Genomic DNA, 57,284 nt, shown 5'->3' with positions numbered 1-57,284 from the left:
CTGGAGATGGGCGACCGCACGGCCGTGCCGCCTTATCGCTATCGCAACCAGCGCATCGCCAGCCACGACATGGCGCCGCTGGTGCGCTCGTCCTGGCTGCGCGGCGTCTCGGCCCTGCCCAATTCGTTTGCCCACGACTGCATGATCGACGAGCTCGCGCATGCGGCCGGCGCCGACCCGGTGGACTTTCGCCTGCGCCATCTCGACGACTCCCGCGCGCGCGAATTGCTGCAGGCCACCGCGCTGCACGCGGACTGGCAGCGCGGCGCCCAGGGCAGCCGGGGCCGGATGGGTGCCGATGGCTGGCTGCACGGCCGCGGCGTGGCCTATGCGCGCTATGTGCACAGCCGCTTTCCGGGCTTTGGCGCGGCCTGGGCAGCCTGGGTCATAGACCTGCGCGTGGAGCCAGTCAGCGGCCGCATCGAGGTCACGCGCCTGGTCGTGGGCCAGGACACGGGAATGATGGTCAACCCCGACGGCGTGCGCCACCAGATCCACGGCAACGTCATCCAGACGCTCAGCCGCAGCTTGATGGAAAAGGTCGGCTTCGACGCGGCCGGGGTGAGCAGCCGCGAATGGGGCACCTATCCCATCATCGGCTTCAAGGCCTTGCCCGATATCGAGGTGCTGCTGATGCCGCGCCAGGACGAGCCGCCCATGGGCGCGGGCGAGTCGGCTTCGGTGCCCGGCCCGGCGGCGATTGCCAATGCGCTGTTCGACGCCACGGGCCAGCGTTTCTATGCCGCGCCGTTCACGCCCGAGGCGGTGCGCGCGGTGCTGGCGAGCTGATGCCTGCGCGCGAATTTAGCCGCTAAAAACGGCGGCGGCGCGCGCGCCAATTCATGCCCCGGAAGATGGGCATGGCGCGCAAGGGTTTCGATATAACGGATGTCGCTGGCATACTGCGTGCGCTCCTGCGTGGCAGCAGCGCACAGGGGCTGTCGCTGGCGGCGGCCATGGCGAGCGCCACCGCAAGCGGCAACGCAAGCCAAGCATCGCCGCCACCGTGACAAGGAGGAATGGAGATGACTCCATTGAACCAGTCTCAGTATGCCGCCGCGCCGGCGCAGGAACCCCAACGCGCGGTCTTGTTATGGGTGCCTTTCGAGCACAAGGACCAAGCCAAGGCCTTGGGTGCGAAATGGGACCGCCAGGCCCATGCCTGGTATGTGCCGGCCGGCATCGATGCCGCGCCGTTTGCGCAGTGGACGCAACGCCAGGCCGAGGCGCCGGCGCACGAAAGTCAGCGCCAGTCCGGACGCGAGTATCTCGACGTACCGTACGGCGAACGCAAGGCGGCCAAGGCCGCGGGCGCGGCCTGGGACCCCATGGCCAGGTGCTGGTTTGTCGGCCCGCACTGTGACCGGCAAAAGCTCGCGCGCTGGCAGCCGGGCAAGGCGGATCCAGACGAATTTCCGACTGCGCGCGATGCGTTCGCGGCCGCGCTGCGGGCCATGGGCTGTGTGGTCAGCGGCGAGCATCCGGTGATGGACGGCCAAAGACACGGCATTGCGGTGGAGGGCACGGTGCATACCGGCGCGGCGGCCGGTGCCGCGGTGCATACCGGCACGGTGCCGGATGATGCCGACGAAGCGGCGTTCTACGTGGCTCACCTTGAAGGCCGTCCCCACGGCTATATCCGCAACTTCAGGACCGGCATCGACATGCAGTGGAAGGCCAAGGCCGTTGCCACGCCCGGCAAGCCACAGCCGGCCGCGGCGCTGTAGCCGCGTCGCGCCGGACCTGCCGCGCGCGGCGAGGCCCGTCACTTGCGGGACGGCGTTTGCCGCGCGGCAATGCTCCAATATTTTTCAACGAGGCGGCCCAGCCGGGCTGCCCGCAATCCCACAAGGACGAAAAATGTTTGCTGAACCTTCCGCGAAAACCCGGGACCTGCTGCAGCGCCTGCACGCGTTTTTTGACGAACACATCTATCCCAACGAAGAGCGCTATCTGCGCGAGATGGATGGGTTCCGCCGTGCGGGCAATGCCTGGCAGGTTTCGCCGCTGATCGAGGAACTCAAGCCGCTGGCGCGCGCCGCCGGCCTGTGGAACATGTTCCTGCCGCACGAATACCGTGGCGTGCCCGGCATCTCCAACCTCGACTATGCGCCGCTGTGCGAAGTCATGGGCCGGGTGTCCTGGTCGGGTGAAGTGTTCAACTGCTCGGCGCCCGATACCGGCAACATGGAAACGATTGAGCGCTACGGCACCGAGGCGCACAAGGACCAGTGGCTGGAGCCTTTGCTGCGCGGCGAAATCCGCTCGGGCTTCCTGATGACCGAGCCGGCCGTCGCATCTTCGGACGCGACCAATATCCAGTGCACGATACGGCGCGAAGGCGACGAGTATGTGATCAACGGTCGCAAGTGGTTCTCGTCGGGCGCGGGCAGCCCGCGCTGCAAGATCTTCATCGTCATGGGCAAGACCGACCCCGATGCGCCGCGCCATGCGCAGCAGTCGATGGTGCTGGTGCCGCGCGACACCGAAGGCGTCACGGTGCTGCGCCACCTGTCGGTGTTCGGCTATGACGACGCGCCCCACGGCCATATGGAAGTGCTGCTTGAAAACGTGCGCGTGCCGGTGTCCAACATCCTGCTGGGCGAAGGCCGGGGCTTCGAGATTGCCCAGGGGCGCCTGGGCCCCGGACGTATCCACCATTGCATGCGCTCCATCGGCGCGGCCGAGCGCGCGCTGGAAATGATGTGCGAGCGGCTGAATGCGCGCGTCGCGTTCGGCCGTCCGCTGGCCGAGCAGTCGGTCTGGCACGAACGCATCGCCGAGTCGCGCTGCATGATAGACCAGGCGCGCCTGCTGACGCTCAACGCGGCCTACAAGATGGACACCGTGGGCAACAAGAATGCGCGCGCCGAAATCGCGATGATCAAGGTGGTCGCGCCCAACATGTCGTGCAAGGTGGTCGACTGGGCCATCCAGGCGCATGGCGCGGCCGGCGTGAGCCAGGACTTCTGGCTGGCCGAAGCCTATGCCCACCAGCGCACCGTGCGCATCGTCGACGGCCCCGATGAAGTCCACCGCAACGCGATCGCCAAGCTCGAGCTGGCCAAGCGCGCGGCCACCGCGCACGGCTGATCAGGCAGCCGCGCAAGGCGGCTGGCAACAGCTGCCTTGAACATTCTTGCCCTCCGCATGGAGGGTTTTTTTCTGTGAGGGAGCCGCGCGCGCTCAGGCAAATTCGACGACTTCATGCACGGGCTTGCGTGGCTTCTGCGGCCAGTTGCCCGGCAATGGATAGCCGACCGTGACAACGATGACCGGTATTTCCCGCTCGGTGAGCCCGAAGGCACGCGACAGGCCTTCGAGATCGAGGCCTATCATCGCCCCCGTGGCCAGCCCCATTCCCTGCGCTGCAAGCATCAAGGTCATTGCCGCGAGCGATGCCGAGCGCATGGTCTCGTCGCGCTGCAATTGCAGGTTGCCGGCATGCGCGCGCGTGGCCTGGGCGACCCAGCCATCAACCACCGATTGCGCCATGATGCCGGCCTGCGCCGAAGGCGCAAGCGCCTGGCCGAGCTGTTCATGGGCCGCGAGCGTGCCGCAGATGATGAAGGTCACCGACGCATCGGCGACTTTCTTCTGCCCGTAGGCAAGTGCCTGCAGGCGCGCCTTGGCCTCGGGGGAACGCACCGCGATGAACTTCCAGTTCTGCAGGTTGAACGCCGAGGGCGCGCGCGTGGCCAGATCGACCAGCGCCTCGATGGTGGCGTCGGACAGCGGCCGGTCCGGGTCGTGTGGTTGGTGGAGACGCGGGATTCTATGGCTTGCTGGATGGGGTTGGGCATGGCGCTTTGCATGGACTGTGTATGAAAAGGAGAGGGTGAAGAAAGCAGTGGGGCGGCTCGGCCGGGGCGGCTTGCCCATTGCACGACCAGGATGCTGCCCAGCACCATGAGCAGTCCGATCAGCGACAGGCCGGTGATGGCCTGGTCCAGCAGTGCCCAGCCCAGTATCACGGCCGTCAATGGACTGAGCAGGCCCAGCGACAGCACGGCGACGGGGGACAGCCGCGCGACGCCGCGAAACCACAGCGCATAGGCAATCAGGGCGCCGGCAATCGACAGGTAGGCATAGGCCAGCAGTTGCGTCGTATTCAACGCGGGCAGCGCAGGATCGGCCGCCCAGGCCACGGGCGCAAACATCAAGCCGCCCAGCAGCAGTTGCCAGCCGACGCACTCGCGTCGCTGGACCAGGGACTCGCCGCGCTGCTCGCGACCCTGGAGGCGCCGCAAGGCGACGCGCGCCGCAAGAAGAGCTGAGCGAGCGCCCTGTGCTGCGCGTGCAATGCGCGCAGCGCGCTGCGGTGACTGCGCCGCAGCCTTTGCTTTTACCCATCTGTTGAGCCGCCATTTCTGCAGGGCGGTTGGCCTGATCCTGCGAGCGTGAGTGCGCGCGTATCGCATGGCGCAGGCCTGTGCGCGCGGCGTTGCGTTCGGGTCACGCGTGTTTTCCCTGGGGCCAAAGCTGTCCTGTCTTTTTATCATTACTTGCCGGCCGACAAGTAAATACTGGGCGGCAGTCGGGGCACTGCATGCAGGTCCTCAAGAATCAAGAACGCAGACACATACGAGGAGACAGATCTTGTTGAAACTCAATTCATACCGCGCGCTGCGCCCATCGCCCTTGACGCTGGCGGTCGCCGCCTGCCTGAGCACCGGTTTGCCGGCGCTGGCCCAGCAGGCGCAAAAGGAAGAGCTGCGCCAGATCGTGCAGCCCGCGGGCGGTCTGGCCAGCACGCCTTCGAGCAGCGTCAGCATCTATGGTCTGATCGACACCAGCCTGGGCTATGTGTCCAGCGCCAATGGCCGGCTGTGGCGTGTCGACAGCGGCCATATGAACGGCTCGCGCCTGGGCTTCAAGGGCAGCGAGGACCTGGGCGGCGGACTGCGCGCCAACTTCCTGCTCGAAATGGGCCTCAATACCGACTCGGGCACGCTGGGCCAGAACCAGGGCGCGGGCGCCAAGGGCTTTGGCCGCGGCGCGCTGGTCAGCCTGACCGGCGGCTTTGGTGAAGTCCGCCTGGGCCGCACGGTGGTGGCCATCAGCTCCGAAGTGCAGGCCGTGGGCGATGCCTTCGGTCTGGGCGGCGCGGGCAACCTGCAGGGCATACAGCCCGCGTCGGGACGCGTGAACAACAGCATCTGGTACCAGACGCCGGCTATCAGCGGCTTCATCGCCAAGGTCTCCTATGCGCCTGGCGAGACTTCGCCGGCCCCGGGCAGCGGCCTGGGCTCGAGCACCGGATCGAGCGCCGCCGCCGCGCTGTTCTACGCGAACAAGGCGCTCAGTGGCGCCATCTCGTACACGACGCACAAGCACATTGTCGACGGCAGCGGCGTCAAGTGGTTCAATTCCAGCCTGGCCTATGACTTCGGCGCCGCCAAGGTGTTCGGCTCGTTCGCGATGTTCAAGAACCCCAGCGCCGCGATCACGCCGGCCACGCAGGCCGCGGCCGACAACAACCTGGGCTTCGCGGGCTTCCCGACCGTGGGCTACTACGCGGGCCAGGACGACCGCAGCGCCTCGCTGGGCGTGGCCGTGCCGTTCGGCAGGAACACGGTGCTCGCGCAGGTGATCCATGTCAACGACCGCGGCCCGCTCAACCGCGATGCGACGCAGTTCGGCGTGGCCTATATCCACGCGCTGTCCAAGCGCACCAGCCTCTACGCCGACTATGGCCGCGTGAAGAACCGCAATGGCTCGGCCTACGCGCTGACCGGCGCGACCAGCCAGGCCGCGCCCGGGCGCAATGGCAATAGCGATGCGCTGCATCTGGGCATTCGCCATGCGTTCTGATCTACCGGTCTGACAACGCAGCCGGGGCCTGGGCCCCGGCTTTTTCATCGCCGGGCCGCCCCAAGATGAAAAGCTCTGGGGGCCATTTTTCATGGCTTTCTGCTTTTGCTGCTTGCATCCAAATGGCTGGCGCTGCGCATCAGGGGTTGACGAAAGCCATGGAAACTCAGGATGAGGGCGAACGGTATCCCCCGTTCGTGGTGAGTCCCCCTCGCCGGGCGCGTCGAACCATGAACGGCCTGTCCTATAGGCATCGCCATTGGCCTATCCCCATGCTTTCGTACGTTCCCCGCCTGCGCCCCGAGTGGCCGGCGCTGCATGAAGAAGCGGTGCGCGACCCTGTGGAATGCGTTCAAGCGCCTGGCCCGGGGCGCGGGTGCGAACGAAAAGGCCGCGCGCTTGGAAGGCGTGGCGGCCCGCGTCTGCCGGCGATAGGGCAGGGCGCGGGCGGCGTTCAACGGCCGGTGTAGACTGGTTCGCGCTTTTCAAGGAAGGCGCGCTGCGCTTCCTTCGAGTCCTCGGTCCTGGACAGCGCCACGGTATTGCCCTGCTCGTAGCGGTAGGCGTCGCGCGAAGGCATGACCAGGGTCATGCGCGCGGCTTCCTTGGCCAGGCGCATGGCGATAGGGCTCTTGGACGCGATGTCGCGCGCCATTTCCATGCAGTAGGGCATGAGTTCGTCGGCCGGCAGGCAGGCTTCGACCAGGCCCAGGCGGTACAGCTCCTGGGCCGAGACTTTCATGCCGGTATAGAACATGCGGCGCGCGCGCGACTGGCCAAAGACTTTCTGCAGGAAGGTCACGCCGCCGGCCAGGCCCACATTGATCTCGGGCATGGACACATAGGCGTCTTCGGACGCGACCCAGATGTCCGACGCCATCACCAGGCCAAAGCCCGCGCCCAGCGCCGGGCCGTTGATCGCCGCGATGATGGGCTTGGAGCATTCGACCACGGCGTAGTAGGACTCGCGCACGCGGCGGTTGTGCGCGCCGTAGGCGCCGGCCACGCCGGCGAGATTCGGGCGCTCACGGATATCGGCGCCCGCGGAGAACGCCTTGCCCGCGCCGGTCAGCACGATACAGGCCACGTCGTCGCGGTCCGACAGCAGATCGAACACGCGCGTGATCTCCTCGCGCAGCTCTATGTTCTGCGCGTTCACGGGCGGGCGGTTGAGCGTGACCACGGCCACGCCGGCGTCGACGGTCAGAGTGATGGTGTTGAATTCCATGAAAGTCTCCTTGTTGTGGGTGCAGCAAAATCGTTCACTGTCTGCACTTACCTGCCGAAAGGTAGGTGCATGAGGCCATGCTAACCGGTGGCGCGGCCCGTCGCAAGTCACCTTGGCGGCAGTCGGACGCAGGGCGCGACGCGAAGCAGCGCGGCTGCAAATACCCGCAAAGAATGCGGCCGGCAAGCATGTTTCTCCCTAGGTTTTCGGTCTTTACTGCCTGCGTTTTTCGCGGAGGAAACTGCTATTCTTTGATTACTTACCTGTCGGCATGTAAGCAATGAAATTCAAGACATGGCCTCCCCGGGCGTTGAGGTTTTCCGCCTTGGGGCAGACGCAGTCAAAGACAAGAAGGAGCAGCGTTGATGACGATGTTGGGACTGATGCAACAGCAGGATTTGCGGATCTCGCAGCTCATAGAGCATGCGGCCACGCACCACGCTCAGGTGGAGATCGTCTCGCACGTTTCCGACACCCGCAGCTATCGCTCGACCTGGGGCGAAGTGCGCCACCGCGCCAAGCGCCTGGCCAATGCCCTGACGGACCTGGGCGTGCTGCCCGGCCAGCGCATCGCGACGCTGGCCTGGAACACGCACCGCCATCTGGAGCTGTATTTTGCGGTTGCCGGCATGGGCGCGGTATCGCACACCGTCAACCCGCGGCTGTTTGCCGAGCAGATCAGCTACATCATCAACCATGCGGCCGATGAATATGTGTTCTTCGACCTGGGCTTTGCCGAACAACTGGTGGCGATTGCCGGCCAGCTGCCTACCGTCAAGGGCTTTGTCGCGCTGTGCGAGCGCAGCGAAATGCCGGCGCTCGATCTGCCCAATCTGCTGTGCTACGAAGACCTGATAGCCCAGGCCTCGCCCGACTTCGAATGGCCGCAGCTCGACGAGAACACGGCCTCGTCGCTGTGCTACACCTCGGGCACGACGGGCAATCCCAAGGGCGTGCTCTACAGCCACCGCTCGACGGTCTTGCATGCCTGGGCTGCCTGCACGGTCGACGGCCTGGGCCTGTCGGCGCGCGACAGCGTGCTGCTGGCCGTGCCCATGTTCCATGTCAACGCCTGGGGCATACCGTATGCCGCGGCGATGTGCGGCGCCAAGCTGGTGCTGCCCGGCCCGGGCGTGGGCGGCGAGCGCCTCTACGAGCACATGGTCAAGGAAGGCTGCACCTTCTCGCTGGGCGTGCCCACGGTGTGGCTGGGGTTCTTCCAATATATAGAGAGCCAGCGCGCGCAGCTCGATCTCACGCAACTCAAGCTCGCGCGCGTGGTGGTCGGCGGCTCGGCCGCGCCGCGGGCCATGATCGAGAAATTCGAGACGCTGCTGGGCACCTATGTGATCCAGGCCTGGGGAATGACCGAGACCAGCCCGCTGGCGACCATAGGCAATCTGCTGCCCGCGCAGCAGGACCTGCCGCTGGCCCGGCGCTTCGATATCCAGGCCAGGCAGGGCCGGGCGATCTTCGGCATCGAAGTCGGCATCTTCAGCCCCGAAGGAGAGCGCCTGCCGCATGACGGCCAGCGTGTCGGTGAAATCAAGGTGCGCGGCCCCTGGGTGGTGTCGGCCTATTACGGCGACCGGGCCGGCGCGGCGCTCAACGACGAAGGCTGGTTCAGCACCGGCGACGTGGCCTTGATCGATACCGACGGTTTCGTGCAGATCACCGATCGCACCAAGGACGTGATCAAGTCGGGCGGCGAATGGATTTCCTCTATCGACCTGGAGAACGTCGCCGTCGGCCACCCCAAGGTGCAGGAAGCGGCGGTGATAGGCGTGGCGCACAGCAAATGGCAGGAGCGCCCGCTGCTGATCGTCGTGCCCAAGGCCGGCGAAAGCCTCACGGCCGCCGAGATGACGGACTTCATGAAGGACCGCGTCGCGCGCTGGTGGCTGCCCGACGACGTGGTGTTCGTCGATGGCCTGCCGCACACCGCAACCGGCAAGCTGCTCAAGACGCAGTTGCGCGAGCAATTCAAGGGGCATCGGCTGAGTACCGACCCGATTTGAGCAGGGCCGCAAGCCAAGTACGCAGATCCGTTCGTCCTGAGCCCGTCGAAGGATGGGCGGCCTGCCCTCCAGAGCTTGGACGTTCATGGTTCGACGGGGCCGCCCAGGCAGGCTCATCACGAACGGTTTTTACCCCAGGGTTTTGTAGACAGTCAGTGCATTCCATAACTACCAGGAGACAGACATGAACGCTTTCCCTTCGATCCCCCGGATGTCCGCGCTGGCCTTGGCCGGCGGCGCCTTGCTTGCGGCGCTGCCCGCGCAGGCGCAGATCAGCGATGACGTGGTGCGCATAGGCGTGATGGCCGACCAGACCGGCACCTACTCGGGCAATGGGGGGCCGGGCTCCTCGGTCGCGGTGCGCATGGCCGTCGAGGACTTCGGCGGCAAGGTGCTGGGCAAGCCCATCGAAGTCACCGTCGCCGACGACCAGAACAAGCCCAATGTGGGCATCAACATGGCACGCCAGTGGATAGAGAACGACAAGTTCGACACCATTTTGGGCGGCTCGGCCTCGTCGATCGCGTTTGGCGTGTCGAGCATGATGAAGGAGAAGAAGAAGCCTTACCTGATCGCCGGTACGGTGTCATCCGACCTGACCGGCAAGATGTGCTCGCCCATGACCGTGCAGTTCATCGTCGACACCTACCAGCTCGCCAACGCGGGCGTGACGGCGCTGCTCAAGCAGGGCGTCAAGTCCTTCTTTTTCATCACCGTCGACTATGCGTTTGGCGCCGCGATGCAGGCCGATGCGACCAAGTTCATCGAAGCCGGCGGCGGCAAGGTCGTGGGTTCGGTGCGCCACCCGCTGGGCGCGGCCGACTATTCGTCCTACCTGCTGCAGGCTCAGGCGAGCAAGGCCCAGGCCATCGTGGTGCTCAACGCGGGCCTGGACCTGAGCAATGCGCTCAAGCAGGCAGCGGAATACAAGCTCGCGCGCAACGGCCAGAAGGTCGGCGTGTTCGGCATGACCATCAACACCGTCTCGGCCATGGGCCTGGACGTGGCCCAGGGCCTGCAGATCACCGCGCCGTTCTACTGGGACCGCAACGACGAGTCGCGCGCCTGGGCCAGGCGCTTCATGGAAAAGAACAAGGGCGTGGTGCCCACCTATATCCACGCCGGTGCCTACAGCGCCACGATGCACTACCTCAAGGCCGTGCAGGCCGCGGGCACGGATGAAGGCGTGGCGGTGATGGCCAGGATGAAGGCCACGCCGGTCAATGACTTCTCCATGAAGAACGCCATGATCCGCGAGGACGGCCAGCTGATCCGCCCGACCTATGCGATCCAGGTCAAGACCCCGGCCGAATCCAAGGGCAGGAACGATCTCTACAAGGTCGGCGAGGAAATCCCGGGCGAGTCGGTGTTCCGTCCGCTGGCCGAAGGCGGCTGCGACTTCGTGAAGAAGTAAGCCTGTGTGCCCCGGTGCACGCGCCGGGGCCCCCGATTCCCCCGTCTTCACGGCGCGCAGCGCCATCGCCCCCAGGTTTTGCCATGACCCGTATTGAAATCGTCACCACCACGCGCGACCAGCTGGGCGAATGCCCGCTCTGGGATGACAGCAGCCAGTCGCTTTACTGGATAGATTCGCATGCGCAGCTGGTGCGCCGCCTCACGCCAGCCAGCGGCGCATACCGCGAATGGCGGCTGCCCACGGCCATAGGCTCGATTGCGCTGTGCCAAAGCGGCCGGCTGCTGGTCGCACTGGAAAGCGGCTTCAGCTATCTCGATCTGGACTCGGGCGAAGTCACGCCGCTGGCCTCGGTCACCCATGCTGCCGAGCGCATACGCCTGAACGACGGCCGCTGCGACCGCGCGGGCCGCTTTGTCTGCGGCTCGCTGGTGCTGGGCCGCAACGAGCCGCTGGCCGCGCTCTACCAGGTCGATGCCCATGGCCGCGTGCAGGTGCTGGACAAAGGTTTCGCGATATCGAACGCCATCTGCTTCAGCCCCGACGGGCAGTGGCTTTACTACACCGACAGCCGCACGCGCAAGATCCTGCGCTACCCCTATGACAACGCGAGCGGGGGCGCCGGCCAGCCCACGGTCTGGGTCGATACCGCGCCCCTGAATTCCGCCGCCGATGGCGCGACCGTCGACGCCGAAGGCTGCCTGTGGACGGCGCTGGTCGAGACCGGCCAGCTTGCGCGCTTCACGCCCGATGGCCAGCTTGACCGCCTGATAGCCATGCCGGTGCGCCATGTGACCTGCCCGAGCTTTGGCGGCCCCGATCTCGACGTGCTCTACGTCACCAGCATCAGCAACAGCGGCAACGCCCTCAAGGACGAGCACCCCGACGCGGGCGCGCTGTTCGCCGTGCACGGCACGGGCGTGCGCGGACTGCGCGAAGTGCGTTTTGCCGACCAGGCCTGAACGAATCAACGAAAACAAGGAGACCAGAATGAACAACAAGCTCGAAGGAAAAGTGGCGCTGATCACCGGTGGCGCGCGCGGCATTGGCCGGGCGATCGCCGATGCGATGGCCCAGGCCGGCGCCGTGGTCGGCGTGCTCGATCTGCGCGAAGACCTGGCCCAGGCCGCGGCCGGGGAAATCCGCGCCCAGGGCGGCAAGGCCATGGCCTTTGGCGGCAACGTGGCCGAGCGCGAGACTTTCGTCAACGCGGTGCAGGGCATGAAGCAGGCGCATGGCCGCTTTGACATCCTGGTCAACAACGCGATCTGGGTGCGCTATGGCGCGATCTCCGCGATCACGCCCGAAATGCTCACGCGCATGGTGGGCACGGGCTTCAACTCCGTGGTCTGGGGCATTCAGGTGGGCTCGGAAGCCATGACCGAAGGCGGCAGCATCATCAATATCGCTTCGGCCGCGGCCTTCCTGGGCGTGCCCGAGGCGATGATCTACGGCGGCGTCAAGGCCGGCGTGCTGGGCCTCACGCGTTCCTCGGCCGTGGACCTGGGCCCGCGCGGCATACGCGTCAACGCGGTCTGCCCGGGCTCGGTGCCCACCGAAGGCATGAAAGGCAATGTGGACCCCGACAAGATCGCCGTGCGCATCGCGCGCACGCCGCTGCGCCGCCTGGGCGAAGTCGAGGACATCGCCAACGCGGCCATGTTCCTGGCCTCGCCCGAAAGCAGCTGGGTCACGGGCACTTCCATCCTGGTCGATGGCGGCGTGACCCACGCCATGCTTTGAAGGCGGCACCATGCAAGCCTCCCCGGATTCCTACATCCTGCAGGCCACGGGCCTGAGCAAGCAGTTCCGCGGCTTCTATGCCGTCAAGGACGTGAACCTGCGCGTGCGCCGCCACGGCATCCACGCGCTGATAGGCCCCAACGGCGCGGGCAAGACCACCTGCTTCAATCTGCTGACCACCTTCCTGCGCTCGACGACGGGAACCATACTGTTCAACGGCCAGGACATTTCCGCCAGCGACCCGGCAACGGTGTCGTCCATGGGCCTGGTGCGCTCGTTCCAGATTTCGGCCGTGTTCGGCCAGATGACGGTGCTGGAAAACGTGCGCGTCGCGCTGCAGCGCAAGGTCGGCATGACCTGGGCGTTCTGGCGCCGCGACAGCGCGCTCAAGGTGCTGGACGCGCGCGCGATCGAGCTGATCGAGATGGTCGGCCTGACGCGCTGGGTTCATACGCCGGCCGTCGAGCTGTCCTATGGCCGCAAGCGCGTGCTCGAACTTGCCACCACCATCGCGCTCGACCCCGAAATGATTCTGCTCGACGAACCCATGGCCGGCCTGGGCCATGAGGACATAGGCCCGGTGATGGACATCATCCGCAACGTGGCCAGGGGCCGCACCATTTTGATGGTCGAGCACAACATGAAAGTCATCGCCGAGCTGTGCGACCGCGTCACCGTACTGCAGTCGGGCCAGATCCTGGCCGAAGGCAGCTATGACGAAGTCTCGCGCGACCCGGCGGTGATCGAAGCCTATGTGGGAGGTGCGAATGACTGAAGCCAATAACGCGCCCTTGTGCCTGTCGGTCAAGGGCCTGGTCGGCCACTATGGCGAGAACCTGGCGCTGCACGGCATGGACCTCGAAGTGCGCCAGGGCGAAGTCGTCTGCCTGCTGGGGCGCAACGGCGCGGGCAAGACCACCACGCTGCGCGCGCTCGTGGGCCTGCTTGAAAAGCGCCGCGGCAGCGTGGAGATCAACGGCCGCGAGACCATAGGCATGCTGCCCGAAGCGATCGCCAGGCTGGGCGTCGCCTACTGCCCCGAGGAGCGCGGCATCTTCTCCAGCCTGAGCACGCAGGAAAACCTGCTGCTGCCGCCGGTGCTGCGCCCGGGCGGCCTGAGCGTCGACGAAATCTACACGCTGTTTCCCAACCTCAAGGAGCGCCGCCACAGCCAGGGCACCAAGCTCTCGGGCGGCGAGCAGCAGATGCTGGCCATTGCGCGCATCCTGCGCACCGGTGCGAAGTTCCTGCTGCTCGACGAGTGCACCGAAGGCCTGGCGCCGGTGATTGTCTCCAAGATAGGCCAGACCATTCGCATCCTCAAGGAGCGCGGCTTCACGGTGCTGATGGTCGAGCAGAACTTCCGCTTCGCTTCAAAGATAGCCGACCGCTTCTATGTGATCGACGAAGGCGTGGTGGTCGACCACTTCCGCCGCGAAGACATCGCCAGCGATCTGGCGCGCATCGAAGGGCTGCTGGGACTATGAAGCGCACACCATCTACTTTCGCGCGCTGCGGCGCGGCGCTGCACAGGGGAGTCCACCATGGATGAAATTTTCGGCATACCGATGTCGGCCTTGGTCGGCCAGCTCGTGATCGGCCTGATCAACGGCTCGTTCTACGCCTTGATGAGCCTGGGGCTGGCCATCATTTTCGGCCTGCTGCATGTGGTGAACTTCGCGCATGGCGCGCAGTACATGCTGGGCGCGTTTGTCGCCTGGGGCCTGCTTGAGTACTTCGGCATCAGCTACTGGTATGCGCTGGTCATCACGCCGCTGGTCGTGGGCGGCTTCGGGCTGGTGATAGAGCGGCTGATGCTGCGCCGGCTGTACCGCGTGGACCATGTCTATGCGCTGCTGCTCACTTTCGGCCTGGCGATGCTGATGGAAGGCGCGTTCCGCTGGAAGTTCGGCGCCACGGGCCAGCCCTATCCCAACCCGATCTCGGGCGGCTTCGATATCGGCATCAGCTATATCCCGGCCTACCGGGTCTGGGTGATCGCGGCCTCGCTGGTGCTGTGCCTGGGCACCTGGCTGGTGATAGAGCGCACCAAGCTCGGCGCCTATCTGCGCGCGGCCAACGAGAACGCGGCGCTGGTGCGCACCTTCGGCATCAACGTGCCGCGCATGCTGATGCTGACCTATGGGCTGGGCGTTGGCCTGGCGGGCTTCAGCGGCGCGATGGCCGCGCCCATCTACCAGGTCAACCCGCTGATGGGCAACAGCCTGATCGTGGTGGTGTTCGCGGTGGTGGTGATCGGCGGCATGGGCTCCATCATCGGCTCCATCATCACCGGCTTCAGCCTGGGCGTGGTCGAAGGCCTCACCAAGCTGATCTACCCGGACGCCGCGGGCGTCGTCATCTTCATCGTGATGATCATCACGCTGGCAATCCGTCCCAACGGCCTTTTCGGCCAGGAGGCCCGATGAAACACTTCTCCTTAAGCACGCAGCGCCTGCTGCTGGCCATCTCCATCGCCTTGCTGCTGGTCGCGCCGTTCGTGCTCTACCCGCAGTTCCTGATCGAGATCTTCTGCTTCGCGCTGCTCGCGGCCGCGCTCAATCTGCTGGTCAGCTACTGCGGCCTGCTGTCGTTCGGCCATGCGATGTTCTTCGGCGCCGCAGGCTATGTCACGGCCCAGGCCATCAAGGTCTGGGGGCTGGATCCGGCGCTGGGCATTCTGTGCGGTGTGGGCGTGGCGGTGGTCATAGGCGCGCTCACGGGCTCGCTGGCCATACGCCGCCAGGGCATCTACTTCTCTATGATCACGCTGGCGTTTTCGCAGTTGATCTACTTTGTCGCGCTGCGCATGCCGTTCACCGGCGGCGAGGATGGCCTGCAGGACGTGCCGCGGCGCGCCATGTTGGGCTTTATCGACCTGGGCAACAACTATGTGATGTATTTCGTGGTGCTGGCGCTCACGGCCTTCGGTTTCTTCGCCATCCACCGCATCGTCAACTCGCCGTTCGGCCAGGTGCTGCGCGCCATCCGCGACAACGAGCCGCGCGCGATTTCGCTGGGTTACCGCGCCAACCGCTACAAGCTGGTGGTGTTCATCCTGTCGGCGTCGCTCGCGGGCCTGGCGGGCGCGGTCAAGGCCGTGGCCTTCCAGGTCGTGACCCTGAACGACCTGACCTGGGTCACTTCGGGCGAAGCGCTGCTGATCTGCATCCTGGGCGGCATTCAGACCCTGCTGGGCCCGGTGGCCGGCGCCATTCTCATCGTTTCCATGTCGCATTACCTTGCGTCCTATGCCGAATGGGTGCTGATGATCCAGGGCCTGGTGTTCGTGGTGGTCGTGCTGTCGTTCCGCAAGGGCCTGGTCGGCGAGTTCTATGCCTGGCTCGATCGCCGGGCGCTGCGCGCCGTGGCTGTGACGCCGGTGAAAAAGGAACTGCCATGAGTGCTACACCCCGTGATGAGGTAATGGCCGCGCTGCAGGGCGCGCGCCTGTACGTTGGACGCACTTCGATGCTTCGACAAGCTCAGGACCCAGGGCGTGTGCCTTTTTTCCCGTTCGTCCTGAGCGAGGTAAGCGAGCCGGGTCTCGCCAGGCGTTATCAAGAAACAGGGTGAGGCATGACCTAAAAATCCCGTTCGTCCTGAGCCTGTCGAAGGATGAACTGGCGCACTGGCCGAGGGTGGAGACACCCTTCGATGGGCCCGCCTAGGGAAGCTCAGGGCGAACGGCCATTAGCTATTCGTTTTGGAAAAAATCATGACTTTGCGATCGATGTTTGCACAAAACCGACCATTGCTAAGTCATTGATTTATTTGACAAAAAAAGCTGTTTCTTGAGAGCCTGTCGAAGGGCCAGTCATTGGATTTTTTCCGAATCAAAAATAGCAGGAGACAACAATGCAAAACACCAACCCAACATCCCCCCGCCGCCTCGACGTAGTCATTGTCGGCGGCGGCTTCGGCGGCATGTATGCCACCTACAAGTTCCGTGAGATGGGCCTGAGGATCCAGAGCTTCGAGGCCGGCGGCGACCTGGGCGGCGTCTGGTACTGGAACCGCTATCCGGGCGCGCGCGTCGATCTGCCCAGCATCGACTACAGCTTCTCGTTCTCGCCCGAAGTCGAGCAGGAATGGACCTGGTCCGAGCAGTTCGCGGCCCAGCCCGAGCTGCTGGCCTATATCAACTTCGTCGCACAGCGCCTGGACCTGCGCCGGCACTTCCAGTTCAACACGCGCGTCACCAGCGCGGTCTGGAACGAGGAACGCAAGCTCTGGAGCGTGAAGACCGACCAGGGCGAGACGCTGGAAGCGACCTATTGCATCATGGCCACGGGCCCGCTGTCGGTGCCCAAGGACCCGGAAATTCCCGGCATTGCGCGCTTCAAGGGCCAGCTGCTGCGCGCCGCGCGCTGGCCGCACGAACCCGTCAGCTTCGCGGGCAAGCGCGTGGGCGTGATAGGTACGGGCTCGACCGGCATACAGATCGTGCAGGAAGTCGGCAAGGAAGCCGGCGAGCTGTTTGTCTACCAGCGCACGCCCAGCTTCACCATGCCCATGCGCAACGAGAACCTCGAGCCTGCGTATGTGGCCGAAGTCAAGCGCCACTATGCGGGCATACGCGAATCGGCGCGCAACAGCGCCGTGGGCGGCGTGCGGCCGCAGTCTACGCGCGCGTTCTTCAGCGTCACGCCCAGGCAGCGCCGGCAACTGCTCGAAGACGCCTGGAAGAATGGCGGCCTGGCGATGCTGGGCACCTTCTGCGATCTGATGAGCAACCCCGAGGCCAACGAGCATGTCGCGGAATTCGTGCGCGGCAAGATCAGCGAAGTCGTCGACGACCCGGCCACGGCCGAAGCGCTCAAGCCGCGCGACTATCCGATCTTCGCGCGCCGGCCCTGCCTGGACAGCAGCTACTACGAAACCTATAACCGCCCCAACGTCCACCTGGTCGACTGCCTCAAGGACCCTATCGTCGAGATCACCGAGAAGGGCGTGCGCACCGAGGCGGGCGAGATCGAACTCGACGTGCTGATCTTCGCCACCGGCTATGACGGCCTCACGGGCGCGTTGCTGGCGTTCGACGTGGTCGGCCGCAATGGCCGCAAGGTCAACGACAAGTGGAAGGACGGTGCGCGTTCCTACCTGGGCCTGATGATGGAAGGCTTCCCCAACCTGTTCATGACCACCGGCCCCAACGGCCCGGCCGCGCTGGCCAACATCGTCCGCATCAGCGAACACGATGTCGACTGGATCGCCGCGGCCATGGTGCATATGGAAAAGAACGGGCTGGCCAGCATGGAGCCTACGGCGCAAGCCGAGCAGGGCTGGATGGACCTGGTCTATGAACTCTCGCAGCGCACGCTGCTGACCAAGGCCAAGACCTGGTATGTGGGCGCCAATGTCAAGGACAAGCCGCTGGGCCTGACGCTGTTCACCGGTGGTTTCCAGAAATACCGTGAACTCACGGGCGCGGCCGTGCGCGATGGCTACCGCGGCTTTGCGTTCGAGCATCTGCGGGAGTCGGCGCAAGCCTGACGCCTGTGGCAGGGAGGCGGCCTTTGCGGGTTGCCATTTGATGCGGGGCTGGGAGACCAGCCCCGCTTTTTTAGCGGCTAAAGATTTCGGGAGGAGAAGGGCGGGGCAGGCTCGGCCTGCCAAACACCGCTCGCCCTGAGCTTGTCGAAGGGCGTTTCAGGGCGTAGTTCACGAAGGTTGCGCGCCAGAACTTTCACGCACCGGTGTTTGGGCCGATCGCAGACCGGATCTATTTCGCAAACGGCTCCTGCCGCAACAACCCATACCACGCATCCTCCGGCTTCATCCGCCCCTGCGGCGCGCGCAGGCCAAAGCGCGTGGCCTCGTCGCCTTCGGGCGCGGGCGCTTCCTTCATCCAGTCGTAGACCACGGTGCGCGCCGCGATGCGCCACTCGTCCGCACGCTTCTCGAAGCGGTCGACATAGCGGCCGCACAGAAACGTCTCGCGCAGCCGGCCCGTTGCCGGGTCGGTGTCGTACTGGAAGGCCTGGAAATAGCTTTCCACGGCCGCATGCCGGCCTTCGAGCACGATGGAGATATTGCTGACCTGGTGGATCATGCGCAAGCCGCTGCTGCGCGACTTGAGCGCCTTTTCAATGAAACCGCTGGCGCTGCCGTTGTAGGCGCCGTGCCGGTCGCTTCCGTCCTCCCAATAGGCCGAACGCAGCGCGGCTTCGTCGCCGCGGTCTATGCCGCGGCAGTAGGCGTACATGGCTTCGCGAATGGCTTCGCGGTCAAGCAGGGCCTGCAATTTTTCTTCAAGGTTCTGGGTCATGTCTTGTCTCCGGGACTCAGCGCAGTGTAATCACCGCATCCAGGCACACCGCCCCTTGTTCGCGCACCACCAGCGGGTTCACATCGATGCTTTCGAGCACATCGGCATGGGCCTGGCCAAACGCCGACAGCTTGCAGATCGCATCGACCAGCGCCTGCTCGTCGTACTGCGGGCCGCCGCGCCACTGGCGCAGCAGGCGCGACGACTGCACGGCATCGACCAGTTCGCGGGCGCGCGCGGCGTTCACCGGGGCCGACGCAAACGCCACGTCCTTGAACAGTTCGACGGCCGTGCCGCCCGAGCCGAACATCACCATGGGCCCGAAGGTCGGGTCCATATGGATGCCCATGATGGTCTCCACACCGCCCTTGAGCATGGGCGTGATCAACACGCCGGCTATGCGCGCTTCGGGCGCGGCCGCCTGGGCGCGGCGCAGCAGTTCGCCATAGGCGTGGCGCACGGCATCGGCGTCCTGCAGATTGAGCATCACGCCGCCGATTTCGGTCTTGTGCGCGATATCGGGCGAGGAAATCTTGGCGACCACGGGAAAGCCATAGGACGTGGCCGTGGCCGCTGCCTGCTCGGCGCTGGTGCAGACGCTTTCGGGCAGCATGGGCAGGCCGGCTTCGGCCAGCACCTTCTTGGCCGCGGCTTCGGTCGAGACATCGCCCAGCGGCTGGACTGCGCGCTGCGCGCAGGAGGGCGAGTACAGCGCTTTGTGGCGGCTGGCGAGCCGGCGCGCGCCGGCAATCGCCAGCACTGCGCGCGAGGGGTCGGCGAAAGTCGGAATGCCATGGGCGTCGAGCGCGGCCGCGACTTCCTTCGTGGCGAGCATCACCATGACGATGCCGCGATCCGGGAACCTGGCCTTGAGTGCGATCAGCTCGTCGCTGGTCGACTGGAAGCGGCTGGGCGACAGGCCGACATGCGCAAGATATGCAAATACGGTGCCATAGGAAGAATGGGTCAGCAGCGCGTCCAGCGTGCGCGTCACGCCGCTGGCCACGGCCGTGACCTGGGCCGTGGTGTCCAGCGGGTTGGCAGCGACCGCAAACGGCAGCACTTCGCGCACCGCGGCACTGCCTTCGTTGGAGAGCGGCGGCAGCGCCAGGCCATGGTCGCTCGCATGGTCGGCCATCAGAATGCCTATGCCGCCCGAGCCCGTGAGAATCGCGACTTCGGAATTGCTCGGCAGTGCGCCCGTGACCGCGCAGACATAGGCGATGTCCAGCATCTCCTCGATGGACTGCGGGCGGTAGGCGCCGCACTCGGCGAACACCGTGTCGTAGACCGTGTCATTGCCGGCCAGCGAGCCGGTGTGCGTGGCCGCAGCCGTGGCGCCGACTTCGGTGCGCCCGGCCTTCATGATCAGCACCGGCTTGCCGGCCCTGGCGGCCTTGAGCAGTGCCTGGCGCAGGCGCTTGCCGTCCTTGCAGGACTCGACGGCCGCGCAGATGACGCGGGTCTCGGCGTCGTCGGCCAGGTAGTCAATGCATTCGGCCACATCGACATCGGCCTCGTTGCCGGTGGCGATGATCTTGGAAAAGCCCAGGCCGCGCAGCGAGGCCATGCCATAGGTGGCCGAGCCGAAGGCGCCGCTTTGCGTGGCCAGCGCGATATGGCCCTTGACCGGGCGCAGACCGTTGAGCGCGGTCGAGAATGTCGCCGAATAGTGATTGGAAAGATTGAGCAAGCCCAGCGAGTTCGGGCCCAGCATGCGCACGCCGGCTTCGCGGCAGATGTCGACCAGCTTTTGCTGCAGCGCCTTGCCGGTCTCGTCGATTTCGGCAAAGCCCGCGGTGAGGATCTGCACGGATTTGACGCCCTTGGCCACGGCTTCGCGCAGCGCGGTCTCGACCCCGGCCGCGGGAATGATGATCACGGCCTGGTCTACGGGGCCGGGCACTTCGCTGATGTTCTTGTACGCCTGCAGGCCCTGCACCAGGGCTTCGCCCTTGTTGATGGGGTAGATCGTGCCCTGGTAGCCGCCTTCGCGCATGAAGCGCAGCACGCGTCCGCCTATGCGCTCCGGGTCGGAGGAGGCGCCGATCAGCGCCACCGATTCGGGAAAGAAAAGGGAGTGGATTGTTTGCATGGGATGGTCGTTGCGGGTGGAAGTCATGCGCGTTGGCGTGCGGTGCGTTAAATCCGTTCACCCTGAGCCTGAGCTGGTCGAAGGATCGAAAGGTGCGGGCTTCGACAGGCTCAGCCCGAACGGGTTTGTAGGTTTGCGGACGACAGGTCTCAGGCAGCGGCGAGTGCAGCCACATCGTTGGCCATCTGCGCCGACAGCGCATCGAGGCAGTGGAAGCGGTCGCCGTATTGCAGATTGCACATCAGGGTGTGCATGGCCAGGCGCGCGGCCGGCATTTCGGTGGTCATGCCCATGCCGCCGTGCAGCTGGATCGCCGACTCTGCCACAGTCCGGCCCACGCTGGCCAGATAGAGCTTGGTCAGCGCGGCATCGCGCGGGTCGGCCGCGGCATTGGACGAGAGCGCCTCGGTCACGTCCTTGACCAGGCCGCGCGCGCTTTCATAGGCCACATACATTTCCACCAGCCGGTGGCGCAGCGCCTGGAAGGTCGACAACTGCACGCCGAACTGGCTGCGCGTCGTCAGGTATTCAATGGTCTGCTCGACCATGGCGCCCAGCGCGCCCACGGTCTGCACGCTGGTCATCACGGCGCCGGTATCGGTTGCGGCCTTGACCGCGGCTGGCACGGCATCGCCCTGCAGCAGCACCTGGCCGGCGTCGACGCTGATGCCATCAAGCGCGATATCGGCCGTGCGGCGGCCGTCAAGCCCCTTGTAATAGCGCGCTTCTGGCAAGTCCTTGGCATCGATCAGCACCAACTGGGTGGCCGTATTGAACAGCAGATGGCTGGCCTCGGCGCTCAGGTCCGCGCCCAAGAGCCGGCCTTGCAGGCGCACTTGGCCTGCGCCATCGGGCGTGGCCTGCACGCCGCTGCCCAGCACCGGGCAGACCGAGGCTTCGCCCGCAGACAACTGCGCCAGCAGCGCGCGCGCCGCGGCATTCTCTCCGGCCGCGGCCAGCAGCATGGGCGCGACCACGCAGCGCGCGATCAGCGGCAGCGCCAGCGCGTTGCGGCCCGCGGCTTCGGCGATCGCCGAGAACTCGGCCAGCGTCGCGCCCACGCCGCCATGGTCTTCGCCGACCAGCACGCCCTGCCAGCCGAGTTCGAGAATCTGGCTCCACTGGGCCGCGCCTGCAGCCGCCATACGGTCCGTCGAGTCGTAGAGGTCGCCGGGAAACATCGGGGTCACATGGAAAGTCATCTCAGGCTCCAAACAGGTCGCGGGCAATCACGTTCTTCTGCACTTCGCTGGTGCCACCGGCAATGCTGCGTGAACGGTAGAACAAATAGGTATGGGTCAGCTGGCGTTCGATATCCATGTCGTCGGCGCCATCGGGCGCTGCGATCTCGGGCACCAGCCGGGCCGCGTATTCGGGGCCGGCGATATCGAAGGCAATGCCGACGATCTGCTGCGACAGCTCCGAAGTGTGGAGTTTCAGCGCCGAGGATTTGGACGAGGCCAGCGTGCCGCGCATTTCCTCCTGGATGGCGCTGAGCAGCATCTGCCGCGAGCCCCTGGCCGAGGCCTGGGCCAGGAACAGCCGCTCCTGCAGCGCGTGGATGCTGGGCAGCCCCGGCTGGGCCTGCATCTTTTGCGCGAGCAGTTCGGCGACCTGTTCGAGCTGGCGCGTCAGGCGCGGCACGGTGGCCGGCGACAGGCGTTCGCGGTCCAGCAGGAACTTCGCGCATTTCCAGCCTTCGCCTTCCTCGCCGACCAGGTTCTTCGCCGGCACGCGCACATTGTTGAGGAAGACCTCGTTGACATGGTGCCACTGGTCTATGGTGCGGATCTCGCGGATCTCGATGCCGGGCGTGTCCAGCGGCACCAGCAGCAGCGAGATGCCGGCCTGCTTGCGGCCTTCGCTAGAGGTGCGCACCAGCGTGTACATCATGTCGGCTTCATGGGCGTGCGACGTCCAGATCTTCTGGCCGTTGAGCACATAGTCGTCGCCGTCGCGCACCGCGCTGGTCTTGAGCGAGGCCAGGTCCGAGCCCGCGCCGGGCTCCGAGTAGCCCTGGCACCAGTGTTCGCTGCCGTCGAGAATGCGCGGCAGGAAGCGGCTCTTGATCGCGTCGCTGCCGAAATGCATGATCACCGGCCCGATATGGCCTATGCCGTGGTGGTATTGCGGCGGGCAGTCGGCCTGGGCCGTGACTTCCTCGAACAGATAGCGCTGCTGCAGGTCCCAGCCCGTGCCGCCGTAGGCCACCGGCCAGTTGGGCGCAGCCCAGCCCTTGGCATGCAAGGCCTTTTGCCAGGCGCTGAATTCCGCGCGCGACATCTTCTGGTTGCTGCGCACTTTCTCCTTGAGGACGCTGAGTTCGGGCCGCTGCGTGAATTCCAGCAGTTCCTCACGGAATGCGGCATAGGGGTCGACGGCGGAAAGGTGAGGGTTCTGTGTCATGGAAGCGAGGGGGAAAAGTCGACCGACACCGGTCAGTGGTAACTGCGGCCGCCGTCCACCGCAAGGGCGACGCCGGTGATGAACGAGGATTCGCCGCCCGTGAGGTACAGCGCGGCGCGCGCGATCTCGACGGCTTCGGCCACGCGGCCCAGCGCATAGCGCGCGCCGACCTGGGTGCGCAGCACTTCGGGGTCGTAGCCGTTGCGCACCATGGGCGTGTCGACCGCGCCCGGGCAGAGGGTATTGACGCGGATCGGCGCCCATTCCATGGCCAGCGACTTGGACAGCGAGATCACGCCGGCCTTGGACGCCGCGTAGGCGCCGCGGCGCATGAAAGGCTGCAGGCCCTGGCCCGAGGACAGGTTGACGATGGTGCTGTCCTGCACCTGGCGCAGATAGGGGTAGCAGGCGCGTGCCAGCAGAAAGCTGCCCGTGAGATTGACGTCGATCACGCGGCGCCAGTCGTCGAGGCGCACTTCGCTGAGCAGTTCGCCATTCGCAATGCCGGCGGCGTTCACCAGCCCGTCGATGCCGCCCAGCGCCTGGGCCGCGCTGTCGACGGCCTGGGCCACCGAGGCCTCAGTGGAGACATCGGCCTGGAGCGCAATGCCATGCCCGGGCTGGAAATACGCATGGATGCCGGCGACGTTCTGGTCGATGGCCGCGACCTTTGCGCCCTCGGCAACAAACAGCTGGGCAATGGCCGCGCCAATGCCCGAGCCTGCGCCCGTGACCACGATGCGCCGCCCGGCCAGGCGCCCCAGCGCGGGCATGTCGGGAATGGAAGTGGTGGTGTGTGTCATAGGGTGCAGCTCAGTCGAGGCGGATCTTGCGTTCGCGAATCACCGGCGCCCAGGTGGCCAGCGTCTTCTTGAGGTAGTCGGCAAAGCCCTGCTGCGTCATCAGCGCGGGTTCGAGCCCGGTCTTGTAGATCGCGTCGTGCATGTCCTTGGTTTCGAGCACGGCCTGCACATCGGCATGGATCTTCTTTTGCAGCGCCTGCGGCGTGGACGAGGGCACGAACATGCCGAACCAGCCGCTGGCCGTGAAGTCGGCCAGCGCGGGCACGCCGGATTTGGCAATCGGCACGATGTCGGGCGAGCGCTTGATCGGCGCGGTGCTGCCTATGCCCAGCACCTTGAGCTTGCCGGTCTGCACAAAGCTCATCGTTGCCGAGCTGTCGAACAGCGCCTGCACCTGGCCGCCGACCAGGTCGTTGATTGCCGGGCCATTGCCCTTGTAGGGCACATGCACGATGTCTATGCCCGTGCGCCCGGCAAAGCCTTCGGCCGCGATATGCGGGCTGGAGCCATTGCCCGACGAGGCAAACGTCATGCCCGGATGGGCCTTGGCATAGGCGATCAGTTCGGGCACGGTGTTGGCCGGCACCGCGGCATTGACATAGAGGTAGCTGTAGGAGTCGGCCAGCATCGCCAGCGGCGCGAGCGCCGCCGGCTTGTAGGGCAGCTTGGGCACCAGCACCTGGTTGGCCGTGAAGCCGAATGCGGTGATCAACAGGGTATGGCCGTCGCCCGGTGCCTTGGCTGCGGCCGCCGTGCCTATCACCGTGCCCGCGCCGGGCCGGTTGTCGACGATCACGGGTTGCTTCCAGCGCTCGGACAGGCGCTGGGCGACGATGCGCGCCAGGATGTCGGTCACCCCCCCGGCGGCATAGGGCACGATGATCTGCACGGGCTTGGTCGGGAAGCTCTGCACCGGCTGCGCCTGCGCCGCCACGGCGCAGAAAATCGCGAAAATGGCGGCAAGACCGAGGCGTAAATGTCGAATCAACATGCTGCTGCAATCCTTTTTGAAAGTGCGGTGGCATGCCTTGCGCATGCCCGGGCAAGAGCTTGGGCCTTCCTGGTGCAAATAATTCTACCGTTCGGCAGGTAAGTTGAAAAATGGGGAGTAACCCTAGACGGGATGGGTTGAGCTGCGAGGGCACCGGCCGTGGACCGTGCTCGTGTGGCTGATGGAGACGGGTTATGCCTTTTGCCCTGCTCGTGTCAACCGCCGCAGCAAGCGAGGGTCAGACGGCTTCAACTCGGTGTGCGCAATCTGCCCCACAGGTCCGCAGTCTGTCCTGCCTGCCGTTGGTTATCTGCGCTGCGCTGCGCTGGCGTGGCCAACGCCTGAGGCTGTCCATCACCTCCCAACGCCGCCTGTGACCAGATCGAGCCATGGCTGATCAGCCCGGCATTTTTTCAAGCCGCAGAGCTGCTTTCCTGCACTTCATCGATAATTGCCCAGTCCCTTCTCTTTCATAAACACCGTTGATCTCCATCCTCCGCCTGGTTGCACTGGCTCTCGACCAGCTTGAAGTGGCCATCTGTATCTTTGATACCAGGCACAGGACGGTACTCTGGAACGACACCTTCCTGCAGTTCTTTCCCGAGCATGCGGGCCATGTGCATGAAGGCGAGGACTACCGCGAGAATCTGCGGCGCTTCTATCTGGGCCGGCTCAGCAAGGAGGAGCTGCCCTCCATGGAGCGCTACATCGAGGAAGGTGTGCAGCGCCATCACCTGCAGCAACGCGCTTTCGAGTTCGACCACCACGGCTATCGTGTGCGGGCGGCTTCGGTATCGCTGGGCGCTTTTGGCCGGGTCAGGCTGTGGCGCAAGACCACGCCCTTGTTGCCGGGAATGCAGGATCGCGTCAACCCGAGACCGGGGCAACTGCCCGGGCAGATTTCCGCCGATACGGCCAGGGCACTGGAGAGCCTGGCAGACGGCATCCTGATGGTGGATGAGCAGGACCGGGCCGTGTGGGCCAACCACGCATTCCTGGTGCTGTATGGCCAACCCGACATGGAAAACCTGGGCGCACGCCATTTCGACGACATCTATGTGCAAACCTGGCGGCGCGCGGAGCCGACGGCGGACTATGCAAGAGGTCTCGCCGTCCTCAAGGAGCGGCAACGTTTTTCGGGTGCCCCCTACGTGCTGGCGCTGCCGCAAAACCGCTGGGTGCGCATCGTGGAGCTGCGCGGCACCCAGGCCAATGGCAGCAGCTTTTTCTCGCATGTCGATGTCACCGCTTCACGCCGGCAGCAGGAAGAGTTGCACCAGCTGACCCAGCATCTGGAATCGTTGGCGGGAAAGGATGCATTGACAGGCCTGGCCAATCGCCGGCGCTTCGACGAGGTGCTTGAATCCAGGCGGGGCGAATCCCGTCGACTCGGGTCTGCGCTGTCGCTGCTGATGCTGGATGTGGACCACTTCAAGCAGCTCAACGATGACCACGGCCATCCCTTTGGCGATGAGGTGCTCAAGAGCTTCGCGAGGGTGCTGACGCATGTGGTTCAGCGCCCGGGCAGCCTGGTGGCGCGCTATGGCGGCGATGAATTTGCGATCCTGCTGCCCGAAACCGATGCAGCGAGCGCGGCCAAGCTGGCAGAATTCCTCCGGCTGCAGGTGGAGGGGATGTCACTGGGCACTGAGCGCACTGGCGCGGTGCGCATCACGGTCAGCATCGGCCTCGCCTGCACCAGCGATTGCGCTCTGGAAGCATCCAGCACCATGGTGGTGGATGCGGCCGACAAGGCCTTGTACGACGCCAAGGGCCAGGGCCGCAACCATGTTGCGGTGGCGCGCCAGTGATGAAGGTCCGATAAGGGCTTGAGCGCCGGTGCAGCGGGTGTCCGGCCCCCACCGCTCGCAAATGGCTGGGTCGCTACCTGGCCTTGGGCAAGGCGGGACTGTTCGACGCCTCGTCTTCGCCGGCATGCTCGCCGCGGGCCATTGCGCCGGCCGGGGCCTGGACGAAAGAATCCCCTTTGTCGAAGAACTTCAATGAAAGCAACACACCAAAACTTACGACGATAATCGTGATTCCCCATATCGAAAAAATCAATGCAGGGGCCAGGCTTTCCAGTAGCCAAGGGGTTATATATATGGATAGCGCTGTTAGGCTGATTAAGTTTGAAAGCGTGAGTTGTACTTTGGCTATTGCTTTCGATGGAGTATGTAGCGCAATTTGTGTTCCTGAGCTTATTCTCAAGTAAGAAAAAATAGCCCCCATTCCCGTGAAGAGTCCTATCTGTGCAATGGTTGATTGTGTATGCGAAAAAACGATGCTTAATACTCCGAGAAGCAGCAAAGGCAGCAACCAATTAACCACTTTATTGGATTTCACGGAGATTATGTTTATCAGCAGCGCGGCGGTTATTGCGCCGACAGCCCACGCACTTGTTATCAGGCCAAATTCGTTTGCTGCTTTTTGCTGAGATGTGACTATGGGCGCGAGCAAGGCATTCGACATCTGCGAAACCGAGAAACCAAGCGTTGCAACCACGCATGGGAGAAGCAGCATAGGTGTTGATCCAATGATGGCGATTCCATCGGTCAGTCGCAATAAATAGCTCCGTTTATATGAAATAGAATTTGGAGTAACTTCCAGGTTTTTATTGCCCAAGCGTAGGCAGATCAATGCACTCGCCATTCCTAAAACAGCGGCAATTGCACTTGTGATTTGGCTGCCAAATTCAGCAACAAGAAAACCTGCACTTGAAAAGCCGATGGCTAAAGCAATTTGACGGATCAGGCCTACCCGCCGGGCAATCGCTGACCGATGGTCCGGGGACCAACTGCGCAGCATCATTCCTTCCGAAGCGGCTCCAAAAACCGAATTCGATGGCCCGAACAAAATTGCCACCAGAAAAACAAGGGCATTTGCAGCGCCAGCGTTCAGAGTTGCCAATAGTAATGGGATTGTGAGTGCGACGCTACGTACAGTGGCTGATGCAAGGATCAGGAAAATCGTGTATTTTGACTTGCCGAGCAAAGGGCCAAGAAACGGGCTTATGAGCAAGCTTGAAGCGCTGGCAAGAAGATAGAAAAATCCGACTGAAGATGCTTTATGGGTGGTCGCAAGTACAAGCCAGCTAAGCGACACAGTATAAAGTCCGAGTGCGCTCCAGTTGAATGCATTGACGGCGTAATAATATATTAACTGCCGCTTATCTTCGGTCATTGGGAGACGGTCTGGGAAGAATATGTGAAAAAATGATTTTTCTTCAAATTTTATGCGCAAGCTGCTTCTTTGCTCATCATGCGAAAAAATGATCTTGTGTATTTGACGTTCTCAAGCGGTTCTTCAAAAATATCTCTGGCATGCGCTCCAAGCCAGTTGTTCAGAATGAACAGGCGGCGCGGCCTGAGAGGCGTTGAAATGCATGTTTTGTTGGTCGACAAGGAGGTCAACATACGCTTCACTTTCTCTATTTAAAAATCAGGATCGCTTGCGCAAGCCGTGACCTCTGCGTTGAAGAATGGAACGCAATTATCCCCATCGACTCTCCTGAATCACCCTTGCAACGGGCACCCCCGGCAGGAGGTGCTGCGCCCATGTCCAGACGCAAACGCTCAGGAAGCAAGCGGTCGACACCTCACCGCGTGTCGCCGGCCGCATGGCGCGCGTGGCCAGCTGGTGGTTACTTGCGCCCTGTGGCCTTCAAGCCGTGCAGTGCCATATCCAGATATTCCTCTATGACTTCGCGCGTGGACATCGGGCCCTTGGGGTTGTGCCAGCGCGTCATCTGGTTGAGCGACGACAGCAGAAAACGCCCGGTCAGCGCGACGTTGTGGGGCTTGAACTCGCCCGCTTGAATGGCATCGGCAATGCAGCTGCGCAGCAGGTTTTCGTACTCGTTGCGCAGCGCGATCGTCAGCGTGCGCTGCTCGCTCTCGGCACCCATCCAGAACGCGTTCGAGCCGGCCATCCAGGAGTCGCGGTCGGCGTCCATGAAGTCCGCGGACACCAGCATGTACTGGCGCACTTTCTCCAGCGGTGTGGGCGCGGCGTCGACGGCGGCGCGCACGGAATCGATCAGCGCGCGCAGCGAATCCAGCACGATGCGGTGGAACAGCGCTTCCTTGTTGGGAAAGTGGTAGTACAGCGCAGCCTTGGTGATCTTGGCCTCCTCCGCGATATCGCGCAGCGACGTGCCTTCGTAGCCGCGCCGGGCAAACAGCCGGCAGGCGATGCCTATGATCTGTTCCGGTCGGTTGTCGACGCGCGGCCTGAAGCCTTCGGTCGCTGCGGCCGTGTCTTCTTTTGGACGACGAGTTGCCATCGTGCTCCCATTTTTGTTCTGGTGGAGGAAAAAGTATAGGTGACCCGGGGCGCGATACAAGGTGTTGCCGTTCGGCGCAGTCATGCCCGGAGCTGGGTAAAACCCTTATTTACCTTTCGGTAGGTAAGTGTAGCTCCAAAGCCCATGGCCGACGGCTTGGGCAATCAGCCGCCGACACTGCCCGTGATCGGCAGCACGATGCCGGTGATATAGCTCGCGCAGCAGGGCGCGGCCAGAAACACATAGGCGGGCGCGATTTCCTCGGGCTGGGCTGCGCGGCCCAGGTCGGTGTCGGCGCCGAATTGCGCAAGATCGTCGCCGCTTTTGTCGGCGGGGTTCAGCGGCGTCCATACCGGCCCGGGTGCGACCGCGTTGACGCGAATGCCCTGGCCCGCGAGATTCGACGCCAGGGCCTTGGTGAACGCGTGGATCGCGCCTTTGGTCGCCGAATAGTCAAGCAGTTTCGCGCTGCCGCTCAGGCCGGTCACCGAGCCGGTATGGATGATGCAGTCGCCCTTGGACAGATGGGGCAGCGCGGCCTTGGCCATGTGCATATAGCCGAAGATATTGGTGCGAAAGGTTTCCTCTATGCGCTCTTCGCTCAGATCTTCTAGCGAATCCGCATGCTCCTGAAAAGCGGCGTTGTTCACCAGGATGTTCAGGCCGCCGAATTGCTTGACGACTTTCTTCACCGCGTCGGCGCAGAACTTCGCGCTCTTGATATCGCCGGAAATCGCAATGCTCTTCGTGCCTTCGGCTTCGATCAGCGCGCAGGTCTTCTTTGCATCTTCATGTTCGTTGAGATAGGCAATCGCGACATTCGCGCCTTCGCGGGCATAAAGAATCGCCACGGCCCGGCCTATGCCGGAGTCCCCGCCCGTGATCAGCGCCGTCATGCCCTTGAGTTTGCCGCTGCCCTGGTAGCCGGGCGCGTCGTAGTGGGGCTGCTGCTGCATCTGCGCTTCCTTGCCGGGCTTGGTCAGGTGCTGGCGGCTCATGGGCGCGCTCGGTGCCTTGCGTCCCGGGCCAGGGGCCGGCTGTGCGGGTTTGGCTTTCTTGGGCTTCTTGTCCGCCGCGTTCTGCTGGGCCTGAATGTCCTTTTGCTTGGCGACGGTCCTGGCGACTGCTGCGGTGGTTTTCTTCGCGGTTTTTTTCATGGCCCGGTTCTTCCTCAAGTGAATGCGCTGCGGCGGTTCTGATCAATGTAGTGCGCTGATTCACGCCCCGCTGTAGGAAAACGGCCTTCATCGGGCCGCGCCTGGGCGCGATGCGGGTAAGCTCGTGGCATGGATTCGCAACTCTGGACGGTCTACATCGATGGCAGCGCGACGCCCAACCCCGGGCGCATGCGCATAGGTGGCGTTGCCTATGCGCCTGACGGCAGTTCGCACTGCTTCAGCCAGGCGCTGGCACACCAGGGCTGCAACAACGAAGCCGAAGCGCTGGCCGCGATCCACGCGCTGCAGTGGCTGCATGCCCAGCAGGTGCGGCAGGTGTTGCTGCACACCGACAACAGCATCCTCGCGGAACAACTGGCCCAGGCGAATCCCAAGCGCATCGAGCGCCTGTTCGCGACCTATGAGCAGGCGCGCGCGCTGTTGCCGCTGTTCGACAGCGTGCTGGTGCGCTGGATTCCGCGCCACAAGAATGCCTTCGCCGATGCGCTGGCGCGCGCAGAGGCATGCCCACGGACCTTGGCAATCGCCGGCTGAGCCATGCTGAGTGAACTCAAGACCTTCATCGCCGTCTGCCGCCATGGCACTTTTGCCGCGACCGGCGAGCGCATAGGGCTCACGCAGTCGGCGGTGAGCAGCCAGATCAAGCGGCTGGAGGAGTCGCTGGGCTTTGCGCTGTTCGATCGCACCGGGCGCTCGGCCACGCTCAACGCCGCGGGCCAGGCGACGCTGGCGCGCGCCGAGCAGATCCAGGCGCTCTACGCCCAGCTCGCCGACCTGCCCGGCGAGGCCGGCGCATCCGGCCTGCTGCGCATAGGCGCGATCGCGTCGGCGCAGGCAAGCCTGCTGGCGCGGGCCATAGGCACGCTGCGCGCCGCGCACCCGCAACTGCGCGTGCATGTGACGCCTGGCATCTCCATGGGGCTGATGGACGACCTGGACGCGGGCAAGATCGACGCCGCGCTCATCATCCGCCCGCCGTTGGGCATGCTGCCCGAGCTCACCTGGCAGCCGCTGGTGCACGAGGCTTTTGTGCTGGTGGTGCCCGCGCACGTCAAGGGGCGCGACTGGCGCGCGCTGCTGCAGGAGCATCCCTTTTTGCGCTACGAACGCACGTCCTTTGGCGGGCGCATGGTCGAGCGCTTTGTGCGCCGCGAAGGCCTGGCCGTGCGCGATGCGGTCGAAGTCGACGAGATTTCGGCGCTGATCCACCTGGTCGCGCTGGGCGTGGGCGTGGCACTGGTGCCGCTGGTCGAGGCCCACCTGCCGCTGCCCGCCGGCGTGCGCGTGCTGCCTTTGGGCGAGCACACTTTTCACCGCGAGATCGGCCTGTTGCAGCGCCGGCCGCGCGCGAGCACGCCGGCCGTGGCCTTGCTCGCGCAATGCCTGCGCGACGCCGCCGAAGGGTCTGCGCCCAAGGCCGGGCGCCGCGCCCGGCGCTGATGCGCCTTATTTGGCGAACAGCGAATCCAGGTCGGCAAACGACTTCATCTCCACCGCATTGCCCGAGGGGTCGAGAAAGAACATCGTCGCCTGCTCTCCAGGCTCGCCCTTGAAGCGGATATAGGGCGCGATGACGAAGTCCGTGCCGCGCGCGGTCAGCTTGTCGGCCATGGCCTGCCACAGGTCCATGGGAATGACGGCGCCAAAGTGGCGCACCGGCACGTCGTGGCCGTCGACCGCGCTGTGGGCGCGCTGCCCGCATTCGTCGGGCGCGAGGTGGGCAACGATCTGGTGGCCGAAGAAGTTGAAGTCCACCCAGGCGTCCGAGCTGCGCCCTTCGGGGCAGCCGAGCAATTCACCGTAGAAAGCACGCGCCTGGGCGAGATCGTGCACGGGAAATGCGAGGTGAAACGGGATAGCTGCGGACAGGTGGGCGGCAGGGGAGAGAATCGTGGCGTTCATGGAATAGGCCTGCTGGCGGGTGGATGACAGCGCCACTGTAGGCAGACTTGACGATAAAGAAAAACGATATATTTCTCATCTGAGCATCGATTTTTTCCATCAATGGGGGGGGCCCGCGCCTGCGCAGATGCGCGCGTGCGAAGAAGCACCCTATGGCCCGGCCGCCATGCGGCCGGGTTTTCACAGCAGCAGCAATGCAAGCGCCGCCACTGCGGTGGGCCCCAGGGCCCCGAGCAGCAGCCCCAGCGCGCTGACGGTCTCGTCGGCGAAGCCGCGCTTGAGCAGGGCCACGCCCGCGGGGTTGGGCGCATTTGCAATCACCGTGAGCCCGCCGCCCGCCACCGCACCGGCGACCAGCAGGTACTTGGATTCATCCGAGATGCCGACGATCAACGAGCCCAGGTAGGTCAGGGCCGCGTTGTCGGTGATGGCCGTCAGGCCTATTGCGCCCAGGAACAGCGCCAGTGGCTCCAGGTTGGACACGATGGGCTGCAGCCACCATTGCTGCATGCCGCCCAGCACCACCAGGCCCGCGAGGAAAAAGCCCACGAGCAGCGCTTCCTTGAGGATCAACGGGCTCTGGTGCTGCGCATAGGCCTGGGTGAAGCCCAGGAACATCAGGAACAGGCCAAGGAAAATCACCGGGTGGTGGGCAAACAGCACCACGCCCGCGAGCAGCAGCAGATGGACCGCGACGACGGGCAGCGGCACGCGCGCGGCCGCGTCGAGTTCGTCATTGCCGGGCAGCGCCGGGCGCAGGTGCTGGCGCAGGAAGAAGGCCGCAACGCTGGCGTTCACCAGCACCGCGATCGCGGCTTTCCAGCCGAAATGGGAGAACATGAATGCGCTGTCCCAGCCCCAGGTGGCCGCGACCATCAGCACGGGCGGCGCCGCATAGGCGGTCAGCGTGCCGCCTATGGAGACATTGACGAACAGCACGCCCAGCGCCAGGTACTTGAGCCCTTCGGGCACATGGCGGCGGAAGATCTGCGGCGCGAGCATCAGCGCCGCAATCGTCATGGCCGCGGGCTCGGTGATCAGCGAGCCCAGCAGCGGCACCGCGGCCAGGCCCAGCCAGGCGGTGGCCAGGGGCGTGGGCAGCGGGGCCCAGCGCGCGAGGGTGTTGACCGTCGACATCACGGTGGCCAGCACCGGCTTGGACGCCGCGATCACCATCACCACGAAGACGAACAGCGGCTCGGTGTAGTTGCGCGACTCGGCGTATTGAAGGGCGGCTTCGCCGCCGCTGGCCAGGGCCATGAGCGCAATCAGCACGATGGCCCAGAAGCCGAAGACGACTTCGACTTCACCGAGCAGGTGAAACAGGCCGGCGTGGCGCGGGAAGCGGTGGGACAGGCGCTCGAACTGCTTGGCGGCGAAAGTGTGCGCCAAAGCGAGGCCAAAGATGGCGGCAGCCATCGATTCGACAGGGATGTTGAACATGGACAGGGAGGACGTGACAAGGCAGCGAGGCGGCCCGACCTTCGCTGCTTTCCTGACACGTCACCATGGCATGCCACCCGGTGCGGATTGTACGGCAGTCAGTGGCCCGCCATCAGGCTGCCGCGCGCAACTGTTCGAGCAAGGCCTGCACAGGGTGGCGCAGTTGCCGCTGCGACAGGCGCGAGACCTGGCTGCGGCAGGAGTAGCCCGTGGCCAGCGCGACTTCGGCCCCTGCACTTTCTGGCAGCTTGCGCTCCCAGGACTGGGCGTAGATGTGCCTGGACGTCGCGAGGTTGCGGTCCTCGTGGCCGTAGGTGCCCGACATGCCGCAGCAGCCCACGGCCTGCGCGCGCAGGCGCAGCCCGCGGCGCGCGAACACCTGCACCCATTGCTCGCTGCTGCCCGGCGCGTTCGTGGCTTCGGTGCAGTGCGGCATCAGCGTGAACAGCGGGGTGTCGACCATGGGTTCTGGCAGGGCCTGGGGCAGTACGTCGAGCAGCCATTCCTGCGGCAGCGCGACGCGTGGCACCTCGCCTATGTCCGCGACTTTCTGGTACTCCTGGCGGTAGGTCAAGGTCATTGCCGGGTCCAGGCCCACGAGCGCGATGCCCGATTCGGCGAGCGCCGACAGCCCGCGTGCATTGCGTACCGCGGCCTGGGCGAAGGCGCCCAGGAACCCTTGCACATGCAGCGGCTTGCCGTTGGGCTTGAGCGGCGCGAGCCAGACCCGGTAGCCCAGGCGCGAGGCAAGCTCGATCAGCGCGGCCAGCGGCTCGGGGTCGAAGTAGCGCGTGAAGGTGTCCTGCACTATCACCACGCTGCGCGTGCGCTCCTCTTCGCTCAATGCCAGCAGCGCCTGCGGCTGCGCGGGCCGCACGTTCCAGCGCGTGAGCACGGCCTGCAGATCGAACGGGCTCAGCAGCGGGCTGTCGACCATGCCGATATGCTTTTGCAGCAGGCGGCGCACCCCGCTGGCGCCCATCAGCCCGTTGTAGACCGCGGGCATGCGCGCCATCCAGGGCATGGTCAGCTCCAGCGAGCCGATCAGGTAGTCGCGCAGCGGCCGCAGATAGCGCTGGTGGTAGAGCGCGAGAAAGCGCGCGCGAAAATCCGGCACGTTGACCTTGACCGGGCACTGGCCCGCGCAGGACTTGCACGACAGGCAGCCGGCCATCGCCGCGTAGACCTCGTGCGAGAAGTCGGCTTCGCCGCGCCGCGCGGCCCGGCTGTTGCGCCAGCGCGTGGCCAGGCCGATGACAAAGGATGGCTTGGCGGCCGCGGCCTGCAGCACATCGACGCCGGCTGCGCCCTGGAGTCTCAGCCATTCGCGCATCAGCGAGGCCCGGCCCTTGGGCGAATGCACGCGCTCGCGCGTGGCTTTCCACGACGGGCACATCGCGTCATCGGGGTCGAAGTTGTAGCAGGCGCCGTTGCCGTTGCAGTGCATGGCCGCGCCATGGCTTTGCCAGACGCGCTCGTCGATCTGGCGGTCGAACTCGCCGCGCAGCGGCACGCCGTCGACCTTGAGCAGCAGCGTTCTGGCTGCGGCGGGCGTGGCGATCTTGCCGGGGTTGAACTGGTTGTGCGGGTCGAACGCCGCCTTGAGCTGCTGCAGCGCGGGGTAGAGTTCGCCAAAGAACGCGGGCGCGTATTCCGAGCGCAGGCCCTTGCCATGCTCGCCCCACAGCAGGCCGCCATGGCGCTGCGTAAGTTGAGCCACGCCGTCGGACACCGGCCGCACCAGCGCCGCCTGGCGCGGGTCCTTCATGTCGAGCAGCGGGCGCACATGCAGCACGCCGGCGTCTACATGGCCGAACATGCCGTACTGCAGGCCATGGCTGTCGAGCAGCGCGCGGAACTCGGCAATGAAGTCGGCAAGATTCTCGGGCGGCACGGCCGTGTCCTCGACAAACGGCTGGGGCCGGGCTTCGCCCTGCACATTGCCCAGCAGGCCGACCGCGCGCTTGCGCATCGCATAGACGCGCTTGACCGCGCTCTCGCCCACGGCCAGCGTATGGCCCAGGCGCTGCACGCCGGCGTCGCTTTGCAGATGGGCGATGAAGTCCTGCACCTGGTGGTCCACGGCCTGCGCATCGTCGCCGCTGAACTCGATGATATTGATGCCCAGTGTCGGCTGCGCGGCGTCGCTTGGGAAGTACTCGGCGACGCTGTTCCAGACAAAGTCCTGCATGGCCAGCATCAGCACCTTGGAGTCCACGGTCTCTATCGACAGCGGCTTGAGCGCGAGCAGCGCGCGCGCATCGCGCAGCGCGTCCATGAAGGCCGCATAGCGCACATTGACCAGTACCGAATACCTGGGAATGGGCAGGACGTTGAGCCTGGCTTCGACCACGCAGCCCAGCGAGCCTTCGGCGCCGCACAGCACGCTGTTGAGATGGAAGCCACCGTCGGCTGCGCGCAAGTGGGCGAGGTCATAGCCCGTGAGGCAGCGGTTGAGCGGCGGGAACTTGGCGGCGATCAGCTCCGCCTGGGTGTCGGCGATGCGGCGCGCCGTGCGATGGACCTGGCCCGCGCGGCCGGCCTGCGCACAGGCGCGCTCGAGTTCCTGTGCGTTCAGTGCCTGGCTGCGCAGCCGGTCGCCGCCCAGCAGCACGAAATCTATGGCCAGCACATGGTCGCGCGTCTTGCCATAGGTGCAACTGCCCTGGCCGCTGGCGTCGGTGTTGATCATGCCGCCTATGGTCGCGCGGTTGGACGTCGACAGCTCGGGCGCAAAGAACAGGCCATGGGGCTTGAGCGCGGCGTTGAGCTGGTCTTTCACCACGCCGGCCTGCACCCGCACCCAGCGCTCCTGGGCGTTGATCTCCAGAATGCGGTTCATGTGGCGCGACAGGTCCAGCACGATGCCATCGGTCAGCGACTGCCCGTTGGTGCCCGTGCCGCCGCCGCGCGCCGTCAGCGCCACGCCGCGGTGCGCGGGCTCGGCCAGCAGCCGCGTGACGGTCTGCACATCCTCGGCATGCGCGGGAAACACCACCGCCTGGGGCAGGCGCTGGTAGATCGAGTTGTCGGTCGCCAGCACCGTGCGGCTGGCGTAGTCGGTGCTGATTTCGCCTTCGAAGCCGGCGGCGCGCAGGGCGACTAGAAAGGCGCTGGAGCCGGCGTCGGGCGCGCTCGCGGGCAGGGGAAGTCGTTCAATCATCGGGGGAGCCTTGTGCTGGCCTTGGCACTGCATCAATGATGTGTTCAATGCATGTGTTTTTGGCGAGACTCAAGTATCGGCCCGATAATTCGGCAATACAAACGGATATTTCAGCGGCAATTGCTGCATAAAACTCATGCATTACCGTCGCCTGACCCCTTCCATGTCCCTGCTGCTGGTGTTCGAGGCCGCGGCGCGCCATGAAAGCTATACGCGCGCGGCCGAAGAACTGGCGCTGAGCCAGAGCGCGGTGAGCCGGCAGATCCAGACGCTGGAGTCGCAACTGGGCATCAGCCTGTTTCGCCGCCAGGGCCGCTCGGTCAAGCTCACTGAATTGGGCCGGCGCTACGCCGCGGAACTCGGCGCCGGGCTGGGCCGGATTCGCGCGGCCACGCTGCAGGCCATGTCGCACCAGGAGGGCGGTGGCGCGCTGCGCCTGGCGACGCTGCCTACCCATGGCTCCAAATGGCTGCTGCCGCGGCTGCACGACTTCTACCGTGCCCACCCGGGGGTGACGGTGCACATCCATTCACGCATAGGCCATATCGACTTCAATGCCGAGGAGATCGACGCGGCGATCACCGTGGGCACCGGTGACTGGCCTGATCTGCGCGCCCACTGCCTGCACAACGAGTTTCTGGTGGCGATCGCCAGTCCGCAGGCCCTGGGCGGCAAGCGCGCGACGCCCGCCTGGATCGCTTCGCAGACGCTGCTCACGGTGGCCAGCAACCAGAAAGGCTGGGCGCAGTGGTTCAGCCATTACGGCCTGGACCACCGGCAGATGAAGGTAGGGCCCAGCTTCGAGCTGACCTCGCATCTGATGCAGGCGGTGCGCGCGGGCATGGGCGTGGGCCTGGTGCCCCGGGCGCTGATCGACGACGAAGACCGCCGCCCGGGGCTGGTCGAAGTCGGCGCGGCCATGGTCAGCGAGCGCTCCTATTACCTTGTCTACCCCGAGCGCAACGAGACGCTGCCCGCGCTGGCCACGTTTCGTGGCTGGCTGCTGGCGCAGCAGCCGTAACGCTCCCGCAATGCAAAACGCACTGCCGGGGCAGTGCGTTCATGCAGGGAAACGGCCAGAGACTCACACCCTGGCGCCTCCCGGGTCAGACCTGGGCTTGCTTGCCCGAAGCGCGCGCCTGCGCGAGCTTGCCCAGGCCCACGACCAGCACGGCGCCGGTCGCGGCGGCGGCGTAGTGCAGCCAGGGGTGGGCCATGGTGTAGCCGTGCAGCAGGCGGTCGTTGACGACGGTTTCACCACCGACCCAGCCGATCAGCGCCGCGCCCAGCGTGATGATCACGGGGAAGCGTTCCATCAGCTTGATCATCAGCGTGGAGCCGAAGATCACCAGCGGAATGCTGATGGCCAGGCCCAGGATCAGCAGGACCATGTTGCCTTGCGCCGTGGCCGCCACGGCAATCACGTTGTCCAGGCTCATCACCAGGTCGGCGATCAGTATGGTGCGGATCGCGGCCATCATCGAGCCCGTGCCCTTGCTCTCGCCGTCGCCTTCTTCGTTGCCGCTGAGCAGCTGGTAGCCTATCCACAGCAGCAATACGCCGCCTATGACCTGCAGGAACGACAGCTCCAGCAGCTTGGCCGCGACCACCGTGAGCACGATGCGCAGCACCACGGCGGCGCCGGAGCCGAACATGATGGCTTTTCTTTGCTGTGCCGGGGGCAGGGAACGCGCCGCGAGGGCAATGACGACGGCGTTGTCGCCGGACAGGATGATGTTGATCCAGACGATCTTGAAGAGACCGATCCAGAAGTCGGGGGTGCTGATAAATTCCATTTTTACTCCACTGTTATGAATATAAAAGCGCCGCAGGCGCGGCGCTCTCTTTTTATGAGTGCGCGCAGTTTAGGTCTGAAATTCGCCGCTTGCTGTGCGTAGTACTGCGTAAATTCCGGGGCGCAGCGGTGACGCCGGCGGCATTCATACAATGGCGCCATGCAAGCTTTTTCCGAGTTCTGGCGCGATCCGGCCATGCCCTATGCCGAGAGCCGGCGCGCCTGCGACAGCCGGGCCTGCTACAAGCCGCACAGCCACCCCACGTTTTCCATAGGCGCCGTGGACCGCGGCAGCAGCCGCTTCAGCGGCGCGGGCGACGGCCCGGTCACGCTGCAGGTGGGCTCGCTGGTGTTCGTGCCCGCAGCGCGCGTGCACGCCTGCAACCCGCAGCCGGGCAGCGCCTGGAGCTACCAGATGCTGCACCTGGACGCGGCCTGGCTGCAGGCCGTGCGTGCGGAGTACGCGTCCGAGGCAGGAGGCGGCGAGTCGATTCGCATCGTTGCCGCGCCCGCGGTCTATGCCCGTTTCTGTCGCCTCAACGCTTTGTTGTTCTCCGCAGCCGATGCCCAGGACAAGGAAGCGGCGCTGATCGAGTTCGTTGGCGAGACCGATACCGCACAGGGGCTGCGCATCGATTCCGGCGCCAGCGCGCGCCGCAGCGAACAACTGCAGCCGGTGCTCGACTTCCTGCGCAATGCGTCGGCAATCCACACGGACCTGGGCGATCTCGCGCGCCTGGCCGGCACGAGCCGCTACCAGCTGATACGCGCGTTCCGCGCCGCCACCGGCATGACGCCCCATGCCTGGCAGCTGAACCGGCGCATCAATCTGGCGCGTGAGCACATCCGCGCCGGCGAAGGCCTGGCCGATGTCGCCTACCGGCTGGGCTTTGCGGACCAGGCGCATTTCCAGCGGGTGTTCAAGGCGCATGCGGGGATCACGCCGGGGCGCTTCAGGGCCTAGCGGCCGCGCAATTTTCTTCAATACAGGCCGGCACTGCGTAGCCACACTGCGAGCGAATGACTCCCATGTGTCTTTCGAATGCAGACCTTCTTGATGATCGCCGCAGCGCATTTTCTCGCGCTGCTTTCCCCTGGCCCGGATTTCTTTCTGCTTGCACGCACCTCGCTGGCGACGAACTGGCGCATCGCCAGCGGCGCCTGCCTGGGCATTGCCGTGGCCAATGGCGTGTTCATCGTCGCGGCGTTCGCGGGCACGGCGGTGCTCACGCCCGGCAGCGCGTTGTTTGTCGCGCTGCAGCTCGCGGGCTGCGGCTATCTGCTCTATCTAGGTGCACTGTTCATTCGCCATGCGGGTGCGACGGCGTTGACGGCGGCGCCTGCCGGCCAGGGGCAGGGCGTGCAGCCCGCGTCCGCTGCCAGCCTGTGGTGGCGCGCGGCCGCCATGGGCTTTGTCTCGGGCATCCTGAATCCCAAGAACGCGCTGTTCTACGCCAGCCTGGCCGCGATGCTGAGCGGCCCCTATGCGAGCGCGGGCTGGAAAGCGGTCTATGGCGCGTGGATGTTCGGCATGGTGCTGCTGTGGGATCTGCTGGTTGCGATGCTGATCGGCAACCAGGCCGTGCTGCGGCGCTTTGCGCGCGCTCTGCCCTGGCTGGAGCGCATTTCGGGCGCGATGCTGATTGCGCTGGCGCTGGGCGTGCTGGCCGCGCTGTGGTGGCGCTGAGGGTTTTGCACCAAATGGATGCAGGCAGGCATGGGTCTTGCGTGTCTGCACTATTCTTGGACGTACCCTTCGGCAATCATCGCCATGAACACTTTTTTGTTTTTGTATTCGAATGACAGCCCCTGGCCTCAGGCCTGGCGGGATCAGTTCGCCGCGCACGGCATGGCCTTCGAAGCCCAGGCCATTGACGCGGCGCAGTTGGTGCAGCGCATAGGGTCCGGCGCGCCGTTGCAGGTGGTCGTTGCCATGCCCGCGACGCAGCTGAGCGCGGCGCTGGCGGCGTGGCCCGACGGGCCGCCCTGTGCGATCAGCCTGATCGACGCGGCGCCGGCCCCGGCCTTGCTCGAACGCCTGCAGGCCCGGGGCCTTGCGGGCTGGTGGCCGCAGACGTCCACGGCGCAGGATCTCGCGGCCGGCCTGGCACTCGATCGCTGGCGCTGGGAAGAGCGCAAGGCACTGCGCGTGGCGCTGGCCAGCGCGCAAAGCCAGCTTGCCGATCGCAAGTGGCTGGAGCGCGCCAAGGGCATAGTCGCCGACGCGCGCGGCACCAGCGAAGACGAAGCCTTTACCTTTTTGCGCAATGCCGCGATGCACGCCAGCCTCAAGCTGTCCGACATTTCGCGCTCGGTGGTCGAGACCGCGTTCTGGGCCGAGTCGCTGAACCAGGCCGGCCAGCTGCGCATGCTGTCCCAGCGCATCGTGCGCCTGGCCGCGCAGTCGCTGCTGGGCGTGGACCGCCCGCGTGCGCGTGCGCTGCAGACGGCGTCGATTGAACGCGTGCAGGCACGTCTGCACTTCCTGCAGACCGTGCCGCATACCCATCCGCATACGCCGGCCGTGCAGTCGGCTCTGGCGGTGGTGGTTGATGCCTGGTCGCGCATGCAGCAGGTGCTGGCGGAGAAGACCAGCATGGAGATGCTGGCGCGGCTCAATGCCCGGGCCGAGCATTTGCTGCAGCACGCCGAGGCCCTGGTGCAGGCGCTGGAGGCTGCGTCGGGTCGGCGCGCGCTCACGGTGATCAATCTCTGCGGCCGCCAGCGCATGCTGGTGCAGCGCCTGGGCAAGACCGCCTTGCTCGGCGAGCTGCTGCAGGACGCGTCGCTGCGCGCCCTGCTGGCCGACATGCGCTCCGAAGTCGAAGTCGCGCTGCTCAAGATGGAGATGACGCCGCTGTCGAGCCCGGAAATCACGCTGAGCCTGCGCGAGTCGCGCAAGGCCTGGCTGCATCTGCAGTCGGGCCTCACGCAGCTGGACTCGGTGCAGAGCAGGGCGGCGCTGTGCCGGTCGTGCGACAGCCTGCATGACAACTTCGACCAGCTGACCCTGCTGTATGAGAAGAGCCTGCAACTGCTGATGTCCTAGAGCGGCTAACACAACCCTTGAGACGTCGTTGCGTGGCCTTGCCGTGCTACTCGCACTGTCTGCGCCCCCGCGCCTGGCCGGCCGCGCCTAGTCTCAACCGCAAATCTACGATTTGCTGGGTCGTGTTAGCCACTCTGAATGATTGCCGCAAAGCGCGCACGATTCTTGCTGAACGTGTGTGCCGCCCACCCGCAACGAAGCGGGCAGGGCGGCATGAAAACAACGACGTCTACGTCTGGCACTGCCGTGAAAGCGGCGCGCGCCAGCGTAGGCGTTTTCTTTTGCACGGAGAACATTCGATGGCGGGATTTCGCAGCTTTTTGCAAGCCGGGCACGCACCAACTTTGGGCGCGTCATTTTTCTACTTCGCATGCTCGTGTGGCATCTGGGTCATCAATGGGGCGATGGCGCCGTTTCTCACCGAGAGTTTCGATCTGACGCCCGCGCAAAGGGGCTTGATGCTGTCGATTCCCATCGTCGCCGGCTCGCTGATGCGCTTTCCGCTGGGCCTGCTGGCGCAGTACATAGGCCGCAAGAACGCGACGCTGGTGGAGATGGTGGGCATCGCCATCGCCATGCTCTATGGCTACTTCGCCGTCGACTCGTTCAACGACCTGCTGGCCATGGGCGTGCTGCTGGGCATTGCGGGCGCGAGCTTCGGCGTCGCGCTGTCGCTGGGCTCGGGCTCGTTTCCGCCGCGCTACAAGGGGCTGGCCATGGGGCTGGTGGGCGCGGGCAATATCGGCACGGCCGTCGCCGCGCTGCTCGCACCGCCGCTGGCCCAGGCCTATGGCTGGCAGGCGGTCTACGGCCTCGCGGCGCTGGGCATCATGGTGCCTATGGCGGTGATGATCGTGTTTGCGCGCGAACCCGAAGACCGCGATGCGCATGCCACCATGCGCGACCATGTGGCCTGCCTTTTCGAGAAGGACGGCTGGGCGTTCAGCCTGATCTACGCGGTGAGCTTTGGCGGCTTCATCGGCCTGGCGACCTTCCTGCCCAGCTACTTCTACGACCAGTTCGGCGTGAGCAAGGTCGAGGCCGGACAGTTGACGATGCTGGCAGCGTTCATGGGCGCGGTGACACGCATTTTTGGCGGCTGGCTGTCGGACCATTGGGGCGGAATCAACACGCTCACGGCCGTGCTGGTGGTGATCTGCGCCAGCTTGCTGCTGTGCGGCCTGAGCAGCGCGTCGCTGCCGCTGACCATGCTGGCGTTTCTCGTGTGTTTCGCGGCGCTGGGCGCGGGCAATGGCGCGCTGTTCCAGTTGGTGCCGCTGCGCTGGCCGACGACGACGGCGGTGGCCGGCTCGATGATAGGCGAAATCGGCGCGCTGGGCGGCGGCCTGATTCCCGCGAGCATGGGCTTGTCGCAGCAGTACACGGGCAGCTACTTCTCGGGCTTTGCGCTGTTTGCGTTCTTCGCGCTGGTGATGCTGGTGATGCTGCGCTTCATGCAGATCCGCTGGACACGCACCTGGGCGGAAAAGGGCGGGCGTGCACGCGTGACCGCCTGAACGCCTGAGTTCAGCGCGGCAGAAACAATATCCAGTAGATCAGTGCGACGTTCAGCACGGCGCTGAACGCCAGCGCGGCCTTCCAGCCAAACGCCGGATCGCGCGCCGCCAGCGGGCTGCCGGCCTGCGGCGGCAGCGGGCGGGCCGCGCCGCGCTCCAGCGCCAGCAGCAGTTCCTCGGCCGTCTCGAAACGCTGGGCCGGCGTGCGCGCGACGGCCTTGAGCACGATGGAGTCGAGCCAGATCGGCACCTGCGGGTTGTGCCGGCTGGGCGCCACGGGGTCGCGCCAGTAGCGCCCGCGCTGGTAGGCAATGACTTCGCCATAGGGCAGGCGGCCCGCGCTGAGCAACTGGTAGAGCGTCACGCCCAGCGCAAACAGGTCGGTGCCCGCATCGGCCGGGGCCGGCGGGTCGTCCCATTGCTCGGGGTTGACATAGCTTGCCGTGCCCGCGTGCAAGGTGCGCACGGCTTCGGGCTCGCGTCCGGTCAGGGCCACGCCCAGGTCCAGCAGGCGCAGCACGCCGTCGCGGCCGTAGTGCAGGTTGGCCGGCTTGACGTCGCGGTGGATCACGCCCTGGCGGTGCAGGCCGCCGAGCACGCGCGCGGCCTGCTGGGCGATCGCCAGCACCTGGGCCACGCCGGGGCGGCGGCGCTGCTCTATCCATTGCGCGAGGGTCTCGCCGTCCATCCATTCATAGAGCAGGTAGAACGCCGACGGCTCGGCGACCAGCGGCGCATGCAGCCGCGCCAGATGCTGGGCCGTGGGCCCCGTCTGCAGGTGGCGCGCAACCCAGGCCTCGTGGGCCAGCGCGGCCCATTCGTGGCGGTCATGTGCGCGCTGCGGGTGCAGCGTCTTGAGCGCGTAATGCTGGCCGCTGGCTTCGTGCAGCACGCGGTAGACGCGGTAGATGCCGCTATCGGCCACCAGACCCTCAACGCGCAGACCATCGACCACGGCGCCGTTTTTCAGCAGCGGCAGCGCGGGCAGGGTGTGGGCGCGGCGCGTGGTGTCTTCCAGCGTCGCTTCCTTCACGCCGAGAACGCGCACCACCACGGCGCTGAGATTGTCGCGGCTGCCCTGGCGCTCGGCGGCATCGGCCAGGCGCTCGGCCAGGGCCTGTGCCTGCACCGCGTCTTCGCTGGCCCATTGCGCAATCTGCCGCGGGCGGATGTCGTTGTGAACGCCGTCGGACAGCAGCACGAAGATATCGCCGGGCAGCACTTCGCCCTGGCGGTAGTCTATGGTCACGCGGTCTTCCAGCCCGATGGCGCGCGTGAGCCGGTGGGCGAAGTCCACGCCGCCCATCACATGGTCTTCGGTCAGCTGCTCTATCTGCCCCTGGCGCAGCAGGTAGGCCCGGGTATCGCCCACATGCGCAAGCGTAAAGCTCTGGCCGCGCAGCACCAGCGCCGTCAGCGTCGTGAGCCCGTAGGCGGGCTGGCGCCGGCGATTGACGCCATACAGCCAGGCGTTCTGCGCACCGATGATGCGGTCGAGCGCGACCGTGGGCTCCCAGGTGGCCGGCGTGCAAAAGAAGTCGTTGGCCAGACTCGTCACGGTGGTCTGCGCGGCTTCGCGGCCCCAGCCGCCGGCGCTCACGCCATCGGCCACGGCGGCCAGCATGCCGGCGCCGTCGTCGGGCATCTGCACGGCGGCGAAATCTTCGTTGACCTGCGCGCGGCCGGGGCGCGAGACCCATCCAATGTCGAGTTCAAAAGGCATGGGGGTGATTGTGACCAGGAAAACGCGCGGCGGGGTGTGCCCGAAACGGTGCGTGGTTTGCACTGGTTTGATGCGTTTGTCCGATTGTTGGCTCTTTCATGTGGCAAGACACCCTTCGACAGGCTCAGGGTGAACGGTGGTTTTCGGTTCAGGGCGAACGCTCGTCCCGTCCCCCCGTTCGTCCTGATCCTGAGCCTGTCGAAGGATGAACGGCCTGGCCTAGGAATAAAGCGCTGCAACGTTTTTTCAGCCTGGCACAAAACCTGCTTAACCACCACGACGATGCGGGGCCGCGATGCCCTCGTCACCCAGGACAAAGGCGTCCGCAACTTTTCCAGCGCACTCAGTGCCTGTATCCGTTGCGGGCGCCTTTTTGTTTTTCCGAACCGGAGCACAGCGCTCCACCACCGTCGAAGGAAGTCGCATGCCCCACGCGACCGATAAAACACCGATGAAGTTGTTGATTGCCGGCAATGGCATGGTGGGCCACCGCTATGTCGAAGCCCTGATCGAACGCTACCCCGACCTGCCGGCGGCCGGGCTGGAAGTCACCGTGCTGGGCGAGGAGCCGCGCCCGGCCTATGACCGCGTGCACCTGTCCGACTTCTTCAGCGGCCGCGGCGCCGATGAACTGTCGCTCGTGCCCCCGGGCTTCTACGATCGCCCCGGCCTCACGCTGCGGCTGAACGCGCGCGTCGCTTCCATTGAACGCCGCAACCATACGCTGCAGCTGGCCGATGGTGAAGAGCTGGCTTATGACAAGCTGGTGCTGGCCACGGGCTCGTCGCCTTTCGTGCCGGGCGTGCCCGGGCGTGACCGGCCGCACTGCTTTGTCTACCGCACCATCGAAGACCTCGAAGGCATGCTCGCCTCGGGCGCCAAATCCAAGAGCGGCGTGGTGGTGGGCGGCGGCCTGCTGGGCCTGGAATGCGCCAAGGCGCTGCGCGACATGGGCCTGCAGACCCATGTGGTGGAGTTCGCGCCGCGGCTGATGATGGTCCAGGTCGACGAAGGCGGCGGGCGCGTGCTGCGCACCAAGATCGAAGCGCTGGGCGTGCAGGTGCACACCAGCCGCAACACGGTGGAGATCACCGACGGCGCGACCGCGCGCCACCGCATGGTGTTTGCCGACGGCAGCCACCTCGAGACCGACATGATCGTCTTCTCGGCCGGCATTCGCCCGCGCGACGAACTCGCGCGCCAGAGCCTGCTGGCGCTGGGCCCGCGCGGCGGCATTGTCGTCGACGACCACTGCCGCACCAGCGACCACGACATCTACGCGATCGGCGAATGCGCGGCCTGGCAGGAGCAGGTGTTCGGCCTGGTCGCGCCGGGCTACGACATGGCGCGCGTCGCGGCCGGGCATCTGGCCGGTGACGTTGACGCGGCCTTCCGCGGCGCCGACATGAGCACCAAGCTCAAGCTCATGGGCGTGGACGTGGCCAGCATTGGCGACGCGCAGGGAAAGACCCCGGGCAGCCGCAACTTCAGCTACACCGACGAGCTGCTGCAGGTCTACAAGAAGATCGTCGTCAGCGAAGACGGCAAGCGCCTGCTGGGCGCGGTGCTGGTGGGCGATGCCTCGGAATACGGCACGCTGCTGCAGATGGCGCTCAATGCCATGCCCCTGCCCGAATCGCCGGGCCTGTTGATACTGCCCGCCACCGACGGCGCGGCCAAGCCCGGCCTGGGCGTGGACGCGCTGCCCGACACCGCCGTGCTGTGCTCGTGCAACAACGTCAGCAAGGGCCAGCTGTGCTCGGCGATTGCGGGCGGCGTGCAGAACATTGGCGATCTCAAGGCCTGCACCAAGGCCGGGACGTCCTGCGGCGGCTGCGTGCCCCTGGTCACCCAGGTGCTCAAGGCCGAACTCAAGCGCCAGGGCGTGGCCGTGAACAACCACCTGTGCGAGCACTTCCCGTACTCGCGCCAGGAGCTATACCACCTGGTGCGCGTGGGCGAGATCCGCACCTTCGCGCAGTTGCTGGCGCAGCACGGCAAGGGCCATGGCTGCGACATCTGCAAGCCCACGGCCGCGAACATCCTGGCGAGCTGCTGGAACGACTTCGTTCTCGACCGCAACGGCGCGCCGCTGCAGGACAGCAACGACTACTTCCTGGGCAATATCCAGAAGGACGGCACCTACTCCATCGTGCCGCGCGTGGCCGCGGGCGAAATCACGCCCGACCAACTGATCGTGATCGGCCAGGTCGCCAAGCAGTACGGCCTCTACACCAAGATCACGGGCGGCCAGCGCATAGACATGTTCGGCGCCCAGGTGCACGAGCTGCCGCTGATCTGGCGCGAGCTCGTGGACGCGGGCTTCGAGTCGGGCCATGCCTATGGCAAGTCGCTGCGCACCGTCAAGAGCTGCGTGGGCTCGACCTGGTGCCGCTACGGCGTGGACGACAGCGTGGGCCTGGCGATCGAGCTCGAGAACCGCTACAAGGGCCTGCGCTCGCCGCACAAGATCAAGTTCGGCGTCTCAGGCTGCACGCGCGAATGCGCCGAGGCCCAGGGCAAGGACGTGGGCATCATCGCCACCGACAAGGGCTGGAACCTCTACGTCTGCGGCAACGGCGGCATGAAGCCGCGCCACGCCGAGCTGATCGCGTCCGATCTGTCCAAGGAACAGCTGATTCGCTACATCGACCGCTTCCTGATGTTCTACATTCGCACCGCCGACCGCCTGCAGCGCACCAGCACCTGGCGCGACAACCTCGAAGGCGGCCTGGCCTATCTCAAGGAAGTCGTCATTGACGACAGCCTGGGCCTGGCCGACGAACTCGAAGCGCAGATGGCGCATGTGGTCGGTACCTACGCCTGCGAATGGAAAAAGGCCGTAGACGACCCGGCCGTCGTGCGCCGCCTGCGCACCTTCGTCAACAGCGACGCCGGCGACGCCAACGTGGTCTTCGTGCAAGAGCGCGGCCAGATCCGCCCTGCCACCGACGTGGAAAAACGCAGCGGCCTCAAAGGCATCCCCTTGGTCGAAGAAGCCATTGCCTAGAACACTATTCGGAGAACGCCCCATGAACGCATTAGCCAACGCTTGCGAACTCGCCCCGGCCGACGCCCATCTGGCCGACGCCGACTGGCACCGCATCTGCGCGGTCGACGACATCTGGCCCGACACCGGCGTCTGCGCGCTGATCGGCACAACCCAGATCGCCATCTTCCGCCTCGCCGACGGCAGCCTCTACGCCCTCGACAACCACGACCCGCACAGCGGCGCCAACGTGCTCTCGCGCGGCATCGTCGGCGACCTGGGCGGCGAGCCTGTGGTGGCTTCGCCTATCTACAAGCACCATTACCAGTTGCGTTCGGGGGCCTGCATGGAGGCGCCTGAGACGCGGCTGCGGACCTATCCGGTGGCGGTGAGGGAAGAGGTGGTTTGGTTGCAGGCCTGACTTGCAGGCCTTTGAGACGAGGCCTTGCGCTGTGCTGCGCGAGGCTTGGGGGTAGCGTAATGCAAAAGCACTCCGTTCCTGTCCCCCCGTGCGTCCTGAGCGGGGTAAGCGAGACAAAGTCTCGCCAGGCGTTATCAAGAAACGGCCTGTCCTCAAAGAAGCCTTCGACCCTTAGATCCTTCGACGGGCTCAGGATGAAAGCCCATGCCTCGACCTGATCAGGGCATGCGCAGCCCAAGATGCCGACCTTGGGATAGACCCACCCTCACAAAACTGTATGCAGATACAGTAGACTTTGGTCTTGATCGCTTCCAAAAAAGTCCAAACATGTCAGTAGAACTCGAGCCAGAAGACATCTCCATCTTCGAAGACCGCCTTTGGTATCACAAGGGCTGGGAAGCCCGCGTCATCAAGAACGAAGACGACGATGGCTGGGCAGTGTCAATGACCCAAGACGGCCAGGCGGAACCAGCGCTGGTCGGCCCATGGACCATGGGGCGTGACAAGAAGAGTCCCAAGCCACTTGATATGTCGGCCTTCAACACGCTGGTGAAGACTGCCAGCGAAGTCATACGTCGGCATGAGCAGCACCAGGCAGCGCTGTTGCACAAAGCCATTGAGATCGAAGTGCGCGGATTGCGCGTGACGGTGGCGCTCGATATCGAGCCCGACGAGGAGAACCCCTCTGCGACGCTCACGGCCACCGCAGCGGACGGCAGCCAGTTGGCCAAGGTACGCGTCCGGCCGGACCATGGCCTCACCCGCGCGTCTGCGCAGCGCTGGGCAGACGCAGGCTACCCGCGTGATAGCGAGGACTAAAATCGAGCAGCAGGTTCCCAGGCCCCTGCGGCTGTTCAGGAAAAGTGGCATTGAACGACTGCTTTATAGACGTTGTCGGGTGAGTGTCTTTGGCAATCAAGGCTGACAGCCCTTGCGATCACGGTTGGCAACAACGTCTGGCCCCTGCGCCCCAGTGTCGAGCAGCACTTCCTTCAACCCCACCGGAAACAGCGCAGGCCCATCCGGCAAGTCGAGTTCCGCCAGGTCAAACCAGCGCGCCGTGCAGGGCGCTCCGCTGTCCTCGAGGAATTCAATGACGTCCAGGCCTGCAAAGGCATCTGCGTCAAACCGCACTTCGCCAATGAACAGCACTTCGTGGCCGGTGGCGCCATGGTGGGTGTAGATGTTTTCCATCACATGCGGCGGCCCTGTCACTTCAATATCGACACCCAGCTCTTCCTGGAACTCGCGCGCCAGGGCGGTTTGCCAGCATTCGCCAAACTCGATGCTGCCGCCCAGCGGGCGCACGCCTTTGAGTTGGCCGTGGTCATCGAAGACTTCGGCCGCAAGCAGCTTGTCATCTCTCCAGTGCAGCCCGATGGCTTTGACTTTGATGTGTTGCGGCGGTCTCCATGAAGTCATCAGAGTGCGCGTGAAACCTCGGCATTCATGCCGGGGAGGTAGAGCGCCGGATGCGAAGCATCCGATGCTTTTGGCCTTACCTGATCACGTTTTGTGTGATTGGCCGGGTTAAGAAAATAGCCATACCCGTCGTTCCTTTGAACGATACGGCAGTGTCTGTAGTGGATTCCCTGCACCACCGCTGAAACGCCAGCTTGGTGCAATTGGATGTTGAACCTGCCCGTTGCCCGAATCGCCACGCGGCCCGTGTGGACGCCGGCCTTGAGACCTTTGGGTACATCCGCGCGCACCATGTCGCCCGTGGCAAAGTCGTGGACGCGCTTGCTGCGCATGAGGTAACCCCTGGGGAAACCGAATTTATCCAGGCGCGTGCGTTGGTAGCTGCCGCGGCCCATCGCCTTCAAGGCCAGGGTCGGGCTATTCCAGTTTTCAATGGAGTGGACCTGGCCCACGCAGGCCGCGTCCAGCGCATGGGTTTTGGGCACACCCAGCGCACTGCGGTTGAATTTGGTCCGCCCGCCCGAGGCCAGCTCCACGGGCAGGCCCGTAGCCTGCAAGGCGTTTGCCAGTGCCCAGCGCGTGGTGTTGACGGCTGCCGCATCGCGCAGCGGCTTTTGGGCCTGCGCAAGAATGGCGTTTAGTCGCTTCTGGTCCTGGGCCAGAAAATCCTCGATGCTGCGTGCCGCTTTTTTCTGGTTGCAGCAGGCGCAGGCCAGGGTCAAGTTGGAGGCACGGTTGCTGCCGCCATAGGCCCTAGCTCGGATGTGTTCGATCTGCAGGGGCAGATTCCTGGCGCCGCAGTAGGCGCACTGGCGGCCCCATTTTTCCAGCAGATACTCGCGCAGTTCGTAGCCGAACAACGTGCCTTGCTGGTATTCGATGCCATCGATCTCAGGATTTTGCAACGCTTGCATGTCGAAGCGCACAAGCTCCGAGCTGATGGCACGCACGGGTGCCCAGCGCTGGATGCGCCGAACCCAGGTCATGGTAGTGTCCACGCGGTGCTGCAGCGAAGGTGCGAGCCAGCCCGTCCTGTCGCCGCCCCGGTTCAGGAACCTTGGAGCGCGATAGCGCAGATTGCTGCGACGCCGACGGCGCATCTGACGGCGCGCCGTCATGGCCTCGGAAATCTGCCGGCCGCGGTGGACCAGCTCCAACAGGTTCAGCACGGCTACGCCCAGCTGGACTTCGCCAGTCAAAGCGTCCACTGCCGCCACCTCGCGGACCAGCGCGAGCCCCGTAGTCTTGCTCCCCGGGTCGATTTTCAGACGCAGAGGCTGGAATTCGCAGTCGTCGGCCTGACGGTCGACCAGTCGGACGACCATAGGCAGGAGGCGATGTACGCGCGCCCGGCCGCGGTCCAGCAACAGCCGGGCCCGCTTTTCGGTGCACGGCATCAAAGCCTTGCCATGGATGTCCAACACAAAAACCGCCACATCGACTCCTGATCACAAGCGCTGCAATCTGTGCAGCCAGGCTGTCTTTCCAGCAGTCAGCCCTTACGGGCCTGGTGACGGGGCGCGTGATTTCTCACGAACCCGCTCCCCTCGGGAATGTCGACAACCGGCTCCAGCCCTTGCGGGCTGCGATCCAGACCTTCGGACCTTTACCTTTGTCCTGCATGATCAAGATCTTGCAGAGCAGCGAACTGAGGAAGCATTCGCTGGTGCGTCTGAACGACCTGTTATCGACGCAGCGGGTTGGGTACCGCTTTCCCTGGTCAATCTGGCTTGATTCCTTTCAGTTCCAAGCCCCGTCTTTTAGGGCGGGGTAATTGACAGCGGTGTTTTCTCGTATAGGTTTTCAGCAGGGTGTGCATTCTCGCGCATGAACGCTGCGTTTGCGAGGTGGGCGTGCGGCGCCGCGCTATTCACCGCCCACGCCTGTCCCTGAAAGTCACCGACCAGCGCAGCGCACGCGTTGGCTCCACGCAATGCTGCCAGCCCCAGCGCGCCTCGTCCTCCATCACATACACAGAGCGCGGCTGCACCGCAAGTTCAACGACCTGTCGCGGCAGTTCAGGCTGATACGGATAAGGCCGAAACCGCAGCGTGGCCTCGCCCCCCAGCGACACCCCATGAATCCCCTCGAAGTCCGGTACATCGCGATGCCAGCCCAGCGGCGTGCCCGGCGCATATTCGGCGACCAGCGCATGCACCAATGCCTCGGGGGAAACACCGCGCCAGGCGGCAACCCGATCGCGCAAGGGCAGCAGACGTTCGTCCAGCGCTTGCGCGGGCTTGAGTTCATGGGTGTCGAAGTCATACGAGCCGCCAAAGCTCACCACGCGCCGGCGCGCAAAGTACTGCTTGTACTTGGCCGCATGCAGCGGCAGGCTGCGGATGATGGCAATCAGCTCCTGCTCTTCATCGCGGCCCAGGAATTCGGGCTGGTAGACCAGGCCAGCAATCGAGGCTTGCACTTCTTCATCGCCAAACAGACTGCATTGGTTCATGTAATGGGCCTTTACTTGAAATTCCGGCTCTCGGTGCGCAGGCGCCCCAGCAGGTGGGAGAGATCGGCCATGCGTTCGGCAATCAGATTGCAGACCGTGCCTTCGCGCTGCCAGCGCCCTTCGACGGCCAGCAGGCGGGAGCCGAGCAGTGCCTGGCGCTGGGCTTCGCGCACGTCGCGCCAGACGATGACCTGGGTCACGCCGTGCTCGTCTTCCAGCGTCACAAAGACCGTGCCCTTGGCGGTGGGCGGCTGCTGGCGCAGCGTCACGATGCCGGCGGTGCGCACGCGGCGGCCGTCGGGAATGCGGCGCAGCTGCTCCGAGGTCTTGAGCTGGTATCTGGCGAGCCGGGGGCGCAGCAACTGCATGGGGTGGGAGCGCAATGTGAGGCCCGTGGACGCGTAGTCCCACAGCACTTCCTCGCCTTCGGGCGCTTGGGGCAGTTCAAGCTGGGCTTCGTCGATTTGCGCCTCTTTCAGCAGCACGGGGGCAGTGTGTAGTGCCGCGGTGTCCCAGACCTGTTGGCGGCGGTGGCCCGAGAGCGTGGCCAGGGCGCCGGCCGCGGCCAGGGCTTTCATTTCGTGCAGGTCCAGGCCGCAGCGCTGGGCGAGTTCGGGGGCGCTGTCGAAGGGCGCGCGGCTGCGTTCGTGCGCTATGCGCGCGGCGCTGCTGCTGCGCAGGCCGGCAATCAGGCGCAGGCCCAGGCGCACGGCGGGCTGGTGGTCCATGTCTTCGAGCGTGCAGTCAAAGGCGCTGTGCATCACGTCCACGGGCCGCACTGCTACGCCATGGCGGCGCGCGTCCTGGGTGAGCTGGCTGGCCGAGTAAAAGCCCATGGGCTGGCTGTTGAGCAGCGCCGCGAGAAAGGCCGCGGGCTCGTGGTGCTTGATCCAGCTGGAGGCGTAGACCAGCAGCGCAAAGCTGGCCGCATGGCTTTCGGGAAAGCCGTATTCCGAAAAGCCCTTGATCTGCTCGAAGATCTGTTCGGCAAAGGCCTTTTCGTAGCCGCGTTCAAGCATGCCGCCCACGAGCTTGTCGTAGTACTTTTCCAGTCCGCCCTTGCGCTTCCAGGCGGCCATGGCGCGGCGCAGGCCGTCGGCTTCGCCGGCGGTGAAGCCCGCGGCAATCATGGCGATCTGCATGACCTGCTCCTGGAACACCGGAACGCCCATGGTGCGGCCCAGCGCTTCCTTGAGCGCCTCGTTGGGGTAGGTCACGGGGTCCAGGCCCTGGCGCCGGCGCAGATAGGGGTGGACCATGCCGCCCTGGATGGGGCCGGGGCGCACGATGGCGACTTCGACCACCAGGTCGTAGAACTTGCGGGGCCTCAAGCGCGGCAGCATGCTCATCTGCGCGCGGCTTTCTATCTGGAACACGCCTATGGTGTCGGCGCGGCAGATCATGTCGTAGGTCGCGGGGTCTTCGGCGGGGATGTCCTGCATGCTGAAGTCAAAGCCCCGGCGCTGGCTGATGAAGTCCAGCGCGCGGCGTATTGCCGACAGCATGCCCAGCGCCAGCACATCGACCTTGAGCAGGCCGGCTGCGTCGAGGTCGTCCTTGTCCCATTCGATCACGGTGCGATCGGCCATGGCCGCGTTCTCCACCGGCACCATGCGGCACAGCAGGCCGCGCGTGAGCACAAAGCCGCCCGTGTGCTGCGACAGGTGGCGCGGAAAACCTATCAACTGCGCGGTCAGCGTGATCAGTTGCTGAACGGCCAGCGTGTCGGTGGCCAGGCCCAGCTCCGCCAGGCGCTCGGGGCTGATGCTGCGGCCGTCGAACCATTGCTGGCCCTTGGCGATGGCGTCCAGTGTGGCCAGCTCGAAGCCCAGCGCCTTGCCCACGTCGCGCACGGCCGAGCGCGGCCGGTAGGAGATCACGGTTGCGGTGAGCGCTGCGCGGTCGCGGCCGTACTTGCTGTAGAGGTACTGTATGACTTCCTCGCGCCGCTGGTGCTCGAAGTCGATGTCGATGTCGGGCGGCTCGTTGCGCTCGCGCGAGATGAAGCGCTCGAACAGCACGGCCGTGCGATCCGGGTCGACTTCGGTCACGCCCAGGCAGTAGCAGACCGCCGAGTTCGCGGCCGAGCCCCGGCCCTGGCACAGGATATTGCGCGAGCGCGCGAACACCACGATGTCGTAGACCGTGAGGAAGTAGGGCTCGTATTTGAGCTCGCAGATCAGATCGAGCTCGTACTCGATCTGCGCCTGCACTTTTTCTGGAATGCCTTGCGGCCAGCGCCGGCCCGCGCCTTCGTAGGTGGCCTGGCGCAGATAGGTCTCGGCCGTATGTCCCGCGGGAACGACTTCGTCGGGGTACTGGTAGCGCAGCGCGTCAAGGCTGAAACTGCAGCGCGCGACGACGTGCAGCGTCTGCGCGAGCAGGTCGGCAGGAAAGGTCTGGGCCAGGCGCAGCCGGCTGCGCAGATGGCGCTCGGCGCTGCGCAGCAGCGCATAGCCGCACTCCGTGAGCGGCTTGCCCATGCGCGTGGCGGTGAGCACGTCCTGCAGCGGCTTGCGCGAGCGCACATGCATGTGGGCGTCGCCCACGGCGACCAGCGGCAGCGCCGTGAGCGCCGACAGCGCGCGCATGCGGTGCAGCCACAGCTCGTCATCGATGCGGCGCACCAGGTCGACGCCTATCCAGCAGCGGCCCGTGAAATGCCTGAGCGTCCAGCGGCCCATGGCTTCGAGCTGGGCGTCGCTGGCCTGGCGCTCTGGGCATAGCAGCACCAGGCAGTCTTCGAGTTCCGCTCCGCGGATGCCGTCGAGGTCAAGGAAGTACGTGCCTTTTTCCGACGCGCGGCGCAGCTTGGTGATGAACTGGCACAGGTTGCCGTAGCCGTTGAGGTTCTGCGCCAGCACCACCAGCGTGAACGGCGCCTCGCTCTCATTGCGCGGCTGCACGCAGAACTGTGCGCCCAGCAGCAGCGCCATGCCGTGCGCCTTGGCCGCGACATGGGCGCGCACCACGCCGGCCAGCGAGCATTCGTCGGTGATGGCGATCGCGCTGTAGCCCAGCGCCTTGGCGCGCGCCACCAGCTCTTCGGGCTGGCTCGCGCCGCGCAAAAACGTGAAGTTGGAAATGCAGCGCAGCTCGGCATACGCGGGCAGGAGATGGTCCATGCGCTGCGCTCACCCGTAGTGGCCGTGCAGAAACCAGGCGGTTTCCTCGCCGGCCAGCCGCGCCTGGAAGACCCACAGCAGGCCGGCATGCGGGCTGATGGCAAGCCAGTAGTCGCGCTGCACATTGCGCGTGGGCGCCGTCTCGTCGGCTTCACGGTCCCACCAGCCGCCTTCGACGCGGTCCGGGCCCAGCAGCAGTTGCAGCTTGCCCTGGTAGACCGGCCGGTTGTCGCGCTCGGTCAGTTGCAAGGGCTTGTCGAGCACCCAGGTCGGCAGCGGCAGACCATGCAGGGGCTGCGGCCTGGCGTTGCGGCGCGGTTCCTCGGCGGACCATTGCTGCATCCATTCGAGGCGGTGGTCGGCGCACAATTGCGGCCGGCGTATGCAGTCTTCGCCCAGCCGCGCCTGTATGCGCTCTAGCGCCAGCCGCACGGACGCGCCCTGGTGCGCGGGGTCGGGAATCAGCGAGTGGCTTTGTTCTTCCAGCGGCTCGACGGCGTCGGCCAGCAGTTCGAGATCGCCCGCGGGCGCAAGCAGCTCCACCTTGGCCAGATGCTCGGCTAGCAGGCGCGCAAAATGCTCTGCGTTCTGCGTGGGCGCGGCCGTGCGTATGGTGAGTTCGCCGCCCAGGCCCGCGGCGCGCGAGCGCAGGCTGTCGTGGCACCAGCGCAGCGTGAACGCCGTGGCGCCGAGCTGGCGCGCGCGCAGCCAGCCGCACATCAGCATCAGCAGCCGCTGGGCGCCAAACAGCAGCGCGGGCGCGGTTTCCACGCGCGACATCAGCTCCAGCCGCGCATGGAAAGTCTCGGGCAGGCCGACCCAGGCATAGGTTTCGGGGCGCAGGCCATAGGCCTGGTCCAGGGCGGCGAGCAGCGCGGCGTCGAAGCGCCGCGCAATGCCGCCGCGCGGCAGCGCGCGCACCTGGCCCAGCGTGCGGCAGCCCACGCGCGACAGCGTGGCCTGGTGCAGCGCGACGGCGCTGAGGCTGGTCAAGGGCAGGGCGTCTAGCCACTGTTCCAGCGGGCGCGACAAGCCGTCGGCCAGACCTTGACGAACGAGCGCCAGCGCCGCGAGCCCGGTAGGCGCCCAGGCCACATGCGCGCCCAGCTCCCGGGCGCCGGCTTCGACCAGCGCGTGCAGGCTTGCGGCGCCGCCAAACAGCCGCAGGCTGGCCTCGACTTCCAGCAACACCGCTTCCTCGACCAGGGCCACGCGCGGCGTGAACTGCAGCGCCCAGACCGCGAGCGACTGCGCGTCAATGGGCGATGCGCAACTGGGGTTCTGTAGCGGCAGGAGGGCGGCCCAGTGCATGGAACACCTCCTCTCGTTGGACCCCGGGCGCCTGCAGCTCGTGCAGCCGGGGAGGAATGACGGAATGCAGGTTGGCGGGAAGCGCGCGCAGGTGCAGCACCTCATCGGCGCTCGCGCCTCGGCGCTTGCGTATGCGCAGGTCTATGCCCCAGCTCTCGCCCAGCGCGACCGACACGCGCAGTGGCGCGGGCGAGGCGTCGCGCAAGGCCGCTTCGGGCCGGAACAGGAATACCGGCGCATCGCAGTGCAGCGCCTGCACCTGCAGGCGCCGGATCTGCTCGGGCCGCGCCTGGGGCAGCCAGACCAGCACCGCGCCTGCGGCTTCGGACTTGATCAGCTGTTCGGCGACCCAGAGGCTGTCGGCCGGCGCCTTCACATCGATCCAGACCAGTTGCTCGGGCGCCAGGCCCAGCTGGGCCAGGCCCATGGCCAGCGGCGGCTTGGGCGGCGCGACCAGGTAGACGCGGCTGTTGCGCCCGGCCACAAAGCCCGGCAGCGCGGGCGCGAGCAGCCGCCATTCGCACAGCGCCGCCTGGGCCAGCAGCACTTCGCTCAGGCCCCGGGTGGGCCAGCCGCCGCCGGGCAGCGCGGCGTCGAGCTGCGCGAAGCCCGTGGGCAGTGCACGCCCGGCCGCGGCCCCGATTTCCGTGCCGCGCCAAACGGCCTGCGCCACATGCGCGGGCAATTGCCAGCGGTCAAAGCCGGGGGCGGTGGGGAGTGGGG

Annotated in this window: 45 protein-coding genes and 3 pseudogenes (1 of these 48 running past the window's edge); 25 read left to right on the top strand and 23 right to left on the bottom strand. The window is 65.5% G+C overall.

The features are described from left to right. The 3 genes from GVL12_RS19520 to GVL12_RS19510 form a co-directional block, all read left to right on the top strand. A protein-coding gene (locus GVL12_RS19520) for a xanthine dehydrogenase family protein molybdopterin-binding subunit (protein WP_159917194.1) crosses the window boundary here: on the top strand, positions 1–789 show its 3' portion. It extends 1,485 nt beyond the left edge of the window; 789 of the gene's 2,274 nt are visible here — the last part of the coding sequence; the start codon falls outside the window, past its left edge; it ends in the stop codon at positions 787–789. 236 nt (positions 790–1,025) lie between these two features. After that, positions 1,026–1,727, top strand: a complete 702-nt coding sequence (locus tag GVL12_RS19515; protein ID WP_159917193.1) for a DUF5710 domain-containing protein — start codon at positions 1,026–1,028, stop codon at positions 1,725–1,727. Between the two features lie 133 nt (positions 1,728–1,860). Then, a complete protein-coding gene (locus tag GVL12_RS19510) occupies positions 1,861–3,093 on the top strand; it encodes an acyl-CoA dehydrogenase family protein (protein WP_159917192.1) in 1,233 nt (410 codons plus the stop codon). A gap of 93 nt (positions 3,094–3,186) precedes the next feature. Here GVL12_RS19510 and GVL12_RS19505 read toward each other — a convergent pair whose 3' ends face one another. Together GVL12_RS19505 and GVL12_RS26650 are read right to left on the bottom strand one after the other, a co-directional pair. Then, positions 3,187–3,882 carry a nitroreductase family protein gene (locus GVL12_RS19505; RefSeq protein ID WP_235033918.1) on the bottom strand — a complete coding sequence of 232 codons (696 nt, stop codon included), beginning with the start codon at positions 3,880–3,882 and terminating at the stop codon, positions 3,187–3,189. A 62-nt stretch (positions 3,883–3,944) separates the two neighbouring features. Next, positions 3,945–4,160, bottom strand: a pseudogene (locus tag GVL12_RS26650) (EamA family transporter); the annotation flags it as partial. A gap of 439 nt (positions 4,161–4,599) precedes the next feature. On the opposite strand from GVL12_RS26650, the gene GVL12_RS19495 reads away from it, so the two are divergent. Then, positions 4,600–5,814, top strand: coding sequence for a porin (locus tag GVL12_RS19495; protein ID WP_159917191.1), 1,215 nt, complete (start codon positions 4,600–4,602; stop codon positions 5,812–5,814). 454 nt (positions 5,815–6,268) lie between these two features. Here the strand turns inward: GVL12_RS19495 and GVL12_RS19490 are convergent, their stop codons facing one another. Further along, positions 6,269–7,042, bottom strand: a complete 774-nt coding sequence (locus tag GVL12_RS19490; protein WP_159917189.1) for an enoyl-CoA hydratase/isomerase family protein — start codon at positions 7,040–7,042, stop codon at positions 6,269–6,271. 371 nt (positions 7,043–7,413) lie between these two features. Between GVL12_RS19490 and GVL12_RS19485 the strand changes: the two genes are divergently transcribed. The 9 genes from GVL12_RS19485 to GVL12_RS19445 all read left to right on the top strand — a co-directional run bounded on the left by GVL12_RS19485 (position 7,414) and on the right by GVL12_RS19445 (position 17,713). Beyond that, positions 7,414–9,060 carry a long-chain-fatty-acid--CoA ligase gene (locus tag GVL12_RS19485; protein WP_159917214.1) on the top strand — a complete coding sequence of 549 codons (1,647 nt, stop codon included), beginning with the start codon at positions 7,414–7,416 and terminating at the stop codon, positions 9,058–9,060. Between the two features lie 184 nt (positions 9,061–9,244). Beyond that, positions 9,245–10,474, top strand: a complete 1,230-nt coding sequence (locus GVL12_RS19480; protein WP_200843922.1) for an ABC transporter substrate-binding protein — start codon at positions 9,245–9,247, stop codon at positions 10,472–10,474. An 83-nt stretch (positions 10,475–10,557) separates the two neighbouring features. Next, positions 10,558–11,436, top strand: coding sequence for an SMP-30/gluconolactonase/LRE family protein (locus GVL12_RS19475; RefSeq protein ID WP_159917187.1), 879 nt, complete (start codon positions 10,558–10,560; stop codon positions 11,434–11,436). 28 nt (positions 11,437–11,464) lie between these two features. Continuing rightward, positions 11,465–12,217 (top strand): SDR family NAD(P)-dependent oxidoreductase, encoded by a 753-nt coding sequence (locus tag GVL12_RS19470; protein WP_159917185.1) that lies wholly within the window; start codon positions 11,465–11,467, stop codon positions 12,215–12,217. Positions 12,218–12,227: 10 nt separating this feature from the next. After that, the gene (locus tag GVL12_RS19465; RefSeq protein ID WP_159917183.1) at positions 12,228–12,992 is read left to right on the top strand and encodes an ABC transporter ATP-binding protein; all 765 of its coding nucleotides are present in this window, start codon (positions 12,228–12,230) and stop codon (positions 12,990–12,992) included. Then, positions 12,985–13,704 carry an ABC transporter ATP-binding protein gene (locus GVL12_RS19460; RefSeq protein WP_159917173.1) on the top strand — a complete coding sequence of 240 codons (720 nt, stop codon included), beginning with the start codon at positions 12,985–12,987 and terminating at the stop codon, positions 13,702–13,704. Before GVL12_RS19465 ends, GVL12_RS19460 begins: the two co-directional genes overlap by 8 nt. A gap of 57 nt (positions 13,705–13,761) precedes the next feature. Continuing rightward, the gene (locus tag GVL12_RS19455) at positions 13,762–14,646 is read left to right on the top strand and encodes a branched-chain amino acid ABC transporter permease (RefSeq protein ID WP_159917161.1); all 885 of its coding nucleotides are present in this window, start codon (positions 13,762–13,764) and stop codon (positions 14,644–14,646) included. Continuing rightward, complete coding sequence (locus GVL12_RS19450; protein ID WP_159917159.1) at positions 14,643–15,620, top strand: branched-chain amino acid ABC transporter permease; 978 nt, start codon at positions 14,643–14,645, stop codon at positions 15,618–15,620. Before GVL12_RS19455 ends, GVL12_RS19450 begins: the two co-directional genes overlap by 4 nt. 455 nt (positions 15,621–16,075) lie before the next feature. Next, positions 16,076–17,713 carry an NAD(P)/FAD-dependent oxidoreductase gene (locus tag GVL12_RS19445; protein ID WP_159917157.1) on the top strand — a complete coding sequence of 546 codons (1,638 nt, stop codon included), beginning with the start codon at positions 16,076–16,078 and terminating at the stop codon, positions 17,711–17,713. 229 nt (positions 17,714–17,942) lie between these two features. Here the strand turns inward: GVL12_RS19445 and GVL12_RS19440 are convergent, their stop codons facing one another. The 6 genes from GVL12_RS19440 to GVL12_RS19415 all read right to left on the bottom strand — a co-directional run bounded on the left by GVL12_RS19440 (position 17,943) and on the right by GVL12_RS19415 (position 24,783). Then, complete coding sequence (locus tag GVL12_RS19440; RefSeq protein WP_159917155.1) at positions 17,943–18,488, bottom strand: nuclear transport factor 2 family protein; 546 nt, start codon at positions 18,486–18,488, stop codon at positions 17,943–17,945. A 16-nt stretch (positions 18,489–18,504) separates the two neighbouring features. Continuing rightward, the gene (locus GVL12_RS19435; protein WP_159917153.1) at positions 18,505–20,583 is read right to left on the bottom strand and encodes an acetate--CoA ligase family protein; all 2,079 of its coding nucleotides are present in this window, start codon (positions 20,581–20,583) and stop codon (positions 18,505–18,507) included. Between the two features lie 149 nt (positions 20,584–20,732). Then, on the bottom strand, positions 20,733–21,785 hold the full coding sequence (locus GVL12_RS19430) for an acyl-CoA dehydrogenase family protein (protein ID WP_159917151.1): 1,053 nt from the start codon (positions 21,783–21,785) through the stop codon (positions 20,733–20,735). Between the two features lies 1 nt (position 21,786). Then, a complete protein-coding gene (locus tag GVL12_RS19425; protein ID WP_159917149.1) occupies positions 21,787–22,989 on the bottom strand; it encodes an acyl-CoA dehydrogenase family protein in 1,203 nt (400 codons plus the stop codon). A 32-nt stretch (positions 22,990–23,021) separates the two neighbouring features. Continuing rightward, positions 23,022–23,792 carry an SDR family NAD(P)-dependent oxidoreductase gene (locus GVL12_RS19420; RefSeq protein WP_200843921.1) on the bottom strand — a complete coding sequence of 257 codons (771 nt, stop codon included), beginning with the start codon at positions 23,790–23,792 and terminating at the stop codon, positions 23,022–23,024. A 10-nt stretch (positions 23,793–23,802) separates the two neighbouring features. Beyond that, positions 23,803–24,783, bottom strand: coding sequence for a tripartite tricarboxylate transporter substrate binding protein (locus GVL12_RS19415; RefSeq protein WP_159917147.1), 981 nt, complete (start codon positions 24,781–24,783; stop codon positions 23,803–23,805). 482 nt (positions 24,784–25,265) lie between these two features. On the opposite strand from GVL12_RS19415, the gene GVL12_RS19410 reads away from it, so the two are divergent. Beyond that, positions 25,266–26,594, top strand: a complete 1,329-nt coding sequence (locus tag GVL12_RS19410) for a diguanylate cyclase (protein ID WP_159917145.1) — start codon at positions 25,266–25,268, stop codon at positions 26,592–26,594. A 44-nt stretch (positions 26,595–26,638) separates the two neighbouring features. Next, positions 26,639–26,752, top strand: a pseudogene (locus tag GVL12_RS19405) (leucine zipper domain-containing protein); the annotation flags it as partial. A 1,264-nt stretch (positions 26,753–28,016) separates the two neighbouring features. Here the strand turns inward: GVL12_RS19405 and GVL12_RS19400 are convergent. The 3 genes from GVL12_RS19400 to GVL12_RS19390 form a co-directional block, all read right to left on the bottom strand. Next, entirely contained in the window at positions 28,017–28,187 is a 171-nt protein-coding gene (locus GVL12_RS19400) for a hypothetical protein (RefSeq protein ID WP_235033917.1), read from the bottom strand. A 239-nt stretch (positions 28,188–28,426) separates the two neighbouring features. Next, positions 28,427–29,068, bottom strand: a complete 642-nt coding sequence (locus GVL12_RS19395; protein ID WP_159917141.1) for a TetR/AcrR family transcriptional regulator — start codon at positions 29,066–29,068, stop codon at positions 28,427–28,429. A 164-nt stretch (positions 29,069–29,232) separates the two neighbouring features. After that, a complete protein-coding gene (locus tag GVL12_RS19390) occupies positions 29,233–30,225 on the bottom strand; it encodes an SDR family oxidoreductase (protein ID WP_159917139.1) in 993 nt (330 codons plus the stop codon). Between the two features lie 129 nt (positions 30,226–30,354). Between GVL12_RS19390 and GVL12_RS19385 the strand changes: the two genes are divergently transcribed. Next, positions 30,355–30,780: a ribonuclease HI family protein gene (locus GVL12_RS19385; protein ID WP_159917137.1), complete on the top strand. Its 426-nt coding sequence runs from the start codon at positions 30,355–30,357 to the stop codon at positions 30,778–30,780. 3 nt (positions 30,781–30,783) lie between these two features. Beyond that, positions 30,784–31,686, top strand: coding sequence for a LysR family transcriptional regulator (locus tag GVL12_RS19380; protein ID WP_159917135.1), 903 nt, complete (start codon positions 30,784–30,786; stop codon positions 31,684–31,686). A 6-nt stretch (positions 31,687–31,692) separates the two neighbouring features. On the opposite strand, the gene GVL12_RS19375 is transcribed toward GVL12_RS19380, so the two are convergent. The 3 genes from GVL12_RS19375 to GVL12_RS19365 all read right to left on the bottom strand — a co-directional run bounded on the left by GVL12_RS19375 (position 31,693) and on the right by GVL12_RS19365 (position 36,754). Continuing rightward, positions 31,693–32,148, bottom strand: coding sequence for a VOC family protein (locus GVL12_RS19375; protein WP_159917133.1), 456 nt, complete (start codon positions 32,146–32,148; stop codon positions 31,693–31,695). A 180-nt stretch (positions 32,149–32,328) separates the two neighbouring features. After that, positions 32,329–33,591, bottom strand: a complete 1,263-nt coding sequence (locus tag GVL12_RS19370) for a putative Na+/H+ antiporter (protein WP_159917131.1) — start codon at positions 33,589–33,591, stop codon at positions 32,329–32,331. A 112-nt stretch (positions 33,592–33,703) separates the two neighbouring features. Further along, on the bottom strand, positions 33,704–36,754 hold the full coding sequence (locus GVL12_RS19365; protein ID WP_200843920.1) for an FAD-binding and (Fe-S)-binding domain-containing protein: 3,051 nt from the start codon (positions 36,752–36,754) through the stop codon (positions 33,704–33,706). A gap of 163 nt (positions 36,755–36,917) precedes the next feature. Here GVL12_RS19365 and GVL12_RS19360 point away from each other — a divergent pair, with 163 nt between their 5' ends. Next, positions 36,918–37,775, top strand: a complete 858-nt coding sequence (locus GVL12_RS19360) for a LysR substrate-binding domain-containing protein (protein ID WP_200843919.1) — start codon at positions 36,918–36,920, stop codon at positions 37,773–37,775. 85 nt (positions 37,776–37,860) lie between these two features. Here GVL12_RS19360 and GVL12_RS19355 read toward each other — a convergent pair whose 3' ends face one another. Continuing rightward, positions 37,861–38,550 (bottom strand): TerC family protein, encoded by a 690-nt coding sequence (locus GVL12_RS19355; protein ID WP_159917127.1) that lies wholly within the window; start codon positions 38,548–38,550, stop codon positions 37,861–37,863. A gap of 159 nt (positions 38,551–38,709) precedes the next feature. Here GVL12_RS19355 and GVL12_RS19350 point away from each other — a divergent pair, with 159 nt between their 5' ends. The 4 genes from GVL12_RS19350 to GVL12_RS19335 all read left to right on the top strand — a co-directional run bounded on the left by GVL12_RS19350 (position 38,710) and on the right by GVL12_RS19335 (position 43,115). Next, a complete protein-coding gene (locus tag GVL12_RS19350; RefSeq protein ID WP_159917125.1) occupies positions 38,710–39,513 on the top strand; it encodes an AraC family transcriptional regulator in 804 nt (267 codons plus the stop codon). A gap of 78 nt (positions 39,514–39,591) precedes the next feature. Next, the gene (locus GVL12_RS19345; protein WP_159917123.1) at positions 39,592–40,236 is read left to right on the top strand and encodes a LysE family transporter; all 645 of its coding nucleotides are present in this window, start codon (positions 39,592–39,594) and stop codon (positions 40,234–40,236) included. 84 nt (positions 40,237–40,320) lie between these two features. Then, a complete protein-coding gene (locus GVL12_RS19340; RefSeq protein ID WP_159917121.1) occupies positions 40,321–41,598 on the top strand; it encodes an ANTAR domain-containing protein in 1,278 nt (425 codons plus the stop codon). A gap of 299 nt (positions 41,599–41,897) precedes the next feature. Next, positions 41,898–43,115, top strand: a complete 1,218-nt coding sequence (locus tag GVL12_RS19335; protein WP_159917119.1) for a nitrate/nitrite transporter — start codon at positions 41,898–41,900, stop codon at positions 43,113–43,115. Positions 43,116–43,125: 10 nt separating this feature from the next. On the opposite strand, the gene GVL12_RS19330 is transcribed toward GVL12_RS19335, so the two are convergent. Further along, entirely contained in the window at positions 43,126–44,838 is a 1,713-nt protein-coding gene (locus tag GVL12_RS19330; RefSeq protein ID WP_159917117.1) for a bifunctional protein-serine/threonine kinase/phosphatase, read from the bottom strand. Between the two features lie 457 nt (positions 44,839–45,295). On the opposite strand from GVL12_RS19330, the pseudogene nirB reads away from it, so the two are divergent. From nirB to GVL12_RS19315, 3 genes and pseudogenes are all read left to right on the top strand, one after another. Beyond that, a pseudogene (gene nirB / locus GVL12_RS19325) lies at positions 45,296–47,848 on the top strand (nitrite reductase large subunit NirB); the annotation flags it as partial. A 22-nt stretch (positions 47,849–47,870) separates the two neighbouring features. Further along, complete coding sequence (gene nirD / locus GVL12_RS19320) at positions 47,871–48,248, top strand: nitrite reductase small subunit NirD (protein ID WP_159917115.1); 378 nt, start codon at positions 47,871–47,873, stop codon at positions 48,246–48,248. A 327-nt stretch (positions 48,249–48,575) separates the two neighbouring features. Continuing rightward, positions 48,576–49,067 carry a hypothetical protein gene (locus GVL12_RS19315; RefSeq protein ID WP_159917113.1) on the top strand — a complete coding sequence of 164 codons (492 nt, stop codon included), beginning with the start codon at positions 48,576–48,578 and terminating at the stop codon, positions 49,065–49,067. Positions 49,068–49,163: 96 nt separating this feature from the next. Here the strand turns inward: GVL12_RS19315 and GVL12_RS19310 are convergent, their stop codons facing one another. From GVL12_RS19310 to imuA, 6 genes are all read right to left on the bottom strand, one after another. Further along, complete coding sequence (locus GVL12_RS19310; protein WP_159917111.1) at positions 49,164–49,670, bottom strand: NUDIX hydrolase; 507 nt, start codon at positions 49,668–49,670, stop codon at positions 49,164–49,166. Beyond that, positions 49,670–51,094, bottom strand: a complete 1,425-nt coding sequence (iscB, locus tag GVL12_RS19305; protein ID WP_306770607.1) for an RNA-guided endonuclease IscB — start codon at positions 51,092–51,094, stop codon at positions 49,670–49,672. The genes GVL12_RS19310 and iscB overlap by 1 nt, the downstream gene beginning before the upstream one ends. A 446-nt stretch (positions 51,095–51,540) precedes the next feature. Next, positions 51,541–52,125, bottom strand: a complete 585-nt coding sequence (locus tag GVL12_RS19300) for an alpha-ketoglutarate-dependent dioxygenase AlkB (RefSeq protein ID WP_159917107.1) — start codon at positions 52,123–52,125, stop codon at positions 51,541–51,543. A gap of 11 nt (positions 52,126–52,136) precedes the next feature. Continuing rightward, the gene (locus tag GVL12_RS19295; RefSeq protein WP_159917105.1) at positions 52,137–55,250 is read right to left on the bottom strand and encodes an error-prone DNA polymerase; all 3,114 of its coding nucleotides are present in this window, start codon (positions 55,248–55,250) and stop codon (positions 52,137–52,139) included. Between the two features lie 9 nt (positions 55,251–55,259). Further along, positions 55,260–56,561, bottom strand: coding sequence for a DNA polymerase Y family protein (locus GVL12_RS19290; protein WP_200843915.1), 1,302 nt, complete (start codon positions 56,559–56,561; stop codon positions 55,260–55,262). Then, on the bottom strand, positions 56,506–57,284 hold a 779-nt coding region (gene imuA / locus GVL12_RS19285; protein ID WP_159917103.1), incomplete at its 5' end, for a translesion DNA synthesis-associated protein ImuA. The genes GVL12_RS19290 and imuA, both read right to left, overlap by 56 nt.

This window comes from Pantoea sp. 18069, from assembly GCF_902706035.1.
Taxonomy (GTDB): Bacteria; Pseudomonadota; Gammaproteobacteria; order Burkholderiales; family Burkholderiaceae_C; genus Comamonas.
This window is presented reverse-complemented; position numbering and strand designations above follow the sequence as displayed.

What these genes read in the sequence shown, in the direction of transcription:
- GVL12_RS19515 (WP_159917193.1), top strand. Translation starts at nt 1,026, where the DNA reads ATGACTCCATTGAACCAGTCTCAGTATGCCGCCGCGCCGGCGCAGGAA.
- GVL12_RS19510 (WP_159917192.1), top strand. Translation starts at nt 1,861, where the DNA reads ATGTTTGCTGAACCTTCCGCGAAAACCCGGGACCTGCTGCAGCGCCTG.
- GVL12_RS19505 (WP_235033918.1), bottom strand. Translation starts at nt 3,882, where the DNA reads ATGGGCAAGCCGCCCCGGCCGAGCCGCCCCACTGCTTTCTTCACCCTC.
- GVL12_RS19490 (WP_159917189.1), bottom strand. Translation starts at nt 7,042, where the DNA reads ATGGAATTCAACACCATCACTCTGACCGTCGACGCCGGCGTGGCCGTG.
- GVL12_RS19485 (WP_159917214.1), top strand. Translation starts at nt 7,414, where the DNA reads ATGTTGGGACTGATGCAACAGCAGGATTTGCGGATCTCGCAGCTCATA.
- GVL12_RS19480 (WP_200843922.1), top strand. Translation starts at nt 9,245, where the DNA reads ATGAACGCTTTCCCTTCGATCCCCCGGATGTCCGCGCTGGCCTTGGCC.
- GVL12_RS19475 (WP_159917187.1), top strand. Translation starts at nt 10,558, where the DNA reads ATGACCCGTATTGAAATCGTCACCACCACGCGCGACCAGCTGGGCGAA.
- GVL12_RS19470 (WP_159917185.1), top strand. Translation starts at nt 11,465, where the DNA reads ATGAACAACAAGCTCGAAGGAAAAGTGGCGCTGATCACCGGTGGCGCG.
- GVL12_RS19465 (WP_159917183.1), top strand. Translation starts at nt 12,228, where the DNA reads ATGCAAGCCTCCCCGGATTCCTACATCCTGCAGGCCACGGGCCTGAGC.
- GVL12_RS19460 (WP_159917173.1), top strand. Translation starts at nt 12,985, where the DNA reads ATGACTGAAGCCAATAACGCGCCCTTGTGCCTGTCGGTCAAGGGCCTG.
- GVL12_RS19455 (WP_159917161.1), top strand. Translation starts at nt 13,762, where the DNA reads ATGGATGAAATTTTCGGCATACCGATGTCGGCCTTGGTCGGCCAGCTC.
- GVL12_RS19450 (WP_159917159.1), top strand. Translation starts at nt 14,643, where the DNA reads ATGAAACACTTCTCCTTAAGCACGCAGCGCCTGCTGCTGGCCATCTCC.
- GVL12_RS19445 (WP_159917157.1), top strand. Translation starts at nt 16,076, where the DNA reads ATGCAAAACACCAACCCAACATCCCCCCGCCGCCTCGACGTAGTCATT.
- GVL12_RS19440 (WP_159917155.1), bottom strand. Translation starts at nt 18,488, where the DNA reads ATGACCCAGAACCTTGAAGAAAAATTGCAGGCCCTGCTTGACCGCGAA.
- GVL12_RS19435 (WP_159917153.1), bottom strand. Translation starts at nt 20,583, where the DNA reads ATGCAAACAATCCACTCCCTTTTCTTTCCCGAATCGGTGGCGCTGATC.
- GVL12_RS19430 (WP_159917151.1), bottom strand. Translation starts at nt 21,785, where the DNA reads ATGACTTTCCATGTGACCCCGATGTTTCCCGGCGACCTCTACGACTCG.
- GVL12_RS19425 (WP_159917149.1), bottom strand. Translation starts at nt 22,989, where the DNA reads ATGACACAGAACCCTCACCTTTCCGCCGTCGACCCCTATGCCGCATTC.
- GVL12_RS19420 (WP_200843921.1), bottom strand. Translation starts at nt 23,792, where the DNA reads ATGACACACACCACCACTTCCATTCCCGACATGCCCGCGCTGGGGCGC.
- GVL12_RS19415 (WP_159917147.1), bottom strand. Translation starts at nt 24,783, where the DNA reads ATGTTGATTCGACATTTACGCCTCGGTCTTGCCGCCATTTTCGCGATT.
- GVL12_RS19395 (WP_159917141.1), bottom strand. Translation starts at nt 29,068, where the DNA reads ATGGCAACTCGTCGTCCAAAAGAAGACACGGCCGCAGCGACCGAAGGC.
- GVL12_RS19390 (WP_159917139.1), bottom strand. Translation starts at nt 30,225, where the DNA reads ATGAAAAAAACCGCGAAGAAAACCACCGCAGCAGTCGCCAGGACCGTC.
- GVL12_RS19385 (WP_159917137.1), top strand. Translation starts at nt 30,355, where the DNA reads ATGGATTCGCAACTCTGGACGGTCTACATCGATGGCAGCGCGACGCCC.
- GVL12_RS19380 (WP_159917135.1), top strand. Translation starts at nt 30,784, where the DNA reads ATGCTGAGTGAACTCAAGACCTTCATCGCCGTCTGCCGCCATGGCACT.
- GVL12_RS19375 (WP_159917133.1), bottom strand. Translation starts at nt 32,148, where the DNA reads ATGAACGCCACGATTCTCTCCCCTGCCGCCCACCTGTCCGCAGCTATC.
- GVL12_RS19370 (WP_159917131.1), bottom strand. Translation starts at nt 33,591, where the DNA reads ATGTTCAACATCCCTGTCGAATCGATGGCTGCCGCCATCTTTGGCCTC.
- GVL12_RS19365 (WP_200843920.1), bottom strand. Translation starts at nt 36,754, where the DNA reads ATGATTGAACGACTTCCCCTGCCCGCGAGCGCGCCCGACGCCGGCTCC.
- GVL12_RS19360 (WP_200843919.1), top strand. Translation starts at nt 36,918, where the DNA reads ATGTCCCTGCTGCTGGTGTTCGAGGCCGCGGCGCGCCATGAAAGCTAT.
- GVL12_RS19355 (WP_159917127.1), bottom strand. Translation starts at nt 38,550, where the DNA reads ATGGAATTTATCAGCACCCCCGACTTCTGGATCGGTCTCTTCAAGATC.
- GVL12_RS19350 (WP_159917125.1), top strand. Translation starts at nt 38,710, where the DNA reads ATGCAAGCTTTTTCCGAGTTCTGGCGCGATCCGGCCATGCCCTATGCC.
- GVL12_RS19345 (WP_159917123.1), top strand. Translation starts at nt 39,592, where the DNA reads ATGCAGACCTTCTTGATGATCGCCGCAGCGCATTTTCTCGCGCTGCTT.
- GVL12_RS19340 (WP_159917121.1), top strand. Translation starts at nt 40,321, where the DNA reads ATGAACACTTTTTTGTTTTTGTATTCGAATGACAGCCCCTGGCCTCAG.
- GVL12_RS19335 (WP_159917119.1), top strand. Translation starts at nt 41,898, where the DNA reads ATGGCGGGATTTCGCAGCTTTTTGCAAGCCGGGCACGCACCAACTTTG.
- GVL12_RS19330 (WP_159917117.1), bottom strand. Translation starts at nt 44,838, where the DNA reads ATGCCTTTTGAACTCGACATTGGATGGGTCTCGCGCCCCGGCCGCGCG.
- nirD (WP_159917115.1), top strand. Translation starts at nt 47,871, where the DNA reads ATGAACGCATTAGCCAACGCTTGCGAACTCGCCCCGGCCGACGCCCAT.
- GVL12_RS19315 (WP_159917113.1), top strand. Translation starts at nt 48,576, where the DNA reads ATGTCAGTAGAACTCGAGCCAGAAGACATCTCCATCTTCGAAGACCGC.
- GVL12_RS19310 (WP_159917111.1), bottom strand. Translation starts at nt 49,670, where the DNA reads ATGACTTCATGGAGACCGCCGCAACACATCAAAGTCAAAGCCATCGGG.
- GVL12_RS19300 (WP_159917107.1), bottom strand. Translation starts at nt 52,125, where the DNA reads ATGAACCAATGCAGTCTGTTTGGCGATGAAGAAGTGCAAGCCTCGATT.
- GVL12_RS19295 (WP_159917105.1), bottom strand. Translation starts at nt 55,250, where the DNA reads ATGGACCATCTCCTGCCCGCGTATGCCGAGCTGCGCTGCATTTCCAAC.
- GVL12_RS19290 (WP_200843915.1), bottom strand. Translation starts at nt 56,561, where the DNA reads ATGCACTGGGCCGCCCTCCTGCCGCTACAGAACCCCAGTTGCGCATCG.